This window comes from Sediminivirga luteola (genome assembly GCF_014639315.1).
Lineage (GTDB): Bacteria > Actinomycetota > Actinomycetes > Actinomycetales > Brevibacteriaceae > Sediminivirga > Sediminivirga luteola.
On record NZ_BMFY01000018.1, the window covers coordinates 1 to 57,671 of the forward strand.

The following is a 57,671-nucleotide window of genomic DNA, read 5'->3' on the forward strand; positions in this document are numbered from 1 at the left end:
TGATGGAGCTCCATGATCCGCGCGGAGATATGCGGCTCCAGCGCCGCGTAATCATAGGGAAGATCGGGAAGCGTGTACTCGGACATGCGCGATCCTTTCGCAACTAGGGAGATACTCCACTCGCTATGACGCCGGACGGCCGGGCCGCCGCCGTGGTCCCGCATTCAACGGCACCCGGCGAGTTGACGACGTGGCCGACGGCATCACGTGACTCGACTATATCGGGCACGCATCCTTACGTCGCCACCCCGCCCTCCCGTCGTCACTCCCCAGGCCTGGAGAGTGACGATCCACGGCGCGACGACGACATAAGAACCCTGCGGCGATGGTCTCGTACATGCGCATACCCGCCAACGACACAGGCCCGGCACCCATGGGGGTACCGGGCCTGCCGGTCATGGACGCGCCGGTGGCGCGATCCGGTGCCGGAGGATCACGCAGGTCACTCGGCCGCGGCGGACTCCTCCACGACGGGCGAGAGCGACAGCTTGCCGCGATCGTCCACCTTGGTGATCTCCACCTGGATCTTCTGTCCCACGCCGACGACGTCCTCGACGTCCTCCACGCGCTTGCCGTCGTTGAGCTTGCGCAGCTCGGTGATGTGCAGCAGGCCGTCCTTGCCCGGGGTGAGCGAGACGAAGGCGCCGAAGGACATCAGCTTCACGATGGTGCCCAGGTAGCGCTCCCCGACCTCGGGGACCTGCGGGTTGGCGATCGCGTTGATCGCGCTGCGCGCGGCCTCGGCGGCCTCCCCGTTCGTGGCGCCGATGAGGACGGTGCCGTCGTCCTCGATGGCGATCTCGGCTCCGGTGTCGTCCTGGATCTGGTTGATCATCTTGCCCTTGGGGCCGATGACCTCACCGATCTTGTCGACCGGGATCTGGACCGAGAGGATGCGCGGCGCGGTCGGCGCCATCTCGGCAGGCTCCGGGATGGCATCGGCGATCACGTCGAGGATCCGGAGGCGAGCCTCACGGGCCTGCTTCAGTGCCGCTGCCAGCACGGAGGCCGGGATGCCGTCGAGCTTCGTGTCGAGCTGGATGGCGGTGACGAACTCGCTCGTGCCCGCGACCTTGAAGTCCATGTCGCCGAACGCGTCCTCAGCGCCCAGGATGTCCGTGAGGGCGGCGTAGGCGGTCTGCGGGCCGTTCTCGGTCTCGATGACATCGGAGACCAGGCCCATCGCGATACCGGCCACGGGCGCCTTGAGCGGCACGCCCGCGTGCAGCAGGCTCAGGGTGGAGGCGCAGACCGAGCCCATCGAGGTGGAGCCGTTCGAGCTCAGCGCCTCCGAGACCTGCCGGATCGCGTACGGGAACTCGTCGCGGGCCGGCAGCACCGGCACGAGCGCGCGCTCGGCCAGGGCGCCGTGTCCGATTTCCCGGCGCTTGGGGCTGCCCACCCGGCCGGTCTCACCGGTGGAGTAAGGCGGGAAGTTGTAGTGGTGCAGGTACCGCTTGCTGGTCTCCGGGGAGAGCGAGTCGATCTGCTGCTCCATCTTGAGCATGTTCAGGGTGGTCACGCCCAGGATCTGCGTCTCACCGCGCTCGAAGATCGCCGAGCCGTGCACCCGCGGGAGCACGCCGACCTCAGCGGTGAGCGGGCGGATGTCCGCCAGCCCGCGGCCGTCGATGCGCACCTGCTCGGTGAGGATCCGCTGCCGGACGATCTTCTTCGTCAGCGCGTCCAGCGCCGCCGGGATCTCCTTCTCACGGCCTTCGAACTTCGGGCCGAGCTCCGCGAGGGTCTCGTCCAGCAGCGCGACGCCGGCGGTCTCCCGCTCCTGCTTGTCCGCGATCTGGAAGTTCTTCTTCTGCCGCTCGCCGGCGAAGGCCTCCACGGCCTCGAAGACATCGTCCTCGTAAGCCTTGAAGATCTGGAACTCGCGGGTCGGCTTGGCGGCGCGGTCTGCCAGTTCCTGCTGGGCGCGGCACAGCTCGCGGATGAAGGGCTTGGACGCCTCCAGGCCGGCGGCGACGACTTCCTCCGTGGGCTTGGTGCCGCCCTGCTCGTTGATGAGCTTCCAGGAGTCGTCGGTGGCCTCGGCTTCCACCATCATGATGGCGACGTCATCGCCCACGACGCGGCCGGCGACGACCATGTCGAAGACGGCCCGCTCCAGCTGCGAGTGGTTGGGGAAGGCGACCCACTGGCCGTCGATGAGCGCCACGCGCACGCCGCCGATGGGCCCGGAGAAGGGCAGGCCGGCCAGCTGGGTGGACATCGAGGCGGCGTTGATGGCCACCACGTCGTACAGGTGGTCGGGGTTGACCGAGAGGACCGTCACGACGACCTGGATCTCATTGCGCAGGCCCTTGACGAAGGACGGGCGCAGCGGCCGGTCGATCAGCCGGCAGGTGAGGATCGCGTCGGTGCTCGGCCGTCCCTCGCGGCGGAAGAAGGAGCCCGGGATGCGGCCGGCGGCATACATCCGCTCCTCCACGTCCACCGTGAGGGGGAAGAAGTCGAAGTGCTCCTTGGGGTGCTTGCTGGCCGAGGTGGCGGACAGCAGCATGGTGTCGTCGTCCAGGTAGGCGACGGCGCTGCCGGCGGCCTGCTGAGCCAGCCGGCCGGTCTCGAATCGGATGGTGTGCTTGCCGAACGTGCCGTTGTCGATGACGGCGGTTGCGGATTCGGGGTTGAGTCCCACGTATTCTCCGTTTCACTCATGTCCCGCTGCTCGCGGGACCTTCGCGCAGACGACGCCGGCATGCGCCTGGCTGCTACGGCTCCGAAAGCCGTGCACGGCGCAGACCGGGACGACGCTGCGTGGGGGTGTCATGTGCCGGAAGAGAACGGCTTCGCGTAAGCGCGCAAGCCGGCTGGATGGCTCCGGTCTTCGATCGAAGCCCACGCAACCGGGCGATCTCCATGGATCGCCGGCGACTGCGTAAGCCACTACCGAGGACCGGTGAGTATCCGCGACGACGTACGCGTCGACGATGAAGCCGGTCCCCCTCCGTCATTCAGTGTAGCGCACAAGGAAAAGGACCCCGTCTGCGCGACGGGGTCCTTTTCCTTGGCTACGTGTCCCGGCCCGTGGAGACGGCGCCGGTCCGCTGTCGTATCAGCGGCGGATGCCCAGGCGGGAGATCAGCGAACGGTACCGCTCGATGTCGACCTTCTGCAGGTAGCCGAGCAGGCGCTTGCGCTGACCGACCAGGAGCAGCAGGCCACGGCGGGAGTGGTGGTCGTGCTTGTGCTCCTTGAAGTGCTCGGTGAGCTCCTTGATGCGGTGCGAGAGCAGCGCCACCTGGACCTCCGGGGAGCCGGTGTCGCCTTCGTGGGTCGCGTACTCATCGATGATCTTCTTCTTGACTGCGGGGTCAAGGGCCATATCGTGTCGCTCCTTCGGGGTCGTTGCGCGGCGCGAGAGTCAGGTTTCTCAAGCACTGTGGAACCGCGGCCGGCGTGAAAACGGCATTATCCAGCTTAACCCGGAGCCGCGTCATGGCGCCAATCAGGGTGCCGGGCTCTGGGCGGCGAGGATCTCCCGGACCCGGTCAACGTCCTCATTCATCTGAGCGATGAGCGCGTCCAGTCCGCTGAAGGCGATCTGACCGCGCAGCCGTTCCACGAACTCCACCGAGGCGGTCCGGCCGTAGACGTCGAAGTCCATGACGTCATCATCGCGGCGGTCGATCACATGGGATTCCACACGCCGGGAGACTCCCTCGAAGGTGGGATTGGTGCCCACCGAGATCGCCGAGGGGTGCCGCCGGGAGTCGCCGCCGAACATCGTCCAGCCGGCGTAGACGCCGTCGGCCGGCACCAGGCCGCGCACCTGACCGCCCAGGTTGGCCGTCGGGAAGCCGAGATCGCGTCCTCGCCTGTCACCCGGCACGACAGTGCCGGTGACGGCATGCGCCCGGCCGAGCAGACGCCCGGCCGCCGCCACATCGCCCTCCGCCAGCAGGGCGCGGATCCCGGTCGAGGAGAACCGGGCGCCATCGCCGACGTCGTCGATCACGACCACCTCGAAACCGTGTTTCTCCCCCAGCGCGCGCAGCGTCGCCAGATCGCCGCTGTTCTGCCAGCCGAACTGAACGTCCCGGCCGACCGCGACGAGCCCCGCCCGCAGCCCCTCCACCAGAACGCCCGTGACGAACTGCTCCGGGCTCTGCCGGGCGAAAGCGAGATCATAATGCTGCACCAGCACGCCGTCGATGCCGGTGAGCGCCATCTGGGCGAGCTTCTCCTCAGTCCCGGAAATGAGCTCGAAAGGCTGGTCGGGGGCGTGCACCAGGCGCGGATGCGGATCGAAGGTGACCGCGAGGGAACGCATGCCCCGGGACCGGCCGGCTTCGGCCAGGCGGGCGAGCACCGCCTGATGCCCCTGATGCATTCCGTCGAAGTTGCCGATGGTGACGGCGCTGGTACCGAAATCGTCGGGTACCTGCGCCAGGTCCCAGAAAACCTCCACTGCGGCAGCTCCTCGTCGTCCTCGGTGTCCCTGGGCGTCGCCGGGCGCGCGAGTCACGCGGACGCACAGCAAACGCGCTCCACATTATCGCAGGCAGCCGGCGCATCGCGGCACGCCGCATCGGACGAGCCCGCCCGCCACGCCGGGCGAACGCGCTCAGGAGGCCGGAGCGAAGACCACCGCCGGTTTCGCTTTGCCGGCCTGGTCCTCCAGGACGGCGACGAGTTCCCGCCCGCCCTGGCACGGTAGCACCGCCGCGACGGGGCCGGGGACGCCGGAGGCCGTGACCCGCTGGCCGTAACCGAGCGCGCGGGCCTCATCCGCGGTGAGCTCCCGGACCGGCATCGTCGCGGCCGCAGCCTCCGCCAGGGGAATGAGAGCCGGGGGCGAGGGCTCCTCGTCCCGGCCGGGGACAGCCAGCGCCTGCTCGACGCGGAACCCGCCGATGCGGCCCCTTCGGAGCCGGCGCAGGTGGCCGTGCACGCCCAGTACCGCGCCGAGGTCGCGCGCGATCGCCCGGATGTATGTGCCGGAGGAGCAGTCCACCTGCAGTACGAAATCGATCTGGCCGTCGGCGGCACGCCGCAGCGGCCCGCGTTCCAGCCGGGAGACGGTGACGCGGCGAGCCGGGATGTCGACGGCCTCGCCGGCGCGGGCGCGCGCATAGGCGCGCACTCCGTCGATCTTGATGGCACTCACGGTGCTGGGCACCTGCTCGATGTCTCCGCGCAGGGCCTCCAGCGCCGCGTCGACGCGCTGCTCGTCCACTGCCTGGAGCTCCGCGGCATCGGCGAAGCGATCCGGTTCGGAATCCGCGTCATCGCTGGGTGTACCGGAACCCAGGCGCACCGTGGCCGAATAACCCTTGTCCGCGGCCGTCAGCCAGGTCAGCAGGCGCGTCCCCTTGCCGATCCCCAGGATGAGCAGACCGGTGGCCATGGGGTCCAGCGTGCCGGCGTGCCCGATCTTCCGGGTGCCGCACCAGCGGCGCGCGCGGGCGACGACGTCGTGGGAGGTCCATCCGGCGGGCTTGTCCAGGAGCAGGACGCCATCGGGCCCTGCCGGTCGTTGCGGCGCCACCCGCTCAGTTGACCGAGATGTGGACGTGATCGAAGTGGTTGGCCGTGACGCTGCCCCGGTCCTCCATGCCGCTCCAGCCACGGCCGGGCATCCAGATCCGCTGCTTCCAGATGATGTACTTGATGTTCAGCTCGGAGGCGTTCTGGATCAGGAACTCGGAGATCCGGTCGCCCGTGGCGCCGGTGATCATCACGTCGACCGCGTTGCCGGAGTTGTGGTCCGAGCCGGGATCGTTGCGGCGCCCGCCGTAGCTGGTGACCTCGGGGAACTCGGCGCACACAGCGCGGTAGGCGGAGATGGCGTTGGGGGTCAGCCCGGACTCGATCTCGCTGCTGACGCCGCAGGGCTCACCGCTCACGTCGCCGGAGCCGGTGCCGCCGGAGAACGCCTGTCCCCCGCCGGCGGCCGGCACTTTCTGGGTGGCCTCGATCTGCGGGGCCGCCTCGGCCTGGGACCGGGCGCGCTCCTCGGCCTCGGTGCCCTCGCCCTCGGGCTCGGAGTTCTCGGTCTCCTCCCCCGCGGCGCCGGACTCATCCTGAAGCGGGGCGCGCTCGCTGCTACGGCTGCCCTGGTCGCGGTCCCGCTCGTCCACGGATGCCGCGGAGACCACCGTCGGCGTGCGGTCCAGCTGAGGCAGCACGGCCAGGCCGCCGCCTGCCAGCAGGACCGAAGCGGCAGCAGGCACCGTGATGGCGGTCAGGACGGGCCGCTGTTTGAGTGCGGTCAGCAGCTGCTTGGCACGGGGCTCGTCGGTCTTGAGCCGGACGGCGGGCTCGGCGGCGTGGGCACCGCGCCTGGGTTCCTTTGCCCGGCTCTCACGGAGAGTACGGATCGCCTCTGCGGCGGCCCTGACGTTCTGCGTGAAGGTGGGGCGATCGGCGTGCTTACCCAATGAGGTGATTCCTTAACAGTCTTGTGACACTTTCGTGATCTTGATCGAGTGTAGGCCATCGGGACAGTCATGCCAACCGCGATTCTCACGGTTCTCATCTTCCCTGGCCACGCCGCACGCGCACCCGACCGCGCCCCACCCGGCGGCGCGCCGCGATCACAGAAACGCTGGCGTCGCGGGGCCGAAGGGCCGGAACCGCGCGACGCCGCCGCTGCCTCAGCGCGGCTCGGCCTCCGGCTCGCCCTCGCCCTCGTCCTCGCCCTCGTCCTCGCCCTCGTCCTCGCCTGGGCGCCGGTACGGGTCCTGATCACCCGCCGGCTGCGCGCCTTCGGCGGCGGCACGGACCTGCGCGTCCCTGGCGGCGGCTTCCTTCAGCAACGCCTCGATCTCAGCCGCGGCCGCCGGAACCGAGTCCGCGATGAACTCCAGCGTCGGCGTCAGACGGATGTTCAGGGCCTTGCCGACCTCGCGGCGCAGCACGCCCTTCGCCGAATCCAGAGCCACCTGGGTCTCGGACAGGTCCGCGTCCTCCCCCAGCACCGTGTAGAACACCGAGGCATGCTGCAGATCACCGGTGACGCGCACCTCGGTGACGGTGACGAAGCCCAGCCGGGGATCCTTGATCCTGCGGTCCAGGGTCTCGGCGACGACGACCTTGATACGGTCGGCGATCTTCCGCGCCCGGGTGGTGTCTGCCATGGGACTCACGCTCGCTTTCTTCTTCCCTGCCGCGGGCGGAACCCGTCGGCGCTCTATGCGGCCGAAGGGCCGGTCCCCTCCCAGCGCGGGGAGGAAACCGGCCCGAGGGCACGCCGCCGATTCACTCAGCGGCACCCTGGCGGATCAGACGCGCGGCTTCTCGCGCATCTCGAAGGTCTCGATCATGTCACCGACCTTGATGTCGTTGAACGAGCCCAGGCCGATACCGCACTCGTAGCCCTCGCGGACCTCGGTGGCATCGTCCTTGAACCGCCGCAGCGATTCGATGGCGAGCTTCTCGCCGACGACCGTGCCGTCCCGCAGCAGGCGGGCCTTGGCATTGCGCACGATGACGCCGCTGCGCACGATGGAGCCGGCGATGTTGCCGAACTTGGAGGAACGGAACACCTCGCGCACCTCGGCCGAACCGACGTGCACCTCCTCGTACTCGGGCTTGAGCATGCCCTTGAGCGCGTTCTCGACATCCTCGATCGCGTCGTAGATGACCGAGTAGTAGCGGACGTCCACGCCCTCACGCTCGGCGTAGTCCTCCACGCGCTCGGCGTAGCGGACGTTGAAGCCGATGATGATGGCGTTGTCCACAGTGGCGAGGTTGACGTCGTTCTGCGTGATCGCGCCGACGCCGCGGTGGATGACGCGCAGCGCCACCTCGTCGCCCACATCGATCTTGAGCAGCGCGTCCTCCAGCGCCTCGACCGCACCGGACACGTCGCCCTTGAGGATGAGGTTGAGCGTGTCGACCTTACCCTCTTCGAGCGCCTGGGTGAAGTCTTCCAGGCTGATCCGCTTGCGGCGCTTGGCCAGCTGCGCATTGCGCTCAGCGGCCTCGCGCTTCTCCGCGATCTGCCGGGCGGTGCGGTCGTCCGAGGTGACCAGGAAGCCGTCGCCGGCCCGGGGCACGCTGGACAGGCCGAGTACCTGCACAGGAGTGGCCGGCAGAGCTTCCTCCACCGCATTGCCCGCATCGTCGAACATGGCGCGCACGCGGCCGTAGGCCGTGCCCGCGACGATCGCGTCGCCCTGGCGCAGCGTTCCCGACTCCACCAGCACGGTCGCGACCGCACCGCGGCCCTTATCCAGGTTCGCCTCGATCGCGATGCCACGGGCATCCTTGTCGGGGTTCGCCCGCAGGTCCAGCGCCGCGTCCGTCGTGAGCAGCACGGCCGAGAGCAGATCGTCGATGCCCTCGCGCTTGAGCGCGGAGATCTGGACGAACATGGTCTCGCCGCCGTACTCCTCCGCGATCAGGTTGTACTCGGTCAGCTGCTGCATCACCTTCGACGGGTTGGCGCCGTCCTTATCGATCTTGTTCACCGCGACCACGATCGGCACGCCGGCGGCCTGGGCGTGGTTGATCGCCTCGACCGTCTGCGGCATCACGCCGTCATCGGCGGCCACCACGAGGATGGCCACGTCGGTGACCTTGGCGCCACGGGCACGCATGGCGGTGAACGCCTCGTGACCCGGGGTGTCCAGGAAGGTGATCTTGCGCTCGCTGCCGTCGTGCTCGACGCCCACCTGGTAGGCACCGATGTGCTGGGTGATGCCGCCGGCCTCGCCGGAGACGACATTGGCCGAGCGGATCGCGTCGAGCAGCTTGGTCTTGCCGTGGTCGACGTGACCCATGACCGTGACGACCGGCGGACGGGGCAGGCGATCCTCGTCGGCTTCCTCGGCCCGCTCCTCCTCCAGGTTGATGTCGAAGGTCTCCAGCAGCTCGCGGTCCTCGTCCTCCGGGGAGACGATCTGCACCTTGTAGCCGAGCTCCTCGCCCAGCAGCATGAAGGTGTCCTCGTCCAGGGACTGGTTGACCGTGGCCATCTCACCGAGGTGGAACAGCACGGTGACCAGCGAGGTCGGCTCGCAGTTGATCTTCTCGGCGAAGTCGGCGAGCGAGGCGCCGCGGCGCAGCTTCAGCGGCGTGTTGCCGTCCCCGCGGGGAACCTGCACACCGCCGATGCTCGGTGCCTTCATCTCCTCGAGCTCTTGGCGCTTGGCGCGCTTGGACTTCCGCCCGCGGACCGGACGCCCGCCACCGCGACCGAATGCGCCCTGCGTGCCTCCGCGGCCGCGGCCGCCCTTGCCGAAGCCGCCGCCGGGACGGCCACCGCCACCGGGGCCGCCGGGACCGCCGCCGCCTGGACGGCCGCCTGCACCGGGGCGTGCGCCCGCGCCGCCGGGGCCGGGACGGCCCACAGCGGACTTGTTCACCAGGCCCGGGTTGGGCCGGGGGGCTCCCGGACGGGGCGCCCCGGGACGCGGTGCGCCCGGACGCGGGCCGCCGGGACGGCCGCTGTCCTGTCCCTGGCGCGGCGGAGCCGGGCGCGGGCCGCCGGGGCGAGGACCGGCCGGCGCCTCGCCGCCCCGGCCACCGGGACGCGGCGCCTGCGGGCGCGGCATGCCCTGCGAGGGCGCGAAGGGATTGTTACCCGGGCGCGCGCCCCGGCCACCGGGCTTGGGCCCCTGGGGCCGGGGCATGCCCTGGGAGGGCGCGAAGGGGTTGTTACCCGGGCGCGCGCTGCGGGCGCCGGGCTTGGGCGCCGGCTTCGGCGCCTCAGGCTTGGACGCCTTGGGAGCGGGCTTTGGTGCCGCCGGACGGGGCGCGGGGGTCTCCGCCGCGGGAGCGGCCGGGGCAGCCGGCGGCTCGGCGGTTTCGGGGGCCGGAGCACTCGCGGCGGGCTTCACCTCGGGTTGCTCGGCTGCCGCAGGCTTAGGGGCGGTCTGCTGCTTGGGCGCAGCGGGCTTGCGCGGCGCCGGCTTGGCACCACCGGATTTGCCGCCCTTGGCCGCATCCGTCTGCGGGAACTCCTCCTTCAGCCGGCGTACGACCGGCGGCTCTAGCGTGGAGGAGGCGGAGCGAACGAATTCGCCCATGTCCTGGAGTTTCTCCAGGAGGGTCTTGCTGGTTGTCCCGAGCTCCTTGGCGAGCTCATGAACACGGGGCTTTGCCACTGTTCTCCTGTCCGGGTCCATTCCCGGGCAGGAACGGACCGCTTAGTACGTATCGACAGCGTTCATCGGGACGTCACGCTGCCCATGGTGTCGGGGCTCATTTCTGAGCACTCACTTGGTGTCCATCGATTTCTAACCCGCTTCCATCAATGCGCGGAACGATTCCGCGAAGTCCTCGCCGACAACCAGATCGGGACGTCTCAGAGCCCGCTGGAGGCTCCTGCGCGAGACAGCCTTGGCCACGCACTCCTCATCGGGGTGGAGCCAGGCGCCGCGACCCGGGGCAGCCTTCCGGAGGTCGATTTCCGGTGCAGGCGGCTCACCAGTCGCGACGACCCTGATCAGGGTGTCCCGTTCATGGCGTTGCCGGCAGCCGACGCACGTTCGGATGACCATGCGTGGTTCTGGCACGCCTACCAGTCTACATGACGCCGGCTGCCGGTACCGGCGGGCGGCATCGTCATTGCGTCGCCGCTGGCCCGCTACTGGGCGGAGTGGATGTCGATGCGCCAGCCGGTCAGCTTCGCCGCCAGGCGGGCGTTCTGCCCTTCCTTGCCGATCGCCAGGGAGAGCTGGTCGGCGGGCACGCGCGCCCGGGCCATCTTCTCCTTCGGATCCAGGATCTCCACGCCCAGCGCTTTGGCCGGGGAGAGCGCGTTGGCGATGAACACGGCCGGGTCCTCGGAGTGATCGACGATGTCGATCTTCTCCGCGCCCAGCTCTGACATCACCGCGCGCACGCGGGAGCCCAGCTCGCCGATGCACGCGCCCTTGGCGTTGATGCCCGGCCGGGTGGCGCGCACCGCCATCTTCGTGCGATGTCCGGCTTCCCGTGCCAGCGCCACGATCTCGACCGTGCCGTCGGCGATCTCCGGGGCCTCGTGCGCGAACAGTTCGCGGACCAGACCCGGATGAGTCCGTGAGATCGTCACCGAGGGGCCCTTGGGGCCGCGGTGCACATCCACCACGAGCGCCCGGATCCGGTCGCCGTGCTGATACGTCTCGCCGGGCACCTGCTCGTGCGGTGGCAGCACCGCCTCCAGCTCACCCACGTCGACCTGCACCATCTCCGGGTCACGGCCCTGCTGGATGGTGCCGGCGATGAGCTTGCCGACACGGTTCTTGAACCCGCCGAGCACCGAGTCGTCGGCGATGTCCCGCAGTTTCTGATGGATCACGTTCCGGGCGGTCTGCGCGGCGATCCGGCCGAAGCCGCTGGGGGTGTCGTCGAACTCCCCGACTGGGTTGTCGTCATTGTCGAACTCGATCGCCCAGATGGTCACCTTGCCGGTCTTGCGGTCGAGCTCGGCGCGGGCGTCCGGGTAGGAGCCCTCGGTGCGCTGATAGGCGTGCAGCAGAGCCAGTTCGATGAGCTCGACGAGGACATCGAAGGGAACGTCCTTCTCCCGTTCGATCATCCGCAATGCGCTGAGGTCGATGTCCATCTACGTCGCTCCTGTTCCCGTACTGCACCGTGCCGGCGTCACCGGCCGCCGGCGCCCCGGCGGCCACCGGAGACTGCGCCGCACCGCGCCGCGTCGCACCGGGCCGCGCTGACCATACAACTCTACTTGAACTCCAGATCCACCCGGGCTGACTCGATCTCCTCGAAGCGGAGCCGGTGAAGCTCGTCGGCCTTCTCGTCGTGCAGGTCCACCCCCTCGTCGTCCACGCCCCGCAGCCGCGCCACGAGAGCCTCCCCCTGCACCGTGCGCAGCGCCAGCCTGCGGCCGGCCGAGCGGCGGTAGTGCCGCGGCTCGGACAGCTCTCGCACCGCGCCCGGTGAGGTGATCTCCAGGGTGTAGGGCTTCCCGGCGAAGATCTCATCGGGGTCCAGCGCCGCCTCGACGGCGGAGGTGGCGCGGGAGATGTCGTCCAGGGACACCGGCGCCGTGCTGCTCTCGTCGGCGATGTCCACCACCACAGTGAGCTTGCGCCGTGAACCGGCGACGTTGATCTTGATCTCCTCGATCAGCAGTCCGACCTCCGACAGGGGCTCGCGCAGCTGCGCGGCCAGCTCATCTTCCCGGGGTTGGGGCACTTTTCCTCCTTGCGGGACTGTTGACCGCTCCATCGGCTCGGCGGAGGGGCCCGGCGGTGCCGAGTCCACCGCCGGCAGCGCCGGCGCGGGCCCCTCATGGCATGATCAATATACGATGAGCTGCCCTCCGCCGTCCCCTGCCGCGCCGCCTCCCGGGGGCTCCTCCCGCTTGGCGCTCCGCTCGGCGTGGCCTGGCGGCGCACCGGGCCGCAGGAGCGTGCTGGGCCTGCTCGCGGCGGCGGCCCCTGGACTGCTGGCCGCCGGGTGCGGAGTGCGGCTGGAGGATTTCGGTCCCGAACCGGTGCCGCGGCCTGACGCCTCGGAGCGCGCCAGGGACTCCATCGCCGTCGTACTGGACCGGTGGCGCGGCGTCGCGGCGGCCCTCGCGGTGCAGGACGGTCCCGAGCGCGATGCGGCCGCGGCGCTGGCCGAGGCCGCGGCGCTGCTGCTCCGCTCCCTCGGCGGGGTGTACGCGAACACCTCCAGCACCGTCACGCCCACGCCTACCCCCTACCAACCGGCCGAGACCGCGCGCGAACCGCTCCTGAGCGCCTTGGAGGACACCTTCGGAGAGGCCGGCACGGTGATCTCCGACGAGCTGGCGGAACTGGACGCGGGACTGCGACCGCTCGCCGCGCAGGCCGCCTGCGGGCTGGGCGTGGCAGCACGCTGGTGGGCCGAGGCCACCGGCCGGGATCGCCGCGATCAGTCCGTCCTGGACGCTTTCGCCGCCGCCGCGCAGGAGGAGACCGCCCGGCAGGAGACCGCGACGCCGCCTCCGTCCACGGCGCCGGTACCCTCCGCGGCACCGGCGGGGCTCACCGCGGAGCTGCTGCAGCAGTGCTACGCGGCGGACTATCTGGTGGAACTGGCCGCGGCGCGCGGCAGCGACGAGGAGCAGGAGACGGCGCGCCGGCTGCTGAGCGATCTGAGTGCCTGGAAGGAGACCCTGCGCGGCAGGCTGCGGGCCGAGGGTCTGGAGGTGCCGCAGCCGGCAGCCGCCTATCAGCCGCCGGAGGGCGCCGGTGACGACACCGCGGCCTGGCTGCAGGAGGTCATCGGCGTGCTGGCCGCCCGCATCGCCGCGGTCTTGCAGTCCGGCCCCGGGCTGCTGCACGCACCGGCCGTCTGGCTGCAGGCGCTGGGACAGCGCCGCTTCGAACTCGACGGTGAGCTCGATGTGACGATCCTTCAGGGAGAGGAGACCGGATGAGCCGCATCCAGGTGCCGGAGGTGCTCCGGGCCGCCACCCGGGCCGCGATCGGGCCCGAGCGGACCGACGCGTGGATCCAGGCGGTGCCGTTCATCTTCAACGAGCTCTTCGACCGCTGGACGCTGCGCTACGATCCCGTCCCCGGGGCGCCCTGGGCCGGCTGCGAATCGCTCGTGGTGCCGGTGCTCACGGCGGACTCCACCCCCGCCGTGGTGCGCGTCGCGGCCCCCAGCACAAGCCCCTCGCAGTCGCATGAGCAGATCCTGGAGGCCCTGCGCATCTGGGATGGGCACGGCGCGGTCCGCGTGTACCGGGAGGACACGTCTTTCCGCGCCACGCTGCAGGAACGGCTGATCACCGCCACCAACCTGGGCACGCTGCCGCTGGAACAGGTGCCCGCCGTCTGGGGCGCCCTGCTGCGGGCGCTCACCGTCCCGGCAGCCAACGGGTTCCTCCGGGTGCAGGACATCGCCGCCGGATGGCTCGCGCAGGGGCCTGCGGGACCTGCCGCGCTGGGGCCGGCGGTGCCGCTGGCCCCGTCAGACCGGTACGTGTTCGAGAACGCCAAGCACTGGGCCCGCGTCGCGGCCACATCGGCGGAGAACTGGCTGATCCACGCCGATCTGCACTACTACAACATCCTCGCCGGCAACCCCGATGCGCACGGCGTGGCCACCTGGAAGGCGATCGATCCGCAACCGCTGGCAGGACCGACCGCTTATGCGGTGGCGCCCCTGTTGTGGAACCGGCTGTACGACCTGCCCGCCGCAGCGCCGGAAGACCAGGCGGCGTGGCTGCGCGCCTTCGCCCAGCAGGTCTGCCAGGAGGCCGGCGTCGACCCCGCGTTCGGCCTGGGGCTCTCGGTGGCGCGCGAGGTGCAGAACCTGCGCTGGTACGCCCGAGCGGCAGCCGACGGCGATGCCAGAGCAGCCGGCGACGCCGCCCGTTCGCTGTGGGTCGCGCGAGCGCTGAGCGGGGTGTCCGTCCAGGGCGCCGACGCTCACCGGCTCAAGCGCATCGGCTGACCGGCCGCAGCGACTGGCAGGAGAGCCCGCCGGTCCCGCTGCTCAGCCAGCGAGCTTGGCGGCGACCGCCTCGGCGATCCTCGCGGCGGCCTCGTCCACCGGGACCTCTTCGCTCGCGCCGGTGGTGCGGTCGCGCAGCTCGATCCGGCCTTCGGCCAGTCCCCGCCCGATCACCGCGATGGTGGGGACGCCCAGCAGTTCGGCGTCCCCGAACTTCACGCCCGGGGACACCTTGGGGCGGTCGTCCACCAGCACGCTCAGGCCCCGCTCCTCCAGGGCCGCGGTCAGCGACTCGGCCGCCTGGAAGGCCTCATCACCCTTACCGGTCGCGACGATGTGGACATCGGCGGGCGCGAGCGCCTGCGGCCAGATCAGGCCCTTGTCGTCGTGGAAACGCTCGGCGATCGCGGCCATGATGCGGGTGACGCCGATGCCGTAGGAGCCCATCGTGACGACCTGCGATTTGCCGTTCTGGTCCAGGACGGTCAGCCCGAGCGCCTCCGCGTAGCGACGGCCCAGCTGGAAGACGTGGCCCAGCTCGATGCCGCGGGCCAGTTCCAGCGGCCCGGAGCCGTCGGGGGCCGGGTCGCCGGCGCGGACCTCTGCCGCCTCGATGTAGCCGTCCGCGGTGAAATCGCGGCCGGCGACCAGATCGAAGACGTGGCGGCCGGGCTCATTGGCGCCGGTGATCCAGCGGGTCCCCGGGACCACGCGCGGGTCCAGGAAGTACCGCAGGCCGGTGCTGCCGTCCTTGCCGAGGACGGGCGCGTCCAGGCTCAGGCCGGGCCCGATGTAGCCGCGCACCAGACCCGGGTGCTTCGCCAGGTCCTCCTCCGTCGCGGCGACGAGGTCGTGCTCGCCGGCGCTGAGCACGCCGGTGCCCGCGGCGCGGTCCAGGTCCACCTCACGGTCCCCGGGCAGGCCGATGACGACGACCTCGCGCTCGCCATCGGCGTGGACGACCGTGCACACGACGTTCTTCAGCGTGTCCGCGGCGGTCCACTGCCGGTCCTCGCGCGGGTGCTTCTCGTTCGCGGCCGCCACGAGCGTCTCGATGGTGGGGGTGTCCGGGGTGTCCTCGACGTGCGCGGCGGGCTGCCCGTCGAACGGGATCGGCTCGGGCGCCACCGTGGTGACCGCCTCGACGTTCGCGGCGTAGCCGCCGGCGGAGCGGACGAAGGTGTCCTCGCCGACCTCGGTGGGGTGCAGGAACTCCTCGCTCTTTGACCCGCCCATCGCGCCCGAGGTCGCCTGCACGATCACGTATTCCAGGCCGAGCCGCTCGAAGATGCGGATATAGGCGGCGCGCTGCTTCTCGTAGGACGCCGCCAGGCCGGCATCGTCGATGTCGAAGCTGTAGGCGTCCTTCATGATGAACTCGCGTCCGCGCAGCAGACCCGCCCGGGGGCGCGCCTCGTCCCGGTACTTGGTCTGGATCTGGTAGATGGACAGCGGTAGGTCCTTGTAGGAGCTGTAGAGATCCTTGACCAGGAGGGTGAACACCTCCTCGTGCGTGGGTGCCAGCAGGTAATCCGCGCCCTTGCGGTCCTGAAGGCGGAAGATGTTGTCGCCGTAGTCCTCCCAGCGGTTCGATGCCTGGTAGGGCTCGGCGGGCAGCAGCGCCGGGAAGTGCACCTCCTGCGCGCCGGCCGCGGCCATCTCCTCACGGACGATGGCCTCGATCTTGCGCAGCACGATCAGACCCAGCGGCAGCCAGGCATAGATGCCCGGCGCCTGGCGGCGGATGTACCCGCCGCGGTGCAGCAGTTTGTGACTGGCCACCTCCGCGCCGACCGGGTCCTCTTTCAGCGTGCGCAGGAACAGGGTGGACAGGCGCAGGGGCATGGAGGACTCCTCGTGGCAGGCGGGGAACGTGTCTGTTGCACCGCCGGATGCCGACGGGCTGGCTCACAGTGTATCGCGCGCCCCGGCCGCTCAGGCTTACGTCGTCGCCGCGCTGCTATGTCGCCGCTGCGCTCTTACGTCGTCGCAGCCCAGGCCGGGAGAGCGACGATCTACAGGCGCAGCGACGACATAAGGGACGAATCCGGTGCGCAGTGCGGTCGATGCGGGACAGATCGCTACGCTGGGAGGAATCGGTGGCAGCGGCGTCGCGCAGAGAGGACCACGGTGATGGCGGCAGGGGCACCCGGCGGGCAGAAGGCACGTGTCGACGCGTGGCTCTGGGCGGTGCGCCTGTACAAGACCCGTTCGGCGGCGACGGCGGCGTGCCGGGCGGGGCATGTCCAGGTGGGCGGCGAACGGGTGAAGGCCGCCGCCACCGTCGTGCCCGGCGACCGGGTGCGGGTGCGGAAGAACGGACGCGAGTTCGTCTACGAGGTGCGCCGGACCATCGTCAAGCGCGTCAGCGCGGCCGCTGCGGCCGAATGCTATGTGGACCACAGCCCTCCGCCTCCCCCGCGCGGCGTGTTCTCCGGTGTTCCCCAGCGCGAGCGCGGAGCCGGCCGTCCTACCAAGAAGGATCGCCGTCAGCTGGACCGCCTGCGCGGACGGGGATGAACGCGCGTCGGGTGCCTCTTCCCCGCCACCCGACGCATGGTCACCTGTGCAAGCGCGCCTGAGGCGCGAGGGCATCCTCCCGCCAATGCCTAGGGGCAAAGTCTGCACGCAGCATCCCGCTTCCTTCTGGACGTGGGGGCGGGCCGGCACGCCCGCACGCACGTGCGGTCACCGGCCCCGGAACCTGCGGAGGCCGCCGTGGCACCTGGACGGCCGTCGCCGCGCCGCACACGGGGCTGGGAAAGTCCGGCGTGCCGGTTCGCCGGGGCCTTCAGTACATCGGCACCTTCAGTACATGACGGTGGCGAAGGTGTCGATCTGCTCGAATCCGACCCGCTCGTAGGTGCGCCGCGCACGGGTGTTGTAGTCATTGACGTACAGACTGACGATAGGCGCGAAACGACGGCGCGTCTGGAGGACCACCTGGGCCATCGCCGGTGCCGCCAGGTGCTCTCCGCGCCGGTGCGGGTGCACCCAGACGCCCTGGATCTGCGCCACCGTGCGGCTGCGGGCGCCGATGTCCGCCTTGAAGAGCACTTGACGCAGGCTCCCGGGACGCGGCCAGCCGCCGAGATCATCGGTGAACCGGGCGAAGGTCTCCCCCCGTCCGATCAACTGCCCGACGCGCGCCCGGTAACCTTCCTCGCCCTGCGCGATCGGCGAGATCCCCACTTCCTCGCAGAACATCTCCACCGAGGCGCGGAACACCGTCTCGAAGTCCGCCGGCTGCACGACCCCGACCTCCGGGTCCGGCTCGATGAGCGGCGGCCCGCCCAGTTGCAGGAGCGGCTGATCGGCACGGATCCACCGAGGCCGGCCCCAGGCGCTCAGCCGTTCGGCGAGATCGAGGACCGGGCCGCTCAGCCCGATGATGCTGGTCGAGCGACGCGGCCGGGCGTTCAGCGCGGGTGCCACCGCGGCGTTGGTCTCCGGCGTGGCCTGCACCGGGATGATGTTGGTGCCGATCCAGTAGGCGGCGCACAGTTCGCGGCCGGAGAAGCAGCCGAGCACCGTACCGCCGAGGTCCGACGGATCGGCGCTGCGCGCGGCTTCAAGGCGGCCGCTGAGAAAGACATTGGCCACCGGATGCCGCTCGCACAGCAGGCGCAGGGCGACCGTGTCCGCGGTACCGAGCGGACGCACCATCGGCGTCTCCTGACCGGCGTGAACGCCGGTCCCCCCGAGCGTGGTCATGCTTCACCCGCCTTCCATGAGGCCTGCCTGATGACCATTGTCCCTCATCCGGGACCGGGCACGGGGATGTAACTGGCCTCAGCCTCAGCAGCCACCGTCGTCCGCCACGCCCCTGGAACGGCAACGGATGTGAGAGACCCTGTCTTCATTACCAACACTTATTGCGTTAAGTGTTGGTAAGATGCGGATGTGCGGACATCTGCCAAGAAGCCACGCCTCCCAGTCGAGGCGATCACATACGAGACCTACGACTGGAAACCGCGCGCGCCCGAAATGCACTCACGTGCGGAAGTGGCACGTCAGACCGGCTCTTATGCCTCGGCGGTTACTCCGCGTATCGCGTTCTGGACACCTGCCATGAGTGCAGATCTGTCCGCCGACACCGAAGACGCGACTCGTCGGCTTGTCGAATTCGATGCTCACGCGCAACGGACATTCAACACTGACGACCCGGCGCTTGGCCCTATGAGCGCGATTCTTCTCCGCACGGAGTCTGCCTCGAGTTCACAGATCGAGCAGCTGACCACCTCGGCCCAGCAGCTCGCACTCGCAGAGATCGGCGAGAGTCACAAAGCCAATGCGCTCACCGTCGTGGGCAATGTCCGAGCCATGGAGGCTGCGATCCGGCTGGCGCGGGACATCAGCGAGGCTTCCATCCTCGCCATGCACGAGGCGCTGCTGCGCCGTCAGCGCGGTTTCGAGAACGAAGCAGGCCGTTACCGCACAGAACCCGTCTGGATCGGCCCCGGTGAGGCCGGTCCGCGCCTGGCCGACTTCGTCGCGCCACATCACAGCCGCATTCGTGGCGCAATCGATGATCTCATCACGTTCATCCTGCGTCAGGACATTCCCGTCCTGGTCCAGGTCGCAGTGGCACATGCACAGTTCGAGACTATTCACCCCTTCACCGACGGCAACGGCCGTACCGGGCGGGCTCTCGCCCAGTCGATCATGCGCAACAAAGGGCTCGTGGGATCCACCGCTGTGCCGATCTCAGCCGGCCTGCTCATCGACACCGATCGCTACTTCGCGGCACTGACCGCGTACCGCGCCGGCGATGCCGAACCGATCGTCCGCGAGTTCGCATCGGCAAGCCGGATTGCGGCGGCCACTGGAACCGCGCTCGTCAATGAACTCTCTCAGCAGCTCGACCAGTCACGCGCCAAGATGAAGGGGCTGCGCTCGGATGCGGCGGCGTGGCGGCTCCTCCCCGCACTGGTGGGCCAGCCCGCAGTGAACACGAAATACGTGATGGATGTACTCGGGCTCGGCGAGATGGCCGCGCTGCGCGCGCTCAAGAGCCTCACCGAGCGGGGCGTACTGACTGAGACGACCGGGCGCAGCCGCAACCGCGTCTGGCAGCATCGCGGCATCTTCGCCGTACTCGATGCCTATGCCGAGCGTATCCGGCGGATGTCAGCTCACTGACGAGAGCACACCGCCCCGCGGCGTCCGGGCCCGGCGGGGCACACGCGTCGGCGCGGCTTACTCCGGGAACAGCCTGATCGGTTCGACGATGTCCACGTAGGCCAGCAGCAGCGTCATGCCGAGCATGAGCGCCACCACGCCGTAGGTCAGCGGGAGCAGCTTGGCCGTGTCGAACGGCCCGGTGGGGCCGCGCCCGCGCCGGTGGTTGATCCGGCGGCGTATCCCCTCGTACAGCGCCACTGCGATGTGACCGCCGTCGAGCGGCAGCAGCGGCACCATGTTGAAGGCGAACAGGAAGAGATTGAGCACGCCCAGCAGCTCCAGGCCGATCTGCGCTTTCTCCACCACGTCGAAAGCGTCGTGGGCGGCGAGTTCGCCGGCGATGCGGCCCACGCCGACCAGCCCCATCGGGCCCTCCGGATCCCGCTCGCGATCGGTCAGGGCCACCTGGCCGATCTCCACCAGCCGCTGGGGCAGGAAGACGATGGCGTGGCCGATCCTGCCCATCGTCTCGGCCACCGTGCCGGGGAACTGCGTGACCGGCATGGGCTGGCGCTCCATCGCCGGGGAGATGCCCAGGAACCCGACGGTCTCGGTCACGTACTCGCCGTCAGGCCCCTCCACCAGAGCGCCGTCCTCGTCGGTGACGTACCGCTCGTTCTCGATGATGGTGACCTGCGCCTGCGCCGCCTGGCCGCCGCGCAGGTAATCGATCGTGACCCGCTCGCCCGCGTGCTCGCGGATGGCCGCGCTGACCGCCTCCCAGTCCGCCGTCTGCTGACCCGCCACCGCGGTGATGGTGTCGCCGGGCTGCAGCCCGGAATCCCAGGCGGGGGCGATCTGGTCACCGGGCTGGCAGTCGTTCAGCTCCTCCTGGCTGCGTTCCGCGGCGACCGGGGCCGGGACGGCGCACTCGTGGATCGTCTGCACCGCGGTCGTCGCGGCCGGGAACCCGATGCCCAGATAGGAGATCGCCAGGATGAGCACGCCCAGGACCAGGTTCGTCAGCGGCCCCCCGGTCATCACCACGAGGCGCTTGGGAACGCTCAGCCGGTAGAACGCCCGGTGTTCCTCCCCCGGTTCCAGCTCGGAGTTGGAGAAATCCCGGGCCTCCTGCATGGAGCGCTCGAAGAGCCTGGCGCGACGGGGCCGGCCGGCCCGCGTGGTCTCCTGCCGCGGCGGGTACATACCCGGCATGGTGACGAAGCCGCCCAGTGGAAGGAGCTTGACGCCGTACTCGGTCTCGCCGCGCCTGCGGGAGAAAAGCGTCGGGCCGAAGCCGATCATGTACCGGGTGACCTTCACCCCGAACCTCTTCGCCGGGACCATGTGCCCGAGTTCGTGCAGGGCGATGGACACGCCGATGCCCACCAGCATCAGCAGTACGCCCAGGGTGTACAGCAGCACCACGGTCACAGCCCGGCTCCTTCGCGGTGTACCAGTCGCAGCAATGCCGGCAGCCAGGCCGGCTCGGGCGGGAGGGCGGCCAGGTCCTGCAGCCGCAGGAGTTCGTGCAGGGTGAAGGCGTGAAGCGGATGCCCGGCCACGGCCACCGGGCGATCCGCCGGGGCGCCGATGGCGGCGGCCGGCTCCAGTCGCGCGTCCCGGGCCAGCGCCCCGAGCGGCAGCGTCTCCTCCGCCGTCCTGAGTTCCAGTCCGTCCAGAGGCGAGGCGAGGTGACGGACAGTACTCCTGGCGCCTGGCATCCGCGCGACGGGAACGGACTGCTCGGCAGCCGGGTGCACGACAGCATCGGCGGCCTCGGCATCAGCCGCGTCGCCGGCAGCGGCAAGGGGGGCAACGCCGGGGTCCGGGGCGGCCAGCACGCCGCCGATGCGCAACGCCGCCAGATCGATCAGGGCAGCCACGGCGGGGCGCAGATCCGCATGCCCGATGACGCTGCCGGGGCCCAGTCCCGCCAGGCGCAGCACGCCCGCGGCGCGAGCCGACCGGTCGAGCACCTCCGACAGGCTGAGTGCCTCGTCGCCGATCGTCAGCAGGTCGTCGGCACGCCCGAGCGCGACCGGGTAGTCCAGGAGCTGGTATGGAAGGTTGAGCGTCCCACTCACCCCGGCGTCCGGCGCCGGGCCGCCGTCGGGGCGGGTGAACCAGTGCAAGCGCATGGCAGGTCCCTCAGTCGACCGAGGACATCACGTCCACGACCCGGTCCAGAAAGGCGTCGACCTGGTCTTCGTCGTAACCACGGCGACCGCGGCGGGACTTGAAGATGACCCTGCGCACCTCGTCGACGCTCATCGCCTCCCCGGCGGTGAAGTAGCGGTTGATGCGGTTGCACAGTTCATCCACCTGGACGATGTCGTAGCCGTACTCGCGGCGGCCCGCGCGTTTGAACCGCTCTCCCTCCGGCCGGGTCAGCCGGCCGCGCAGGGAGGCGGCGGCCCGGGAGAGCTCCTGCATCCAGGCGTCCTTGCCGACCCGCGAGATCATGCGATCACGGGCCTTCTTGGCGAAGGTGTCCTCCAGCCGGTCCAGGGCGGCATCGACGACCGCGACGTGGTAGCCGCCGCGCACCAGGTCGAAGCCCACCGTGCGCACGGCACGGGCGTCCAGGTCCCCGGGCTGTGGCTGGTCCCGGTCGAAGGACTCCTTGGCGCGCTTGAAGAAGCTGTCCACCTGCTCCGGGTCGTAGCCCGTCCGCAATCCGGTCATCCTGGGGAACGTCCGCCCCGACTCCGTTGCCACTGCTGCGTTCACCTCCTGCTCGCTCACTCCGCCGCCGCCAGCTGGCCGCACGCCCCGTCGATCTCCTGACCCCGGGTGTCCCGGAGGGTCGTGGGGATCCCGGCGGCGCGCAGCCGGCGGATGAACTCAGCCTCCACCTCCGGCTCCGAGCAGGTCCAGATGGACCCGGGAGTCGGATTGAGCGGGATCGGGTTGACGTGCACCCATCCGCGGCCACGCTTGTTGAGCTTCTTCGCCAGCAGATCGGCGCGCCAGGCGTGATCGTTCATGTCCTTGATGAGAGCGTACTCGATGCTCACTCGCCGGCCCGTGGTCTGGAAGTACTCATAGGCTGCATCGATGGCCTCGTCGGCTTTCCAGCGGGTATTGACCGGGATCAGCTCGTCACGCAGTTCGTCGTCCGGGGCGTGCAGGGACAGCGCGAAGGTCACCGGGATCTCCTCCTGCGCCAGCTTGCGGATGGCCGGGACGAGACCGACGGTGGAGACGGTGATGTTGCGGGCCGACATGCCCAGGCCCTCCGGAGCCGGAGCGGTGAAGCGGCGCACGGCGGCCATCACGCGCTTGTAATTGGCCAGGGGCTCGCCCATGCCCATGAAGACGATGTTGGTGACCCGTTCCCGGCCGGTACGCTCCCCGGCCCCGCGCGCCGGGGCGGGACCATCGTCCGCCTGCTCGGCCTCGGCGCCCACCCCGGCGAGGGTCTCGTCCTGCGCGGCGGGGGCGTCCAGTTCGCCGGCGGCGATCACCTGATTAGCGCGGACCACCTGCTCGACGATCTCCGCGGTGGACATGTTGCGAGTCAGGCCGGCCTGCCCCGTGGCGCAGAACGGGCAGTTCATCCCGCATCCGCACTGCGAGGAGATGCACAGCGTGATCCGGCCGGGGTAGCGCATCAGCACCGATTCCACGAGCGCCCCGTCGAACAGCCGCCACAGGAACTTGATGGTGTCGCCGTTGCCGGTGGTCAAGCGTTTGACCTCGGTGAGCAGCGGCGGGAAGAAGGCCGCGGCGATGTCATCGCGGTTCGCCTTGGGCAGATCCGTCATGCGGGCCGGATCGGTGGTCCCGTGCGCGAAGTAATGCGTGGACAGCTGGGTCGCGCGGAACGGCGGCAGTCCCAGCTCGGCGGCCTTGGCGCGGCGCTCTTCCATGGTCATGTCCGCCAGATGCGCCGGCGGCTGCGTCACCCGCGGGGAGCGGAAGTTCAGCAGCGGGCGCCCGTCCCGGCTGGGCGTCGCTTTCAGGGTGCCGTCCTCGGCCTCGACGGCGGGCCGCACCTGGCGGGTGCCCGCGGGTACGCCGGAGGGACGGCGGGCCTCGCCTGGCCGGCCGCCGCGGGGGCTGTCTGGGGTGTGCTGCTGGGGTGTCATCGTCATCTATTGTCGCTCATCGGGAGGTCATGGTGCGCCGATGAGACCTGGAAGCACGCTGAACAGTGCCAGCGCGACCGGTGCGGTAGGCAGGATCGAGTCGAGGCGGTCCATGATGCCGCCGTGCCCCGGCAGCAGGGTGCCCATGTCCTTGAGCCCCAGATCGCGTTTGATCATGGACTCGGAGAAGTCCCCGAGGGTGGCGAAGGCGGGGATGACGACGCCCAGCACGACGCCGTACCACCACGGCGCCTGCAGCATCAGCACGCAAAGCAGCACCGCCACGCCGGATCCCACCAGCGCGGAACCGGCGAAGCCCTCCCAGGACTTCTTCGGGGAGATCCGCGGTGCGATGGGATGCTTGCCGAACAGCACCCCGAAGGCGTAGCCGCCGACGTCCGAGGACACCACGGCGGCCAGGAAGAGGATCACCAGGAGGTTCCCGCGCTCCAGCGTGAGGATGTACACGACGAAGCTGGCCATGAGGCCCACGTAGGTGAGGGCGAACAGTCCCAGGGAGACGTCTTTCACCGCGTGCGGCCGGCGTTCGAAGAGCGTCCAGAGCAAGATGGCGCCGGCGCCGATGGCGAACGCCACCCACAGCGCCTCCCGGCCTGCCAGCGCGGTCGCCACGACCATGCAGGCGCCGGCGGTCATGGTGGGGATGCGGGCGACCCGTGCGCCGGAGCGGCTGAGCGCCGTGGAGAGCTCCCACAGCGCGCCGATGACGCCCAGCAGGGCGATCACGTAGAACGCCTCGGGGAGGAAGACGAGAACGGCCAGGATGCTCAGGCCGATGCCCAGCCCGACGCCGATGGCCGCCGGCAGGTTGCGCCCGGCCCGGCCGTAGTCCTTCGCGGCGTCTTTGGCGTCCTCGGGGGCGTCCTCGGTGGTCTTCGTGGCATCAGGGGCGCCGTTCGCGTCACCAGCGTCAGCGGCGGTCGCGACCTCGCCCAGGCTCCCGGCAGCCGCTGGCTCCGGCACCCTGTCCGCACCGGCATCGTCAACGCCGGCTTCCGCAGCGGCCCCTGACGTCCGGGGCTCGTGTTCCGCGGGCACGTCCGTGGTCCCGGCGTCACGCTCGACCGACACTGCGTCCGGAACCCCGGCGGGTGCGGCAGGAGCATCGGGAGCACGGGGCGGCTCAGCTGCGAGCGCGGGTGCGGGTGCGGCAGGAGCCTCAGGAGAAGGAACCTCGCGATTATTCCCCTCGCCACGCTGTTTGCCGACTCCATCCGTCTGACCCGGCCGACCGGCGCGACGGCGCATCCGCCCGCGCCAGCCCGAGCGCTTCTTCTCCTGGGCGCGGAGGTCGCGCCGACGGGGCGGCGGGTCGCTCTGGATGTCCGAGGCTGTCGCACCGGGGGGTTCCGGTGCGCCAGGCGCCTCCGATGCGTCCGGAGTCTCAGGTGCACCCGGCGTCTCCGATGCGTCCGATGCATCGTGGACCTCAGGTGCGCCCTGCGTCTCCAGTGCGCCCTGTGTCTCCAGTGCGCCCAGCGTCTCCTGTGCGTCCGGTGCGTCACGGACCTCCGGCGGGTCCGGTGTCCCCGGTGCGCCAGGTTCCTTCGATGCATCCGCTGCTGCCGGCGCATCGCGGACATCCGGCGCCTGCGCGGGCCGCGGCGGCACGGCCGGCATCGGGGGCAGTCCCCCGCTCTGCGGCTCGTCCGTCGCCGCAGGCCCCGGAGGGCGCTGCGGTGCCGGGCTCGGTTCGGTGGTCAAGCTCAGACCTCGAGCAGTTCCGCTTCCTTGGCGGCGAGCAGGCGGTCGACCTCCTCGACGTGCTTCTTCGTCACGCCTTCCAGCTCCTGCACCGCCCGGCTGACCTCATCCTCGCCGGCCTCGCCGTCCTTCTGGATCTTCTCCAGGGTCTCCTTGGCCTTGCGGCGGATGCTGCGGATAGAGACTTTCGCGTCCTCCGCCTTGCCCTTGACGATCTTGACGTACTCCTTGCGGCGCTCCTCGGTGAGCTCGGGCAGGACCACGCGGATCACATTGCCGTCGTTGGACGGGTTCGCCCCGACATCGGACTTGCGCAGCGTGTCCTCGATGTCGCTCAGGGACGAGCGGTCGTACGGGGTGATGAGGATGGTCCGTGCCTCCGGGGTCTGGAAGGAGGCCAGCTGCTGCAACGGCGTGGGCGTGCCGTAGTAGTCCACGGTCAGGCGGGAGAACAGGGCAGGATTGGCCCGGCCGGTGCGCACCGAGGCGAACTCTTCCTTGGCCACCTCGATGGCCTTGTCCATCTTGACGCCCGCGTCCTTCAGTGTCTCGCTGATCACATCTGCCTCTTTTCCGTGTGGTGTTTGCCGTGGCGGAGTCCGTGAACGGTGGCCGCCGGTGAAGGTGGTGACGCCGCGCTTCAACCGGTGACGCGGGTGCCGATCCGCTCCCCGCGAATGGCCTTCCCCAGATTACCTTCGCCCTCCATGCCGAAGACCACCATGGGGAGCTTGTTGTCCATGCACAGCGAGAAGGCCGTGGCATCCACGACCTTCAGGCCGCGGCGCAGCGCCTCGTCGTAGGTGATGTCGTCGATCTTCTCCGCGTCGGGGTTGGTGCGCGGATCCGAGCTGTACACGCCGTCGACGCCGTTCTTGGCCATGAGGACCTCGTCGGCGTGGATCTCCAGTGCCCGCTGCGCGGCGACCGTGTCGGTGGAGAAGAAGGGCAGGCCGGCGCCGGCGCCGAAGATCACGATGCGTCCCTTCTCCATGTGCCTGATAGCGCGGCGGGGGATATAGCCCTCGGCGACCTGCGGCATCGGGATGGCGGCCTGCACGCGGGTCTCGATGCCCGACTGCTCCAGAAAGTCCTGCAGCGCCAGGCAGTTCATGACGGTGCCGAGCATGCCCATGTAATCCGCGCGGGTGCGCTCCATGCCGCGCTGGGACAGCTCAGCTCCGCGGAAGAAGTTGCCGCCGCCGACGACGATGGCGATCTCCGCCTCGTCGGCGACCTCGCGGATCTGCCGGGCGACATCGGCGACCACATCCGGGTTGACGCCGATGGCGCCGCCACCGAACACCTCGCCGGAGAGCTTGAGCAGCACGCGCCGCTTCTCGCTGCGCAATCCACGGTTGTCCGGTGTCATGGCTCTCTTCCCGCGGCGCACCTGCGTGCTCGCTCCTGCTCGCTCGGCTCGGTGCGGCCGCTTCTCATCGGGGTCTGGTGTGATTCTACTGGTGACGCGCGCGAAGGGCGGCTCCCGGTGCGCGGGAGCCGCCCTTCGAGGCGTTGACGCGGTCAGTTGCCGACGCGGAACCGGACGAAGCCGGTGGCGGTGACGCCGGCCTCGCTCAGCACGGTGCCGACGGACTTCTTGTTGTCCTTGGCGAACGCCTGGTCCAGCAGGGTGTTCTCCTTGAAGAAACCGTTCACCCGGCCCTCCACGATCTTCGGCAGCGCCTGCTCGGGCTTGCCCTCGTTGCGGGCGGTGTCCTCGGCGATACGGCGCTCGTTGGCGACCAGATCGGCGGGGACCTCGTCCCGGTTCAGGTACTTCGGGGCCAGGGCGGCGATGTGCACGGCCACGTCGTGCGCGGTCGTGCTGTCCTCGCCGCTGTAGGCCAGGAGCACGCCGACCTGCGGGGGCAGGTCCTTGTTGGTCCGGTGCAGGTAGGCCTCGACCTTGTCGCCGGTGACCCGGCCGACGCGGCGCAGGGCCACCTTCTCACCCAGGGCGGCGCCGCCCTCGTCGATGTGCTGCTGCACGGTCTTGCCGTCGATCTCCGTCTCCAGCAGCTGCTCGGCGGACTCGGCGCCGGAGCGCACGGCGTAGCCGAGGACGACGTCGGCGAGCTCGATGAACTTATCGGACTTGGCGACGAAGTCGGTCTCCGAGTTGAACTCGATGAGCACGCCGGTGCCGCCGTCCACGTGGGCTGCCACGAGGCCGTCGCTGGTGGCGCGGCCTTCGCGCTTGGTGACACCCTTGAGGCCCTTCACGCGAAGGATCTCGGTGGCCTTGGCCTGGTCGCCGCCGGCCTCCTCCAGCGCCTTCTTGACGTCGAGCATGCCGGCACCGGTCTTTTCACGCAGCGCCTTGATATCGGCCGCGGTGAAGTTAGCCATTCTCTCTCCTTGTGGGGATAACGACGGTCGTCTCGTGGTAGGGCTTCAGGAGTCCTGGCCGGCCTCGGCGGGAGCCTCTGCAGCGGCTTCGGCGGGCGCCTCAGCAGCAGCCTCAGCGTTCTCGGCCGGGGCCTCAGCGGCGGCTTCGGCATTCTCGGCCGGGGCGTCGGCGGCGGCTTCGGTCTTGCCTTCGAGGAGCTCGCGCTCCCACTCGGGCATGGGCTCGACGTCGACTGCGGAGACGTTCTTCTCGCCCTGCTGCTCGCCCTGGCCGTGGCGGACCATGAGACCCTCGGCGACGGCGTCGGCGATCACGCGGGTGAGCAGGGAGACGGAGCGGATGGCGTCGTCGTTGCCCGGGATCGGGTAGGTGACCTCGTCCGGGTCGCAGTTGGTGTCGAGCACGGCGATGACCGGGATGCCCAGCTTGCGCGCCTCGTCGACGGCGAGGTGCTCCTTCTTGGTGTCGACGATCCACACGGCGGACGGGGTCCGCTGCATGTCGCGGATACCGCCGAGGGTCTTCTCCAGCTTCTCCTTCTCACGGCTCAGTAGCAGCAGCTCCTTCTTGGTGTGGCCGGAGCCGGCGACATCGTCGAAGTCGATCTCCTCGAGCTCCTTGAGCCGGCGGAGACGACCGCTGATGGTCTGGAAGTTGGTGAGCATACCGCCCAGCCAGCGCTGGTTGACGTAGGGCTGGCCCACGCGCTTGGCCTGCTCGGCGATGGCCTCCTGGGCCTGCTTCTTGGTGCCGACGAAGAGGATGCTGCCGCCGTGGGCGACGGTTTCCTTGACGAACTCGTAGGCGCGGTCGATGTAGCCCAGCGACTTCTGCAGGTCGATGATGTAGATGCCGTTGCGCTCGGTGAAGATGTAGCGCTTCATCTTCGGGTTCCAGCGGCGGGTCTGGTGCCCGAAGTGGACGCCGCTGTCGAGCAGCTGGCGGATAGTGACGACGGCCATGCCGACGCTCCTTCCGCGCGCAGGGCCTCGTTCCGAGGTGTTCCGGCGCGCAATCGGGCAGGCGGCACAGTCGGTGCGCCTGCGTTCTTACGGTTAGGGTCCTGGCATTCCAGCCGCGTGACCCGACGCCGTGCTCATGGTGAGCCCGGCGCACCGGTGGGGCGCGGCGGTGGTGTCAGCCCACGGCCTGCTCCCGCGAGGTCGCGTACCGTGAGGTGACGAGGAATGCGCGTAGTCGGAGCGGGTGCTCGCGCACACGTCCGCTGGGCATATCGTAGTCTGCCGCGCCAGGCCAGCGCAAAAGCCGGGAGCCGGCCAGGGCGATGCCATGTCGATCCCCGTGCAACCCGCCGGCGCGGCGGACCGGGATCCCTCGGCGGGTCAGCGGCCCGGCCGGCGTCCGGCTCCGGGGACTCAGCCGGGCGTCAGGTCCGTGGAGAACTCCCAGCCCTGACTGGAGAAGGCCAGGGTCTCACCGCCAACAGCGCAGGTCACCCCGGTCTCCTCGACCCCGCAGGCGACGCCGGCGGCCTCCAGCACTTCACCGTAGGGCAGCACGGGGATCTCATAGCCCAGATCGCGGAAGCCGGTGCTCACGAGCCCGCCGATCGAAATCACCTGCCCGCCATCACGGGTGAGGACGAGGACGAAGGCGGCATGGTCGCTCTCGGCAAGCACAGGCGGCAGCTCGACGTGATCATCGATGCCGGGATAGCAGACGACGCCGGGGCCTTCCAGCTCCTCCGCGCTCATGGGAGCCGCCTCGCTGAGATGGCACCAGTGCCGGCCGGAGGGGGTTTCGAACTCCCAGGCCGGGCCGAGGAGGTCCGCGTGCGCAGACTCGTGAAACGGGACGGCGAACTCGTCGGCGTTCGCGCGCGGCCCGTCCAGGGGTCCCTCCCGCGCATCCAAAGGCCCTGACACCGCACCCGGCGTCTCCGGCGGTCCTGCAAGCTCCGGGGCAACCGAACCGGCGACCGCCTCGGCCTCACTCCCCGCCGCGCCTTGCTCCGGCGCATCCCGCCACCCGCAGGCGGACAGGACAAGCATCCCGGCTGCCACCAGCGCCGTCAGACGAGACGTCCTCATCATGTCCACCCTCCGTTTCGGCGTCATCGCGCCGGACCTGCAGGCCCTGCGCCCGGCCGGCGCCAGGACCGGTCACGCGGCGCTCCACTCGTCCACGCCAGCCTAGAGGCGGACGCGTCGCGCATGACTATCCATGACTATCCCACGCGTAAACGGCCAGTGAACACCCACCACGTGCAGTCCCGAGGGCACAGGACCGCTGTCCCGATGCCACGCCGCGTCACAGCGAGCCGCGGCCGGCCAGGCGGATCCACAGGACGAGACTCCCGCCTTCCGCGCCGGGCCGCGGGTTGCTGAGCTGAGCGCATGACCGTTCTGCCCTTCCATTCGAGATCGTCTCTTTCCCTCCGTTCGAGATCGTCCTGCTCGCACCTGCGGATACATAGCGCCGGCCGTTCCGCGGCGCGTGCCCGGGAGCCGGCGTCCGGCGCCGTCCCGGTCGCGCCAGGGCGCCACAGCAGTGGCAGACGTGCGCGGCTGCTGGGGTCGCTGCGCCTCCTGCTGTTGAGCCTCACCGCTCCCGTCTGGCTCGGGTGCCCGGCAGCAGCGGCGCCCGTGGGCGCGCCCGTTCACGAGCACGCCCGCGGCCATCACTCCGCAGCCGGCGGGGATCACCGCGTCGGCGGCGGTGAGGAGGCTTCCGTCGCCATGACCAGCTGGGCGGCGCTGCCGGCTGTGAACGCCGCGCCCGGCACGGTTCCCGGAACGGACGCCGATGCAGGCTGGCGGCATCCGCTCCCGGGGTCCGCCGTGATCCGCGGATTCGAACCGCCACCGGAAGAGTGGTTAGCGGGGCATCGGGGCGTCGATCTGGAAGCGCGTCCCGGGACGGAGGTCTTTGCTCCCGCGGCCGGGACGGTTCATTTCTCCGGGATGGTCGCCGGCCGGCCGGTGCTCACGTTGCGGGTCGGCTCGCGTCTGTCTTCTTTCGAGCCGCTGGAATCACCGCTCCGCGCTGGGGAGCACGTCGAAGCGAGCACGGTACTGGGCACTCTCGCGGCAGAGCCCCGGCACTGCCCGGACACCTCGTGCGTGCACTGGGGTGTGCGGGAGAACGGCACCTACGTCGACCCGATGGGTCTGCTGGCCGTATCCCGCTCTCCCATCCTGCTTCCGCAAGCCGAGCGTCCTGAGCCGCTGCCGGAGCGCCCCTCCGGCAGCGGCGCGGGCCCCTGGGGAGGCCATGAGAACGGGCGCATTCCGGCGGTCGCCCTGTGCCCCATCGGCCACGCGCCCCACCACCTGCTGCGCTGTGACGCCGCGCGCGGGTTCGAGGCGCTCAACCGGAGTTTCCAGGCCGCCTTCGGCCAGCCGATCGCGGTGACCGACGCCTACCGCGACTACGCGTCCCAGGTGCGGCTGAAAAGGGAGAAGGGCCGGATGGCGGCGACTCCGGGCACCTCGAATCACGGCTGGGGCCTGGCGGTGGATCTGGGCGGCGGCATCAACCGCTTCGGCACCCGCGAACACGAATGGATGCGCACCCATGCTCCGGCGCATGGCTGGATTCATCCGCCGTGGGCTCAGGCCGGCGGCTCGCTGCCCGAGCCGTGGCATTGGGAATGGGCGGGCTGAATGCCGTGTTGCCCGGAGGAGAGGACAAGACCGTCATACGGCGGCGCACTCGACACAAGGAGAGTCATGAGCACCATCGCCATCATCGGCGCCCACGGGAACATCGCCCGCCAGCTGACCCGCCGGCTCAGCGAGGCCGGCGACCGGGTACTGGGAGTCATCCGGGATCCCGGGCACTCCGACGACATCCGCTCGGACGGCGGTACCCCGGTGCTGCACGACCTGGAGGCGGAGGATTCCGAGGCACTGGCCGCGAAGATCGGTGACGCCGACGCGCTGGTCTTTGCTGCCGGCGCCGGCCCCGGATCGGGTGTGGCCCGGAAGCAGACAGTGGATCTGGGCGGCTCCCTGCAGAGCATCGACGCGGCCAAGCGTGCCGGAATCACCCGGTTCGTGCAGATCTCCTTCATCGGCGCTCAGGATCCGGTGCCACAGGGCACCGACGAGGTCTTCGCGGCCTACTGGGAGGCCAAGCGCGCCGCCGACGAGGCGCTGCGCGACTCGGGCCTGGACTGGACCATCGTCAAACCCGGCGGGCTCACAGACGATCCGGGTACCTCGCGTGGGACCGTCGCGCTCTCCGGCACGGACCTGAACCGGGGAGTGAAGACGCGTCGCGCCGATGTGGCCGAGTTCATCCAGGTCGTGCTGACCGAGGACGCCAGTATCGGTAAGGACCTCGATCTCGCCGAGGGCGACCGTCCACTCGCTGAGGCGCTGTCCGTGGCACTGCGCGGCTAACCAGCCGGATCTACTCGAGGAGTCCGGTGGATCCGGTCCGCCCGAGCCTCGCGCCGGACGGCGCACACCCGTCCGCGCCCTCGATCCCTGGGAGCTGTGACGACGTCACACTCACCAGGCCTCCAGTGAGAAGCCACCGCCCGCCTGCACTCCCCGGACCGGCGCGGTGAGATCTCAGTCGGCCAGTTCGTCGAGCGCCGGGACGATGGAGTCCTTCAGCCACTCCAGTGCTGCGGGAGCCGGCGAGTTGATCGCGGTGGCGAAGGCGAGGTCCGCGTAGTAGACGGTGCCGTTGCGGACCGCGGGCAAGTCCTGGAACAGCGGGTCCTGATCGATGCGCTCGCGAAGTTCCGGCGTCGGTGCCCACACCGCCAGGAAGTCCGCGTCCAGTTCCCCGATCCGCTCGAATGAGAGCGGATCGGTGTTCATCGTATTGTCCTGGTTGCCGGCGGGGCGCATGCCGAACAGATCGAACACGGAAGCATTGCCGAAGGCGAACGCGTCCGGGTCCACGCGGATCCACTGGTAGGTCTTGCCGCCGATGCCCGGGATCTGTTCGCCCGCGGCAGCGAACTGCTCCTCGATGTCCGCGATGATGCGCTCGGCCTCTTCGGCCTGGTCGACCGCCTCGGCCACAGCCCGCAGCCGCACGTCCCAGTCCACATTGCCGTCCTGCGAATCCGGCGTCACGGTGGGCGCGATGGCGCTCAGCTGCTGGTACACGGCATCGTCCGCAACCTGGTAGGTCTGCGCGACGATCAGATCCGGCTCAACCGCCGCGATGGCTTCGACGTTCAGGTCACCTCCGGCAGTATGGAAATCGTCGTGCGCGATGTCCTCGATCTCATCCGCGATCCACGGTGCCTCTTCACTCAAGGTGGCCGGATCCGCCGCCACTGCCACCGGTTCCATGCCGAGGGCGAGCAGCTCGTCGGCGTTCGTCGGACTCAGCGCCACGACCCGGTCCGGGGCTTCCTCAATCGTCACCGGCCCCTTGCCGGTCTGAACCGTCCTGGGAAACGCGCCGTCCGCCCCGTCGCCGGACCGCTCACCCGAAGATTCGGAACCGGAGGCCCCGCCACCGGGGGCACAGGCGCTCAGCATCACAGCGACGACGGCGGCAGAAGCCAGCACGCCGGCGAGTCTGGACGTCCGGGGCGTACGGGATGGCAGCAAGGTCACAGAGGGCTCCTTCACGGCAGCTCAGCAATGAGCTCGACTCATCAGTGAGGTTAGCCTAGCCCACTTTCGTTGGACCGCCGCGCTCAGAGCCGCCCGGCCCCCAGGCATCGCCACTTTCCGGTCTCCCCAGGCCCCATCAGGGCGTGGCCGCGCGTCCACTCGAGCGGAGCCCGGCCACGCGGCGCACCGCATCTCCGGCGAGATCCCGGATGCCCGTCCAGTCCCCGGCGGAGATCGCTGCGGCCGGGACCATCCACGACCCACCCACGGCGCGCACCGAGTCCAGCCCAAGGTAGTCCGCCAGATTGCCCGGCCCCACGCCCCCGGTGGGCACGAACGACACCCCGGGGAACGGAGCTGAGAGCGCTTTGATCGCCGCCACTCCCCCGGAGGCCTCGGCGGGGAAGAACTTGACCGTGTCCAGACCGAGCTCCAGGGCGGCCTGGATCTCCGTGGCCGTGACGGCACCCGGCAGTACCGGGAGGCCATGCTCCCGGCACCGTTCGACGACGGCGCGGGAGGTACCCGGGGAAACGACGAAGCGCGCACCCGCCGCCGCAGCCGCGTCCACCTGGGCGGGGGTTACGACGGTGCCCGCGCCCACCAGGACATCACCGCGCCCCGCGACAGCGGCGATGGCCGCCTCGGCCGCCGGAGTGCGGAAGGTGATCTCCGCGACCGGAAGACCACCCTCAGCCAGCGCCCCGGCCAGGGCGGCGGCCTGCGCGGCCGAATCGACGGCGACGACCGGGACGACGCCGTGCGCGGCGAGGGAATCGAGAACCTCAGACATCATCGGCCTTTCGGTGGAGTTCCATTCCGGGCGGAAATGATCATATCATTGCGGCAGGCGGTGCTGCCGTGGGCGGCCTCGCCACCCGAGCACCGACCCCAAGGAAGCGACGGCCGATGATCATCCTCGCGCTCGAAGCGAGCACCACGTCAGCGAAGACGATGCTCTTCGACACGGACAGCCAGGAAACGCAGGTGCGTACCCGGCGGTTCGAGATCGCGAGCGCAGACCCCGCGGTCCGGGACGGGGACAGCCTGTTCACCCAGCTCATGGCGCTTGGTCGCGAGGCCGCCGCCGGGCGCGCGGTCGACCTCATCGCGCTCTCCGGCACCTATCACGGCCTCACGCTGCGCCGGCCCGACCTCTCCGCGCTGACGCCGGTGCAGGAGTGGCCCCACACGGGGGCGCAGGATCTCTGTGCCCGGCTCCGCGAGGACGAGGCCTTCACCGCCTGGTTCTATAAGCGCACCGGGTGCATGGTCAACGCCATCTACCCGGCGTTCAAGCTGATGCTGCTCAAAGAACAGGGCGTCCCGCTGGAGGGAGCACTCGTCCTGGACCAGAACAGCCTGAACTTCGCCCGGATGACTGGGCGGACCTGGACCAGCCCCGCCCAGGCTTCCGGAACCGGCCTGCTGAGCACCAGCTCCGGCGACTGGGACGCGGAGATCGTCGAGCGACTGGGGCTCCAGGGGGTCGTGCTGCCGGAGCTCCATGCCAGCACCGACACCGCACCGCTCACTGCCGAGGCCGCCACCCTGCTGGGCCTTCGCCCCGGAACACCGGTCCTCCTGCCCGGGCCCGATGGCGGCTTGAGCCAGGTCGGCGACGGCGCGAGCCAGCCCGGGGACATGACGTTCTCGATGGGCACCTCCGGGGCGCTGCGGTTCGCCGCCTCCGCGCCGGTCCTCTCCCCCAGGCTGAGCACCTGGGCGTACCGCTCTCCCGTCGGATGGCTCTCGGGTGCGGCCACATCGGGATGCACCAACTGCGTCGACTGGGCCAAGGACCGGCTGTTCGGCGCCGCCACGAGCTTCGAGGAGATCGAACCGCTGCTGAGCACCGCGAAGCGGGACCTGCCGCTGTTCATGCCGTTCCTCTTCGGCGAGCGGTGCCCCGGCTGGCAGGATCAGCGCCGCGGCGGCTTCCTGGAGCTCCAGCCGCGCCATTCCCGCGCCGATATGTACCAGGCGGTGCTGCACGGGGTGGTGTTCGGCCTGTACCACTGCTACCGCGAGCTGATCGCGGTGGGCGGCACGCCCCGGCGCATCCTGCTCTCCGGCGGCGTGCTCTCATCCCCCTTCTGGACGCAGCTGACCGCCGATGTCTTCGGCACGGAGATGGAGATCTCCTCCCTGCAGCACAGCTCTCTCGTGGGCGCCGTGCGGATGGCGCTGCTTTCTGCCGGACTCGATGACGACCAGCCGGCCTTCCGCGAAGCCGGGGGGCGCCGGCGGGTGATCCCGGACATGGAACGGCACGCCTACTACGAGGGCGAGTTCCGCCGATACCTGGACGGCTACGCGCGCACCAACCCCAAGGAGCTCCCGGCGTGAGAATCCTCGTCACCTCCACATCCCTGTGCCGCACGCCAGAGGCCCCGGCCCTCCAGCGACTCCGCGCGGCCGGGCACGAGGTCGTGCTGAGCACTGCCGGCCGCCCGCTCGACGGCGAGGAGCTGATCCGGGCCCTGCGGGACGTCGACGGCGTCATCGCGGGAGTCGACTCCTACACCAGGGAGGTCATCGAGGCCTCCGGTTCCCTGCGGGTCATCTCCCGCTACGGCGTGGGCACCGACAAGATCGACCTGGCGGCCGCCCGCGAGCGCCAGGTGGCCGTCACCGTGACGCCGGGAGCCAACGCCACCGCCGTCGCGGAACTGGCGATCGGCCTCGCCTTCGCCGTCGCCCGCGGTATCCCGCAACTGGACGCCCAGGTGCGCGCCGGGGGCTGGCCGCGCGGGCAGGGCGTGGAGCTGTCCGGGCGCCGGCTGGGCGTGATCGGCCTGGGCGCCATCGGCAGGAAGGTGGCGGCGATGGGCGCCGGGCTGGGCATGACCGTGCACGGCAGCGACCCGAACGTGCCGCAGCAGACGCTGCGGGCGGCCGGCATCGTCCCCGGGGACCTGGACGAGGTGGTCGCGGCCGCCGATGTGCTGAGCCTGCACATCCCGCTCACCCCGCAGACCCGGCACCTCATCGGCGCCGGAAGAATCAAGGCGATGCCCGCCGGCGCGATCATCGTCAACACTGCCCGCGGCGGCCTCATCGACGAGGACGCCGCACTCGCGGCACTCGACTCGGGTCGGCTGCACGGGATCGGGCTGGACGCCTACGAAGTCGAGCCGCCGGTGGATTCCCCGCTCGTCGGGCACCCGCGCGTGGTGTCCACGCCGCACAGCGGCGCGCACACCGCCGAGGCGGTGGAACGGATGGCCGAGGGCGCCGTGACGAATCTGCTGCAGGTGCTCGCCGGCGAGGACTGCCCGAACCTGGTCACGGGCGGCTGAGGCGCGCCGCGCCTCAGCCGCCCGGACGTCCGCCCCCGTCAGGCAGGAGCCGAGCGCCTCTGCCGCCGGCGTCTACTGTTCCGCCCGGACCTCCGCGAGGATCGTCTCGACGTAGCCGCGGACGTGCCGTTCGGCGCCGTCCGCGTCGCCGCGCACGATCGCGGTCGCCGCCTCGACGTGGTTGTGTAGCGCGCCATGCAGGGGGTGCGCCGGGGTGAGACCGGCGTTGTGACGTCCGGTGATGACCTCGGCGATGGGCTGCTTGATCGCGGTCAGCATCAGGTTGCCGCCAGCTTCCAGGATGCGGTCATGGAAGGCGATGTCAGCGCTGAGATATTCCTCGCTGTCGCCTTTGCCCGCATCGCCGAGCTGCTTGAGCAGCCCCGCCAGCCGGCCGATCTCCGCACGTTCCAGCTCCGAGGCGCGCTGCGCCGCCAGCCGGGCGGCGACCGGTTCGATGGCCAGCCGCAGCTCGGTCAAGGCGACGATCTGCTGCGGGCGGGTGCTCCCGCTCAGCCGCCAGCGGATCAGGACGGGATCGAGCACGCTCCAGCGGCTCATCGGCGTGATCGTGACGCCGATGCGGCGGCGGGACTCGATCATCCCCTTGGCTTCGAGCACCCTCACGGCCTCGCGGATGACGGTACGGGAGACGCCGTACTCCTCCTCCAGACCGGCCAGGGTGAGCACCGTGCCCGGCGCCAGTACGCCGTCGGCGATCCGCAAACCCAGATCGTCCAGCACCGAGCCGTGGGAGGCGCGAGTGGGGGCGCTGCTGCGGGATGCGTGCGGCACTGGACCTGCTTTCCTTGGTCGGAGGGACACCCGCGGGCACTGCGCGGGCGCGGCGTCTTCACCACAGCGTAGGGCATGGGCACACCGGCCTCCCTCCACAGATGTGACTACTTCTTGCAATAAGTACGATCATTGTGGCAAGCTCCAGCGGTAAGGCCGCACGGCCGGGCACACGCACGATCCCGCAGGGGCACGCGCATGCACGGCGGAGCGGCCGCGCGACCCATACGATCAATGGAGATTTCAATGGAAGACTGGACCCAGACCCTGGGTGCCGGGCCGCTGCTCGCGATCGCCGCGGGCGCCATCGCCCTCATCCTCATCCTCATCATCCGCTTCAAGGTCCACGCGTTCATCACGCTCATCGTGGTCTCGGCGCTGACGGCCATCGCCGCGGGCATTCCGATGTCAGCGCTTTCGGACACCCTCACCGGCGGCTTCGGTTCCACGCTGGGGACCGTGGCCCTGCTGGTGGCTCTCGGCGCGATGCTCGGCCGCCTGATCGAGCACTCCGGCGGCGCCCGGGTCCTGGCCGAGAAGCTCGTGAGCACCTTCGGGGAGAAACGCGCGCCGTTCGCGCTGGGCATCGCCTCGCTCATCCTGGGCTTCCCGATGTTCTTCGACGCCGGCCTGGTCATGATGCTGCCGATCGTCTTCGCCGTCGCCCGCCGGGTCTCCGGCAAGAGCGTCGTGCTGTTCGGCATCCCGACCGCGGCGGCGTTCTCCGTCATGCACGTCTTCCTGCCGCCGCACCCCGGTCCGGTGTCCGCCTCGGAGTTCTACGAGGCCAGCATCGGCCTGGTGCTGCTGGTGGGCCTGCTGATCGCGTTCCCGCTCTGGTACACGGCCGGCTACCTGTGGGGCAAGTTCGTCGGCGAGCGGACCATGATCCCGGTCCCCAGCCTCTTCGGCGACCGCGACGACGACCAGCCGTCCAACCCGCCGGGTGTGGGGACGGTCATCGCGCTGCTGCTGACGCCGATGTTCCTCATCCTGCTCAACACCGGCCTCGACACCCTGCGTGCCGCCGGCGTGGTCAGCGAGGACACCGTCTGGTTCCAGACGCTCTCCTTCCTGGGGACCTCGGCGATCGCGCTGCTCATCACGGTCATCGTCGCCACCTTCGTGCTGGGCTACCGCCGCGGAGAGAACGGCACCGCGCTGGAGAAGATCCTCGACTCGGCGCTCGGCCCGATCTGCTCGGTCATCCTCATCACCGGCGCCGGCGGCATGTTCGGCGGGGTGCTGCGCGCCTCCGGCATCGGCGATGCGCTGGCCGACTCGCTCGGAGCGCTGGGCCTGCCGGTCATCATCGTCGCCTACCTGATCGCCGTCGTCATCCGCCTGGCGCAGGGCTCGGCGACGGTCGCCCTCGTGACCGCTGCCGGCCTGGCCTCTCCCGCTGTGATCGCGGGGGATTTCAACGCTGTGCAGGTCGCCTGCATCACCCTGGCCACCGCCGCCGGCTCGGTGTTCGCCGGGCATGTGAACGACTCCGGCTTCTGGCTGGTGGGCCGGCTGATGGGCATGGACGTGAAGACGACCCTGAAGACGTGGACGGTGCAGCAGGCCCTGCAGTCGATCATCGGCTTCGTCCTGGTGGGCGTCGTCTACCTCATCGCCTCCGCCTTCTGAAGCCTCGCATCACGGTGCTGAAGCCCGCTGAGCCGGAACATCCGATCGTACTCACGCCTAAGGAAGTCATGTCTGCACTGTTCGATGTCCGCGGCCGCCTGGCACTCGTGACCGGTTCCTCCCGGGGCCTGGGCAGGGCGCTCGCGATCGCCCTCGCCGATGCGGGCGCACGCGTGATCGTCCACGGCAGGGACGCCGATGCCATCGCCCGGACCGCGGAGGAAACGGCGTCGCGGTCCGGCCAGGAACCAGCCAGCATCGGCTTCGACGTCACCGATGCCGGTGCGGTCGAGGCCGCCGTCGCGCGGATCCTGCGGGAATACGGCACCCCGGACATCCTGGTGAACAACGCCGGACTGCAACGGCGCGCACCGTTCGCCGAGTACCCGGTGGAGCACTGGGACGCGCTCGTCGCCTCCAATCTGAGCAGCGTCTTCTACGTCTCGCGGTTCCTGGTCCCGGCGATGATCGAGCGTGGCTCGGGAAAGATCGTCAACATCGGCTCGGTGCAGTCCCTGCTGGCGCGGCAGACCATCGCGGCGTACTCGGCCACCAAGGGCGGCGTCGCGCAGCTGACGAAGGGCATGGCGGCGGACCTGGCGGGGCACAACATCCAGGTGAACGCCATCTCACCCGGGTACTTCGCCACGGAGATGAACCGTGCCCTGGTGGAGGACGAACAGTTCAACTCGTGGCTGGTGAACCGCACCCCGGCCGGTCGCTGGGGTTCCTTCGAGGAGCTGGCCGGGGCGCTGCTGTTCTTCAGCTCGGACGCCTCCAGCTTCGTCTCCGGGCAGAACCTGTTCGTCGACGGCGGCATGACCGCGGTGGTCTGAACCGGAACAGACCGGGCTGCCGACCACGGCGGCGGCAGTACGTCAGTCTCATCAGCGACACGATATGAGAGCGAGGAAAGGAATGCGCGCCGTTTACATCGAGGCGAAGGAGCGCACGGTCGTCCGCCGGGCCGAGGTTCCCGTACCGGGGCCGGGCGAGGTGCGGCTGCGGGTGGAGTACGTGGGCATCTGCGGTTCAGATCTGCACTACTACTTCGAGGGCGCCAATGGCGAGTTCGTCGTGCGCGAGCCCCTCATCCCCGGTCATGAGCTCTCCGGGCGGGTGGATCTGGACCCGGGGGACTTCTGGCGCAGGGCACTGCGGTGACGGTGCATCCGGCTCGGTTCGGTACGCCGGTGGAGGCATACGCCGATGAGCCCCATCTCTGGGCGGGCGGCTCCTACCTGGGCAGCGCTTCGACCTGGCCGCACACTCAGGGCAGCATGGCTGAGTACCTGGTGGTGGAGCGGGAGATGGTGCGCGTGCTGCCGGAGGGGCTGCCCGTACGTCGCGCGGTGCTGGCTGAGCCGCTTGCGGTGGCATTGCACGGGGTCTCCAAGGCCGGCGACCTGGCAGGGGCCCGCGTGCTGGTGACCGGCTCGGGGCCCATCGGGCTGCTGAGCGTCGCCGCGGCGCGTGCCGCCGGGGCCGCTGAGATCGCCTCGACGGATGTCCTTCCGGGGCCGCTGGAGCGCGCGGCGGCGCAGGGCGCGGACCGCACCGTCGACGTCTCGCGGGAGCCGGTGCCGGAGAACGCCTTCGATGTGGTGCTGGAGTGTTCCGGGGTGCCGGCGTCCATCTCGGCGGCGCTGACGGCGGCCCGGCCGGCCGGTACGGTCGTGCAGGTGGGAATGGTCCCCAATGAGACACGACCGGTGAACCTGGCGCCGTTCATCGCGAAGGAACTGCGGTTCTTTGGCACATTCCGGTTCAAGGACGAGATCGGGGCGGCGGTCCAGCTGCTGGCCGAGCGGCCGGAGATCGAACAGGTCATCACCCACGAGTTCACCGTGGACGACCCGGCTGCGGCGTTCGCGGCGGCGCGGGACTCGCAGGCTTCGGGCAAGGTCATCGTCGCCCTGTGACGACCGCTCCTCGTTTCAGCGCGGGAAGCTTCTCCGTGCCACGAACCGCGACGGCTGTCAGAGCCTTACGGTGAGGTAGGTCTGTTCCTCCGCGGCCCCGTCTGTTCCTCCGCGGCCCCGGTACCGATCGCCGTGGCGCGGGGGATCACCACCGTTCAGCGGAGCAAGGCCGTTGCAGCCGCGTGTCTCAGGCGCCGTTCAGGCGCGGGGGTGGGCCTGGCGGTAGCTCTCCTGCAGGCGGCGGGTGGACACGTGGGTGTAGATCTGGGTGCTGGAGAGCGAGGCGTGGCCGAGGAGCTCCTGGACGGTGCGCAGGTCAGCGCCGCCTTCGAGCAGGTGCGTGGCGGCGCTGTGCCGCAGCGCGTGCGGGGCGATGTCCGGGGCACCGGGCACGGCCGCCGCGAGGCGGTGCACCACCTCGCGGATGGCGCGCGGGCCCATCCTGCCGCCGCGGATCCCGATGAAAAGCGCATCGGCGTCCTGCGGGGGGCGGGTCTTACGTCCTGCGAGCTGCTCCCTCGGTCCGTCGATCCAGCGGGTGAGCGCCTGAGCGGCCGGTGCGCCGAGCGGCACGCGCCGTTCCTTGTCGCCCTTACCCAGGACGGTGAGCATACGGCGGGAGAAGTCGACATCGGCGCAGTCGAGCCCGGCGAGTTCGGAGACACGCACGCCGGTGGCGTAGAGCAGTTCGGCCACGGCGGCGTCCCGGATCAGCTCGGGCTCGGCATCCGGGGCGGCCGCGGCCTCGTGCGCCAGTCTGAGCAGTTCCGCCGCCTGCTCCGCTTTCAGCGCGGTGGGCAGCCGGCCCCGGTGGCGGGGTGCCTGCAGTCGCCGGGAGGGGTCCGTCTCGATCCGTCCGCTGCGGCGCGCCCAGTCGAAGAAGGTCCGTGCCGCCGCGATCTTCCGGGCCAGTGTTGCCGGGGCCAGCGCTGCGACCTCGGGCCGCATCAGCCAGGCGCGCAGCTGCGGCAGGCCGATGGCGGCCAGCGTCCGGGTTCCGTCCTGGGCCAGTGCCGCGAGCATGGTTTCCAGGTCCGTGCGGTAAGCACGTACGGTGTGCTCGGACCGGTTGCGCTCGGCGGCGAGATGCTCGGCGAAGGCCTCGCAGGTCTCGGCGAACTCGCCGGGCAGAGCATGCTGCCCGGTGCGGGCGGAAGAGTCCTGCTCGGCGGCCATGGTCTTCATGCTACGCGCCGTGCCGTGCATCAGGAGGGGTTCTTGCGCCAGCCGCGTGCCGCCTGCACCGTCAGGCCCCGCAGTTCGAGCGCGGCCAGCGCGGACATCACCTCCGGCACCGGCAGTCCGGCGCGATTGGACAGGGTGGAGATATCGGATCCGCCTCTGACCGGCAGCGCGTCGAAGAGGCGTTTCTCCAGATCGCTCAGGTCATCGCCGGCGCCAGCGGCGAGGGTGTCCTGGTGGCCTGGATCCGCGTCGAGGCCCGTACCCGGCAGCAGCTGAAGGACATCGTCCGGGGAGGTGACAAGCTCGGCCGCGCCTTCCCGGATCAGCCGGTGGCAGCCGGCCGAACCGGCCGCGTGCACGGAGCCCGGCAGGGCGCCCACCGGGCGGGCGAGCTCAGCCGCACGGCGCGCGGTGTTCAGCGCCCCGGACCGCCAGCCTGCCTCCACCACGACGGTCGCCTGCGAAGCAGCGGCGATGAGCCGGTTGCGCTGCAGGAAACGCTGCCGCATAGGGCTCATCCCCGGCGCGGTCTCGGAGACGACCAGCCCGCGCCGGGCTATCTCCTCCAGGACATCTGCGTTGCCGCGCGGATAGAGGCGATCCACTCCCCCGGCCATGAACGCCACGGTGCCGGGGTGGCCTCGTTCGTGACGAGCGGCGCTGAGCGCATGCCGGTGGGCGGCGATGTCGATGCCGTACGCGCCCCCGGAGACGACCGTGACGCCGTGGCCGCACAGTTCATAGGCCAGCACCCCGGCGTTGTGCGCACCGTAGCCGCTGGCGGCCCGGGCGCCGACGAGCGCGACGGAGGGCTCGAGCGCCCGATCCAGCCGGTGCTCGCCGCGCACCCACAGGCCCAGCGGCTGCTCCAGACCCAGATCGGCCAGGCCGGGAGGCCATTCCGGATCCGAGGGGACGACGAGGCGCGCTCCGAGCCGGGCCATACCACGCAGGTCGCGGACGCCATCGGCGTCTTCCAGCCGCACCTTCCAGCGGTCCAGCGCGGCACCGAACATTCCTGGCCGCACGCTCAGGCCGCGTTCCCGGATCGTGGCGTCGAGTTGTTCCGCTTCCGGCCGGGTCCAGCGGCCCCGCTGCGCGGCACGCAGGAGGCCGGCGGCGCCGAACACTTCCACGGCGAGGAACAGCAGTCCGTCTCCGGGCTCGCTCAGCCGCAGGATCGCGGCGCGGGCCTGCCGGTCTTCCTCGTCAGCGGCGCACTGGCGCGCTCCGAGCTGGTGCACTCCGGTGCCGCCGGTGTGCGCCACCGGGTTCGTCGCGCTCATGGAGTCGCCTCCGGGTGCCGCAGAGTGAGGGCGGCCAGGAGATCCTCGCGGGTGGGACGCTCTCTGCCGGCGACGTCGGCGATGCTGGCGGCCACGCGGACGACACGGTCATAGCCCCGCATGCTCAGCAGGCCGCGCCGCAGGGCCTCGTCGATCTCGCGTATCTCGGCGGGACTGAAGGCGTACCGTTCCCGCAACCAGCTGGCGTCGGCCTGCGCGTTGAGCCGCCAGGGCAGGCCCTGGTAACGCCGGCGCTGCGCCTCGCGTGCGCGCCGCACCCGGGCCGCGACGTCAGCGGAGGCTTCCTGGGGTCGGGTGTCCTGCAGGTCTTTGAGCGCCACCGGGTGCAGTTCCAGATGAACGTCCATCCGGTCACGGACCGGACCGGAGAGCCGGGCGGCGTAACGGCGCCGCGCCATCGGCGGGCATTCACAGCCGATGCCGGTGCCCACCGCTTTCCCGCAGGGGCAGGGATTGGCGGCCATCACCAGCTGGAAGGAGGCGGGGAAGGTGGCCGACTCCGCCGCCCGGTCGACGCTGTAACGCGCCGATTCCAGTGGTTGCCGCAGCAGTTCCAGGGCGTCTCTGCGGAACTCCGGCGCCTCGTCCATGAACAGGACGCCGTGATGTGCTTGCGCCATCAGCCCTGCCCGGCGCGGGCTTCCCGTCATGGCGGCCGGTGAGGTGCGATGGTGCGGCGCCACGAACGGCGGCGTGCGATCCAGCCCGGTCTCGGGGTCGAAGACCCCGGCGAGCGAGCGGACGGCGGCGACTTCGACGGCTTCTTCCTCGCTCAGCGGCGGCAGTATCCCCGGCAAGGCGCTCGCCAGGAGGGTCTTCCCGGCGCCGGGCGTGCCGATCATGAGCATGTGGTGACCACCGGCCGCGGCGACCTCCAGCGCCCAGCGCGCCTGCACCTGTCCTCTGACCGCCGCCAGATCCGCCGGAGCGGGACCGCCGGGGGCGCGCTCCGGGACTCGCGCGCTCACCATCGGCTGCTGCGGTGCCGGCAGGTTCGCGCCGTGGATGTTCGCCGCCTCGGCCAGGCTGGTCGCGGTCCGGATGCGCATGCCCTGCACGAGGGCGGCCTCGGCGGCGTTGCCGGCGGGGACGACTGCGCGGTCGATTCCGGCCTCGCGTGCGGCCAGCAGGGCCGCGATGACCCCGCGGACCGGATGCAGCCTGCCGTCCAGGCCCAGCTCCCCCAGGTGCACGGTGGCCTCGGCTGCACCGGCATGCAGGTGGCCGGCCGCGGCCATCACCGCCACCGCGATGGCCAGGTCGAAGACGGTGCCCACCTTGCGCAGTTCGCCGGGCGAGAGGTTGACCGTGATCCGGGTGGCCGGCATCGCGCAGCCGCTGTTGCTCAGCGCCGTGCGGATCCGCTGGCGCGCCTCGTTGACCGAGGCGTCAGGGAGCCCGACGACGGTCATCGCCGGCAGCCCGTCGTTCAGTGACGCCTCGACCGTGACGAGATGACCCCGTAGCCCTTCGAGCCCGATGGCGCGTGCCCGGCCCAGCCGCAATCGTCGCTCGCCACCTCCGACGGGGGCTGCAGCGCGAGCCGGCCCCGGGCTCTCGGCACGCAGCTCGCCGGCCTCCGGCGCGGCACTCATGCCGCTTCCCCGACGTCGCTCACATGCGACAGCTGCGGGCGGCCCCGCCTGGGCACCGCGATGCCGATGACATCGAGCCGCACGGACGGGTAATGCTGTTCCTGCTCGGCGAGCCAGGCGCCGGCCAGCCGCCGCAGGGCACGCAGCTTCTGCGGTGTGACCGCTTCCAGCGGGTCCCCGGCGGCGCTGCCCCGCCTGGTCTTCACTTCCACGAAGACGAGGGTCGGGCCGTCCATCGCGATGATGTCCAGCTCGCCGTCGCGCAATCGCCAGTTGCTGGTGAGGATCTGCCAGCCGAGTCCCCGCAGATAGCGTCTGGCGCGGTCCTCACCCCAGGCGCCCAGTGCGTCCTTGGCGCGCATCCCGCCACCGCCCTTCCCCTCGCATCGCTCGGCTGTCGTCCATAGCGACGATGCTGCAGGGCGGAGCCGGCCGGAACCACCGGACCGGCCACGGCTGTGGACGACCAGGCGGACTAGCAGAGACATGTGACGTGCCGGCCAACCCGGCTGTGACTTTCGGCCGGGATAACGCCGTGAGCCTGCACACACTGCACCACCCGGCGCAGGTCTTTGCTACCGCTTCCTGAGACATCACACCCGGCGCAGGTCTTGGTGCAGGTCTTGGCCCGTCTCCCTCACTCTGGCGGTGAATAGTGCAAGGCACCATCGGTTTCACCGATCCAGGAGAACCGGCGTTTAATGGCATCCCGGGCGTTGCCAGTTACGTTCCCGCTTTCCGGTGCGGCTGAGGGCCAAAGGTCAAATATCCAGCGGTCCGGGCCGGCCTGTCGATCGCCCCGCTGCGCGAAATCCTCAATCCATGCGCCGTCCCACGAGACGCCGGGCCAGGCCGTCACTCGTAACCCGTACCAGCCTTCTGGCGCCGGTGTGAACGGCCAGGTATCGGGGGCGACCAGAACGTAGAATTTACCTCCGTCCGGGAACCGCAAGGTCGTCTCCGCCCAGAACGACGGTGGGTTGTCCGGGTCTGGGGGCTGCGGCCTATCTTCATGAAGCGAAACCGTGACGAGCATGACCTGTTTGATAATCGGGGGCTCGATCAGTATGAACTCTTCGTCCAGATACAGCGGCAACGCTCTCGAAATCACCGAGGGAATGCGCAGCCCATGATCCAGGGAGGCCACGCTCGTTCCGGCTTGGAGCCATCCAAAGTCATTATGAAAATACTGACTTTCCGTATAGAGCGTCACTGCACCCCCACCCTGAACTCGTTCCATCGCTGGTACATGATATCGTCCACAAACTCATCCGACCAAGGAGCACTGTTCGGAATTATTCTGGATTTACGATAGAAAACGGCCAGGTCAGCTCCGGCAGTTCGATTATCCGAACTAGGCACGTAACGCACCGAGTAAGCAAGATCATCATATTCCCAATATTCCCTGTTTTCCCTACTGTACTCGGGACTTTGCCATGTGCTCGCGTAAGGGTACTCATCGCAATCGTACCCGTCCGGGCGTATCCCGAGTTGGCTCGAGCACGTAGCAGCAGACTCGTTTCTCGGATGTGGCCCTGGATAATTGCGTGTCAACACGTCAAACACCCATGCACCTGCTGCAGCCCGGGAATTTCTATCGTAGAAAAGGTCACCGGTTCCACCGAGTGCGTCGGCGACAAAGGCCCTGTGCATAGGACTTCTTTCGATGGAAGGCCTGAAAGTCAGCAGACTTCGGTTCAAAAGGGTGTGATCGTCATCATCGATCTCATACTGATCCCACGCACTTAATACCATTCCTCGGCCAGCAGTGAACACAGGGTGCCCATCGCCACGTATCCCGATACTCGTAGGGGAGCTTAAAGAGGCGTACCGACCCAAAGGGTCCGAGAGGGTAAAGCGAATCCAACGCCCGTGTATGATCGCCCGAACGTCATCACCCACCTCATCATAAAATTCCATCATGTACTGGTATGTTTCGTTGTTTGGCTCATCGAATGTTAGCAGTCGCGGAACTTCGAGCTCAAAAAACGCCATACTCGACATACTCGCCACGCAACGCAGAGTCATCAGCGGTCTCCGGAAGGCCAATTGTGAGAGTTGCCAGCAGGGGATTATCGTACGTAACGTTCGCGATCGAAAAATGCACATCAGCGCGAGGGGCAGCGTTATCGGTATACACGGTAGTTACCGCATCGAAAGTCATAGACCCAGCAGGCACGCCATCAAGTTCGAATCGAACTAAATACGAATCGGCGACACACCCCGCTCTTGCATGAGGCATATATACCCACCGCTCACCCGTTTCCGGATCCCGAACAAAGTCCGGATCACCCTTCGTTGCCAGGCAATCGTCTTTCGAAATTCGTGGATACTCAGGGTCTTCCGCTACCCGATACTGAACATCACCCTGCAGTTCCCGTGTTCTATAACTTTTCTGATAGAGAGCCTCGGTGTGATTTCGGTAAATCCGTTCAGCGATTTCAGTGGACTTCTCACCACCATGTGTGACGCCTGCTTCCCAACTATGCTCGAGGAGACGAGTTGCGGCTTCGATTTCCTCGCGCGAGTCGCGCTCTGGGTGCGGAATCTCAGCTCCATCCTCATAGGCGACGCGCGGAATTCCGCCCGTCACAACCACGATCTTCACATCGTCAGCGGAATCCCATTGCGCCCACGCTGGCGACGACGACCAAGTGGTCAATAATGGGGCAGCGACAGTCAAAGCAACGGCAAGACTGAGGATTCGGACATAGTGACGTTTGGGCATGACATCCTGCCTCTTCGTCGAGGGCTCGGGGACCCTTTTATGCTAGAGTCTCCTTTCTCTCCGCCGCTAGATGCAGCATCAAATCGCCTTACCGTGTTAACGCACTGTTCACGGAAGCGCAGCGATACACGTCATCCGACGCCATCGCCCATCGACCTGGTCAGCCCACTGGAACCAGCGCGTAGACCATCCAGCCCCGCCCAAACTACCGGTCACCTGATAGGTTCACGCTATACTTGCTGCAGCCCCGGATGCTGCCCAGAAGTTCGGCAGGCCCCGGCACTATGACGGCGCCGGTACACCGCCACCGGACGTCAGCGCAGTCCTCCGCCGTTTACATGGGAGGCACAGCAGCACCAGCTGCCGTACAGGAAACGAGTATCCTCGCGCTCCCCGGGGGGATCGCTGCAGACCCTACAGTCAGAACGCGTTAGATCCGCTGCCATGGGGTAAAGAGTCGTCGCGGTTCACGATGAGTTGCCGCGTTGATGTCACTGCTGGCGTGAAGCATACGTTCGGCCCGGCCCCCTGACCGTGGCACGCCGGTACCCGAGTTCATACCATCACGGATGTTCTGGTAGAGCCCGTTCCGATGAGCCTCATGCCGTTCCTCATTTTCTCTAACTTTCTCAGCCGGGAATTCACCTGCGAAGAGTCCGCATAGTCACCGCGGGAAACACTCCGCTCGATGCACCCCTTGAGCTCATACGGACCGGAAAAGCTCACGGTTGCCTTGGCCTCAGTCTATGGCTCTGCCCTCAGGTTCTCACCGGACCGACGAGACCACCGATCACGCTCGCGCGTTGAGTCCAGTCCGATTGCCTGCTAGCTACGGGATTGTGCACTATCTCCCGGTAAGTCATTGACGAAAGAGTTACGTCCGGGCCGGTGCACTAATTCCAAGCGGTGAGCTCACGCGGAAATAGTGCACCACCCCGAAAGTAAGGGGCCGGCAGTAGGTGGCCGGCAATGCTGGACAGCAAGAGGGGCCGGTGCCCCTGCGGGACCGGTGCCTCAGCGGCGGCGGGCCACCTCGTAGAGGGCGACGCCCGCGGCGACGCCGGCGTTGAGGGACTCCGTGGACGCTGCCATGGGGATGGAGACGATCTGATCGCAGGTCTCGGCGACCAGACGGCTGAGTCCCTTGCCCTCCGAGCCGATCACCAGGCACACCGGCTCGGGGCCGAAGTCCTGCTCCGGCAGCTGGACGTCCCCGTCCATATCAAGTCCGAGGACGAACACGCCCTGTGACTTCAGCTCTTCCAGTGCCCGGGTGAGATTGACCACGCGTGCCACGGGGATGCGCGAGGCCGCCCCGGCGGAGGTCTTCCAGGCCGCCGCGGTCATCGCGGCGGCACGGCGCTCGGGGATGATCGCCCCATGCCCGCCGAACGCCGCCACCGAGCGCAGGATCGCGCCCAGATTGCGCGGATCGGTGATTCCGTCGAGCGCCACCAGCAGCGGCGTCTCGAACCGTTCGGCCGCCAGGGCGAGCAGATCGTCCGGGTGCGCGTACTCGTACGGCGGCAGCTTCAGCGCGAGGCCCTGGTGGATCGCGCCATCGGTCAGCCGGTCCAGTTCCTGACGGCTGGCCTCCAGCAGCGGGACGCCGCGCTCGGCGGCCAGCGCGATGGACTCCCGTACCCGGTCATCTGCGTCGATGCGGTGCGCCACGTAGAGGGTCGCGGCGGGCACGCCCTCACGCAGCGCCTCGACGACGGAGTTGCGCCCGGCGACGTACTCGTCGGACTTCTCCTTCTTCTTCCTGCGGGCCTGCGTCTCCGCCTTGGCCCGTTTCTGCTGCGCCCGCTTGTGGGCGACGTGGTAGACCCTGTCCTCGGCCTTGGGCGTCGGTCCCTTGCCCTTGAGCGACCGGCGGCCCTGACCGCCGGACCCCTTGGTGGCGCCCTTCTTGCTGCTGCTCTTGCGAACGGCACCGGCGCGCGGCTTGGCTGACATCAACGCTCCTTGATGGTGTATCGGGTGCCGGCGGGGGTGTCGGTGAGTTCGACCCCCGAACGTGCCAGCAGGTCGCGGATATCGTCCGCGGCGGCGAAGTCCTTGTGCTCGCGGGCGGCGGCACGGCCGGCGATGAGTTCCTCCACCAGGCGCTCCAGCACACCGGCCTGAGGCGTCTCGGTGCGGTCCGAGGCGAACACCGGATGGGTCGGGTCGATGCCCAGGATCTCCAGCATCAGCTGCACTTGGGCGGCGATGCGAAACAGCGCGCCGAACTCCTGCCCCGGGGACTCCCGGCCGTCGAGCAGCTTCTGTCCCTCACTGAGCGTGGAGAACAGCACCGACAGGGCCGCGGGCACGCCCAGATCGTTGTCCATCGCGGCGGCGAACTCCTCCGGGACGTCCACCTCGCGGCCGGCGAATCCTTCCTCCGCGCGCACCGGCGCCGGCAGTTCGTCGTCCAGCACCCGCCGGGACTCGCGCAGGAACCGCTCGAGTCGCTCGATCACCGGCACGGCACGCGCCAGGGACTCCTCCGGGTCGTAGTCGAGCACCGAACGATAGTGCGCCGCCCCGAGCACGTATCGCAGCGGCAGGGGCCCGGCCTCGTCGATGGCTTCGGCGGCGAATACGGAGTTGCCCAGCGACTTGGACATCTTCTCCCCGCCGATGTTGAGCAGCCCGGCGTGCACCCAGTAACGGGCGAAGCCGTCCCCGGCCGCGCGGGACTGCGCCTGCTCGTTCTCGTGGTGCGGGAAGCGCAGGTCCAGACCGCCGCCGTGGATGTCGAAGGTGGTGCCGAGGTACTTGGTGGACATGGCCGAGCATTCGATGTGCCAGCCCGGCCGGCCCCGGCCCCAGGGCGCCGGCCAGGACGCGGTGGCCGGCTCGCCGTCCTTGGCAGCCTTCCACAGCGCGAAGTCACGCGGATCCCGCTTACCGGCCGGGGGCGCATCGGGCGCCGGGGCCATATCGTCCAGGCGCTGATGCGTGAGCGCGCCGTACTCCGGGAAGTCCGCAGCGGAGAAGTACACGTCCCCGGAGCCGTCCAGCGCCGGGTAGGCGATGCCGCGCTCGATCAGCCGTTCGATCAGCTCGATCATCTCGGTGATGTGGCCGGTCGCCCGCGGGTCGTAGCTGGGCCGCAGCACGCCCAGGGCGTCGTAGGCGGCGTTGAACTGCCGGTCGTAGTGCGAGGCGTGCTCCCACCAGGGCCGGCCCTCGGCGGCCGAGCGCTCGAGGATCTTGTCGTCGATATCGGTGACGTTCCGGATGAAGGTGACGCGGTACCCGCGGTAGAGCAGCCATCGGCGCAGCTGGTCGAAAGCCACCGCGGTGCGCAGATGACCCAGATGCGGGGCGCCCTGCACGGTGGCGCCGCAGACGTAGATGCCGACCGCCGGTGCATTGAGCGGTTCGAAGGCACGCGCCTCGCGGGTCTGGGTGTCGTAAAGCTGGAATGTCACGGTGTGCAGTCTACTGGGCGCGTCCAATGCACACCCGTGCCAGCGAAACGCACCCGGGACCGGCACCCTGTGCTCTGGCGTCTCCGTGGCGCACAGCAGCGTACCGGCCCGGTCCGGCCGCAACACCGCGCCTCCCTCCCGGCAGCAGGCACGGCGCAGCGGCATACCCGGCCCTCGGATGCAATCTTGAAAATATAGGCATGGGCTGATTGATTGGAGTCACCGGCGACCGGGCGCAGTCCGTGCCCATCCGGCCAGCGCATCCGTCGCCGACCAGCCGATCCGCCGTTTCAAAGGAGCCACCATGCCGCACACAGTCCGCGGAGTCATCGCCCGGGCCAAGGGCCAGCCCACCGAGGTGGTGAACATCGTCGTCCCGGACCCCGGTCCCGGTGAGGTGATCGTCGATGTCGCCTCCTGCGGGATCTGTCACACCGATTTCCACTATCGCGAGGGCGGCATCAGCGACGACTTCCCGTTCCTGCTGGGCCATGAGTCCGCCGGTTATGTCTCGGCGGTCGGAGCAGGCGTCAGCAATGTGAAGGAGGGCGACTTCGTCATCCTCAACTGGCGCGCCATCTGCGGGGACTGCCGGGCGTGCAAGCGCGGCGAGCCGTGGTACTGCTTCGCCACCCACAACGCCGCGCAGAAGATGACCCTCGAAGACGGCACGGAGCTTTCGGCCGCGCTGGGCATCGGCTCCCTGGCGGAGAAGACGCTGGTTCACTCGGGCCAGTGCACCAAGGTCGATGAGGCCGATCCGGCGGTCGTGGGCCTGCTGGGCTGCGGCGTGATGGCGGGCATCGGCGCAGCCATCAACACCGGCGGCGTCACCCGTGGGAAGTCCGTCGCGGTGATCGGCTGCGGCGGCGTGGGCACGGCGTCCGTCGCCGGCTCGCGGCTGGCCGGCGCCTCGCCCATCATCGCGATCGACCGCGACCCGCGGAAGCTGGAGACCGCCAAGGAGCTCGGTGCCACGCACACGATCGATTCCTCCGGCCTGGACGAGGACGGCGTCGTCAAGGCGGTGCAGGACCTCACCGGCGGCTTCGGCGCCGATGTCGTGATCGACGCCGTGGGCCGGCCCGAGACGTGGCGGCAGGCGTTCTACGCCCGCGACCTGGCCGGTACCGTGGTGCTCGTGGGGGTACCCACCCCGGAGATGGAGCTGAGCGTGCCGCTGCTGGACGTGTTCGGTCGCGGGGGCGCGCTGAAGTCCTCCTGGTACGGCGACTGCCTGCCGGACCGGGACTTCCCCATGTTGACGGATCTGTATGCCCAGGGCCGCCTGCCGCTGGAGAAGTTCGTCTCCGAGCGGATCGGCCTGGATGATGTGGAAGAGGCCTTCGACAAGATGGGCCGCGGCGAGGTACTGCGTTCGGTGGTGGTGTTCTGATGACGGCTCGGATCGAGAACCTGGTGACATCGGGGACGTTCTCCCTGGACGGGGGCACCTGGGAGGTGGACAACAACGTCTGGATCGTCGGGGACGACGCCGAGGTGATCGTGATCGACCCGGCCCACGACCCGGACGCGATCGCCGAGGCGGTGGGCGAGCGGGCGGTCAAGGCCATCCTGCTCACCCACGGGCACGACGACCACATCCGCTACGCCCGTCAGTTCCAAGAACGGACGGAGGCGCCGCTGCACCTGAATCCGGAGGACCGGGTGCTGTGGGACCAGGTGTTCCCGGGCGTGGAGCCGGATGCGGCCATCGCCGACGGCGACCGTTTCGAGGTGGCCGGCGTGACGCTCACGGCCATCCACACCCCGGGCCACTCCCCCGGCTCGACGTGCTTCTACGTCGCCGAAGGGCTCACCGGCGGCATCGCCGAGGCGCCCGTGCTGTTCTCCGGTGACACGCTGTTCAACGGCGGGCCCGGGGCGACGGGACGGTCGTACAGTTCGTTCGAGACGATCATCGATTCCATCCGTACCCGGCTGCTCACCTTGCCGCCGGAGACGACCGTGCTCACCGGGCACGGGGACGCCACCAGCATCGGCGACGAGGCCGGCGACGTCGAGGAGTGGATCGCCCGCGGCCACTGAGTGAGCTAAGAGGTTCCGCGGATAGGGCATACGGGCCCGGCCGGGGCTGTCACCAATGCCGTCAAACGACTATACGGCCCGCCCGAGACCGGGGCCCGCGCCGCGCCGCAACGGCTGTGCACACTTAAGGAGCACGAACGACCCCAGTTGTCGCTCGCGGCCCCGGTTGCGACTGGGGTCACGAACGACAACTGGGGTTGTGTGCTTACTCCGTCAGCGGCGCCAGGTTCGGATCGTCCGCGTAGACCTCGGCGGCGTTCTCCTGGGTCACGATGACCGGTTCGAGCAGCACGGAGGGGATCTCCGCGGCGCCGTTGTCCATGGGCTCGGCGTCCGCTGGTTCCTCACCGGCTTGTAGCGTCTGCAGCAGCTCGACGGTCTGCGCCACCAGCAGGCGGGTGTCCTTGCTGATGGTGGAGTACTGCTCGCCTGCCATGATGGAGCGCACCGACTCCACCTCGGAGTCCTGACCCGTCACCACGGGCGTCTCCAGTCCGGCATCGCTGGCCGAGGCGAGGATCGCCCGGGCCAGGGTGTCGTTCGGGGAGAGCACGCCGTGCAGTTCCGTACCGTCGGAGTAATTGCCCTGGATCAGGTTGTCCATCCGCTCCTGGGCGTTCTCCGCCAGCCAGTCCTGCGTGGCGGTGGCCGAGAGCTCCGTCTGACCCGAGACGACGTTGAGGGTACCGTCATCGATCTTCTCCTGCAGCACGCTCATGGCGCCCTCGAAGAACACCGGGGCGTTCGAGTCATCCGGAGAACCGGAGAACAGCTCGATGTTGTAACTGTCCTGCTCACCGAATCGTTCGGCCATGCCGTCCAGCAGCGCCTGGCCCTGCAGCTCACCCACCTGGTAGTTGTCGAAGGCGATGTAGTAGTCGATGTTCTCGGTGTCTTGGATCAGCCGGTCATAGGCGATGACCTGGATGCCGGCGTCTTTGGCGGCCTGCACCTGCGAGGCGAGCTGGCCGGTGTCGGCGGCGCCGATGACGATGGCCTGCGCGCCGTTGGAGATCATCGCCTCGATCTGCGCCTGCTGGTCCTGCACCGGGGTCTGGCCGCCGGCGTACTGGACGTCCGGGGTGAAGCCGGCTTCTTCCAGGTCGTCGACGAACAGGTCACCGGCCAGCACCCAGTTCTCGCTGGTCTTGTCCGGCAACGCGACGCCGATCCTGGCGTCCGCGTCGAAGCCGCCTTCGGCCCCGCCGGCGGCTTCGTCCCCGGCGGCACCTTCGCGGCCGGTTCCGCAGCCGGCGAGCACGACGCCGGCGACGGTCGCCAGGGCGATGGCCCTGAACAGTGGTGTCTTCATAGTGTTTTCCTTATCTCTCGAAAGGTGTGCGTGAGAGTCCGGTCAGCGCTGGCCGGGCTCGTGGACGTCTGCTCGTGCGATCAGCCCGGCCCGGATTTGCCGGGCGGATCGGGGCGCTGCGAGCCCGGCGATATCTCCTCGACCTCCTGCTGTGCCCGCGTCGCCCGCAGTCTGCCGAGCATGATGCCGATGAACGAGAAGCGGCCCTGCTGCTTGTTCAGCACGTCGATGCCGACCGCGACCAGGAGGACGAGGCCCTTGATGATCTGCATCCGGTCGGTGGTGATGCCGACCAGCTGCAGGCCATTGTTGAGCACGGCCATGACGAGACCACCGATGACCGAGCCGAAGACGGTGCCGATGCCACCGGCCACCGCCGCGCCGCCGATGAAGACGCCGGCGATCGCGTCGAGCTCCCAGCCGGTGCCGTCGCCGGGGCCTGCGGCGCCGGCTCGCGCGGCCCACAGCATCCCGGCGACGCCGGCGAGGGTCGACATGTTCATCATCACGAAGAAGTCGGTGCGACGGGCGTGGACGCCGGAGAGTTCTGCGGCGCGGCGGTTGCCGCCGACGGCGTAGATGTGCCGGCCCAGGGTGGTGCGGCTGGTGAGGAAGGCGTAGAAGATGATCAGCACCGCCAGGATGATGCCGGAGATGGGGAAGCTGGTCCCGACCCGGCCGCTGCCGAACAGCAGGGTCGCGTAGATCACGACCGCGCACAGGATGCCGGTGCGGGTCAGGGTGACCCAGAGCGGCTCGAGGATCGCGTTCAGCTTCTTGCGCTTGGCGCGGCTGCGCCACTGGAAGAAGACGATCGCCGCGACCACGAGAGCGCCCAGCAGCAGCGTGAGGTTGTTGTAGGGCGTCGGCGGGCCGACCTCCGGCATGAATCCGTAGAGCGCCTGGCGGAACTCCGCCGGTACCGCGACGGTCTGCGCCTGCCCGACGTACTGCTGCGCGCCGCGCCAGATGAGCATGCCCGCCAGCGTCACGATGAACGCCGGCACGCCGATGTAGGCGACCCAGAACCCCTGGAAGGCGCCGATGGCGGCCCCGAGAGCGATGCCCAGCAGCACGCCACCCCACCAGGGCAGCTCCCAATCCCGCATCGCGGTGGCCACCACGATGGCCACGAAGGCGGCCACCGAGCCGACGGAAAGGTCGATGTGGCCGGCGATGATGACCATCACCATGCCGACCGAGAGCAGCAGGATGAACGAGTACGCCTGGACGATGTTGATGACGTTGCCGGGCGCCAGCGTGGTCCCGCCGGTCCAGATCTGGAAGATCGCGATGATGACGACGAGAGCGCCGAGGATGCCGAGCTGCTTCAGCGAGCCGCGGCGGCCGAAGATCAGCCAGACGTCGCTGAGCGCGAAGCCGCGCTTCTGGGGCCGTGCCGCCGTGTCCCCCGTCATGCGGCGGATCCCTTCTTCGTCGGTGCCATATGGCGCATGAGTGTCTCCTGGTCCACGTCCGCGGCGTCGAGTTCCGCGGTGATCTCGCCTTCGAAGATCGTGTAGATGCGATCGGCCATGCCGATCAGCTCGGGCAGTTCGGATGAGATGAGCACGATGCCTTTGCCGCTCTCGGCGAGGCGGCGCATGATCTGGTAGATCTCGGCCTTGGCGCCGACGTCGATGCCGCGGGTCGGCTCGTCCAGGATGAGCAGCTCCGGCTCGGAGAACATCCACTTGGCGAGCACGACCTTCTGCTGGTTGCCGCCGGAGAGCGTATCGACCCCGACCTCGACGTCGGCGGCCTTGATCCGCAGGTCCCGCCGGTACTCCTCGGCGTGGCGGGTCTCCTGGAGTTCGTCGATCACCCCGCCGGTGGAGATGCGGGAGAGCTTCGCCGAGACGATGGCGCGTTTGATCGGGTCGAGCAGGTTCAGGCCCAGGGATTTGCGGTCCTCGCTCACATAGGCCAGGCCCGCGGAGATCGCCTGCTTGACGTTGCGCAGCTTCACGGGACGGCCGTCGATGAACGCCTCACCGCTCATCCGGGTGCCGTACTGATTGCCGAAGACGCTCATCGCCAGCTCGGTGCGGCCGGCGCCCATCAGGCCGGCGAACCCGACGATCTCACCGCGGCGGACCGTGAACGCGGCGTTCTTGGCGACCAGCCGGCTGGGGTCGAGGGGGTGCTGGACGGTCCAGTCGCGCACCTCGAAGAACACCTCGCCGACCCGGCTGGAGCGGTCCGGGAAGCGGTTGCCGAGGGTGCGCCCGACCATGCCGCGGATGATCCGGTCCTCGTCGATGGTGCCGTCGACGGCGAGCGTCTCGATGGTCTTGCCGTCGCGGATGATCGTGATGGTGTCGGCGATCTGCTCAATCTCGCCGAGCTTGTGGGAGATCATGATCGAGGTGACGCCCCGGTCTCGCAGTCCCGTGATGAGACGCAGCAGGTGCTGGGAGTCGCGCTCGTTGAGGGCGGCGGTGGGCTCGTCGAGGATGAGCAGCTGGACGTCCTTCTCCAGGGCCTTGGCGATCTCGACCAGCTGCTGCTTTCCGACGCCGAGGTATTTCACCGGGGTGTCGGGATCCTCGTTCAGATCGACCTGCTGCAGCAGCTCGGCGGTCCGGCGGCGTGCCTCGTCCCAGTCGATGACGCCCAGCCGGTTCAACTCGTGGCCCAGGAAGATGTTCTCCGTGATGGACAGCTCGGGCACGAGCGCGAGTTCCTGGTGGATGATCACGATGCCCGCGTTCTCGCTGGCGGCGATGTTGCCGAACCGCTGCACCTCGCCGCGGTACACGATCTCACCCTCGTAGCTGCCGGCGGGGTAGACGCCGGAGAGCACCTTCATCAGCGTGGACTTCCCCGCGCCGTTCTCACCGCAGATGGCGTGGATCTCGCCTTCGCGTACGGCGAGGTTCACGGAGTCGAGCGCTGTCACGCCCGGGAACCGCTTCGTGATGTTCACCATCTGGAGCAGATGGTTCACGTCCTCTGCCATAGCCACCTCCTTGTGGGCCAATGGGTACGAACCTAACGACTACCTGTTTTTGATGTCAACACCTGAAAGCAATCCGCCCTCATCGGCACCGGCCATATAGGCGAGCGCATCGCCGTGCTCGAACGCCATCGTCGCCGCCCCGCGGGCGCTCGCCCCCTCCCCCAGGGTGGAGAGCTCGACCCTCGTGGCCTCCACGACGGGGGCGATGGCGAACCGGGAGAAGCCGCCCCGGACGGCTTCCAGCAGCACGTCCCCGGTCTCGC

Annotated in this window: 50 protein-coding genes and 2 pseudogenes (1 of these 52 running past the window's edge); 13 read left to right on the forward strand and 39 right to left on the reverse strand. The window is 69.3% G+C overall.

Annotated elements, in window-relative coordinates; all coding sequences use genetic code 11:
• The 11 genes and pseudogenes from IEW13_RS15460 to rimP form a co-directional block, all read right to left on the reverse strand.
• Positions 1–86 (reverse strand): annotated as a pseudogene (locus IEW13_RS15460) (superoxide dismutase); the annotation flags it as partial.
• Positions 87–442: 356 nt separating this feature from the next.
• The gene (locus tag IEW13_RS15465) at positions 443–2,650 is read right to left on the reverse strand and encodes a polyribonucleotide nucleotidyltransferase (protein WP_188551841.1); all 2,208 of its coding nucleotides are present in this window, start codon (positions 2,648–2,650) and stop codon (positions 443–445) included.
• Positions 2,651–3,067: 417 nt separating this feature from the next.
• Positions 3,068–3,337: a 30S ribosomal protein S15 gene (rpsO, locus tag IEW13_RS15470; protein ID WP_188551842.1), complete on the reverse strand. Its 270-nt coding sequence runs from the start codon at positions 3,335–3,337 to the stop codon at positions 3,068–3,070.
• A gap of 123 nt (positions 3,338–3,460) precedes the next feature.
• Positions 3,461–4,423 carry a bifunctional riboflavin kinase/FAD synthetase gene (locus IEW13_RS15475; protein ID WP_188551843.1) on the reverse strand — a complete coding sequence of 321 codons (963 nt, stop codon included), beginning with the start codon at positions 4,421–4,423 and terminating at the stop codon, positions 3,461–3,463.
• Positions 4,424–4,579: 156 nt separating this feature from the next.
• On the reverse strand, positions 4,580–5,503 hold the full coding sequence (truB, locus tag IEW13_RS15480; RefSeq protein WP_229745232.1) for a tRNA pseudouridine(55) synthase TruB: 924 nt from the start codon (positions 5,501–5,503) through the stop codon (positions 4,580–4,582).
• Positions 5,504–5,507: 4 nt separating this feature from the next.
• Positions 5,508–6,395, reverse strand: a complete 888-nt coding sequence (locus IEW13_RS15485) for a VldE C-terminal domain-containing protein (protein ID WP_188551844.1) — start codon at positions 6,393–6,395, stop codon at positions 5,508–5,510.
• Between the two features lie 216 nt (positions 6,396–6,611).
• Complete coding sequence (rbfA, locus tag IEW13_RS15490; protein ID WP_188551845.1) at positions 6,612–7,094, reverse strand: 30S ribosome-binding factor RbfA; 483 nt, start codon at positions 7,092–7,094, stop codon at positions 6,612–6,614.
• A 144-nt stretch (positions 7,095–7,238) separates the two neighbouring features.
• Complete coding sequence (infB, locus tag IEW13_RS15495) at positions 7,239–10,067, reverse strand: translation initiation factor IF-2 (RefSeq protein ID WP_188551846.1); 2,829 nt, start codon at positions 10,065–10,067, stop codon at positions 7,239–7,241.
• A gap of 132 nt (positions 10,068–10,199) precedes the next feature.
• Positions 10,200–10,463: a YlxR family protein gene (locus IEW13_RS15500; RefSeq protein ID WP_188551892.1), complete on the reverse strand. Its 264-nt coding sequence runs from the start codon at positions 10,461–10,463 to the stop codon at positions 10,200–10,202.
• Positions 10,464–10,549: 86 nt separating this feature from the next.
• Positions 10,550–11,512 (reverse strand): transcription termination factor NusA, encoded by a 963-nt coding sequence (nusA, locus tag IEW13_RS15505; RefSeq protein WP_188551847.1) that lies wholly within the window; start codon positions 11,510–11,512, stop codon positions 10,550–10,552.
• A gap of 122 nt (positions 11,513–11,634) precedes the next feature.
• Entirely contained in the window at positions 11,635–12,108 is a 474-nt protein-coding gene (gene rimP / locus IEW13_RS15510; protein WP_188551848.1) for a ribosome maturation factor RimP, read from the reverse strand.
• A 217-nt stretch (positions 12,109–12,325) separates the two neighbouring features.
• Between rimP and IEW13_RS15515 the strand changes: the two genes are divergently transcribed.
• Positions 12,326–13,321, forward strand: coding sequence for a hypothetical protein (locus IEW13_RS15515; RefSeq protein ID WP_188551849.1), 996 nt, complete (start codon positions 12,326–12,328; stop codon positions 13,319–13,321).
• Positions 13,318–14,346: an aminoglycoside phosphotransferase family protein gene (locus IEW13_RS15520; RefSeq protein ID WP_229745233.1), complete on the forward strand. Its 1,029-nt coding sequence runs from the start codon at positions 13,318–13,320 to the stop codon at positions 14,344–14,346. The genes IEW13_RS15515 and IEW13_RS15520 overlap by 4 nt, the downstream gene beginning before the upstream one ends.
• A gap of 42 nt (positions 14,347–14,388) precedes the next feature.
• Here IEW13_RS15520 and IEW13_RS15525 read toward each other — a convergent pair whose 3' ends face one another.
• Positions 14,389–16,191 carry a proline--tRNA ligase gene (locus IEW13_RS15525; RefSeq protein WP_188551850.1) on the reverse strand — a complete coding sequence of 601 codons (1,803 nt, stop codon included), beginning with the start codon at positions 16,189–16,191 and terminating at the stop codon, positions 14,389–14,391.
• A gap of 288 nt (positions 16,192–16,479) precedes the next feature.
• On the opposite strand from IEW13_RS15525, the gene IEW13_RS15530 reads away from it, so the two are divergent.
• Positions 16,480–16,866 (forward strand): RNA-binding S4 domain-containing protein, encoded by a 387-nt coding sequence (locus IEW13_RS15530; protein WP_188551851.1) that lies wholly within the window; start codon positions 16,480–16,482, stop codon positions 16,864–16,866.
• Positions 16,867–17,154: 288 nt separating this feature from the next.
• On the opposite strand, the gene IEW13_RS15535 is transcribed toward IEW13_RS15530, so the two are convergent.
• Positions 17,155–18,060: a GNAT family N-acetyltransferase gene (locus IEW13_RS15535; protein ID WP_229745234.1), complete on the reverse strand. Its 906-nt coding sequence runs from the start codon at positions 18,058–18,060 to the stop codon at positions 17,155–17,157.
• A gap of 189 nt (positions 18,061–18,249) precedes the next feature.
• Here IEW13_RS15535 and IEW13_RS15540 point away from each other — a divergent pair, with 189 nt between their 5' ends.
• Positions 18,250–19,488 (forward strand): Fic family protein, encoded by a 1,239-nt coding sequence (locus IEW13_RS15540; RefSeq protein WP_308420838.1) that lies wholly within the window; start codon positions 18,250–18,252, stop codon positions 19,486–19,488.
• Positions 19,489–19,545: 57 nt separating this feature from the next.
• On the opposite strand, the gene IEW13_RS15545 is transcribed toward IEW13_RS15540, so the two are convergent.
• The 10 genes from IEW13_RS15545 to IEW13_RS15590 all read right to left on the reverse strand — a co-directional run bounded on the left by IEW13_RS15545 (position 19,546) and on the right by IEW13_RS15590 (position 29,696).
• Positions 19,546–20,904, reverse strand: a complete 1,359-nt coding sequence (locus IEW13_RS15545) for a M50 family metallopeptidase (RefSeq protein WP_229745235.1) — start codon at positions 20,902–20,904, stop codon at positions 19,546–19,548.
• Entirely contained in the window at positions 20,901–21,611 is a 711-nt protein-coding gene (locus tag IEW13_RS15550; RefSeq protein ID WP_188551852.1) for a hypothetical protein, read from the reverse strand. The genes IEW13_RS15545 and IEW13_RS15550 overlap by 4 nt, the downstream gene beginning before the upstream one ends.
• A 10-nt stretch (positions 21,612–21,621) precedes the next feature.
• Positions 21,622–22,191, reverse strand: coding sequence for a DivIVA domain-containing protein (locus IEW13_RS15555; protein WP_229745236.1), 570 nt, complete (start codon positions 22,189–22,191; stop codon positions 21,622–21,624).
• 23 nt (positions 22,192–22,214) lie between these two features.
• A complete protein-coding gene (rlmN, locus tag IEW13_RS15560) occupies positions 22,215–23,570 on the reverse strand; it encodes a 23S rRNA (adenine(2503)-C(2))-methyltransferase RlmN (RefSeq protein ID WP_229745237.1) in 1,356 nt (451 codons plus the stop codon).
• Between the two features lie 21 nt (positions 23,571–23,591).
• Positions 23,592–24,656: a phosphatidate cytidylyltransferase gene (locus IEW13_RS15565; protein ID WP_229745238.1), complete on the reverse strand. Its 1,065-nt coding sequence runs from the start codon at positions 24,654–24,656 to the stop codon at positions 23,592–23,594.
• A gap of 635 nt (positions 24,657–25,291) precedes the next feature.
• Positions 25,292–25,849: a ribosome recycling factor gene (frr, locus tag IEW13_RS15570; RefSeq protein WP_188551853.1), complete on the reverse strand. Its 558-nt coding sequence runs from the start codon at positions 25,847–25,849 to the stop codon at positions 25,292–25,294.
• 80 nt (positions 25,850–25,929) lie between these two features.
• Positions 25,930–26,661, reverse strand: a complete 732-nt coding sequence (gene pyrH / locus IEW13_RS15575; protein ID WP_188551854.1) for a UMP kinase — start codon at positions 26,659–26,661, stop codon at positions 25,930–25,932.
• Positions 26,662–26,813: 152 nt separating this feature from the next.
• On the reverse strand, positions 26,814–27,641 hold the full coding sequence (gene tsf, locus IEW13_RS15580; RefSeq protein WP_188551855.1) for a translation elongation factor Ts: 828 nt from the start codon (positions 27,639–27,641) through the stop codon (positions 26,814–26,816).
• A 45-nt stretch (positions 27,642–27,686) separates the two neighbouring features.
• On the reverse strand, positions 27,687–28,604 hold the full coding sequence (gene rpsB, locus IEW13_RS15585; RefSeq protein WP_188551856.1) for a 30S ribosomal protein S2: 918 nt from the start codon (positions 28,602–28,604) through the stop codon (positions 27,687–27,689).
• A gap of 414 nt (positions 28,605–29,018) precedes the next feature.
• Complete coding sequence (locus IEW13_RS15590; protein ID WP_188551857.1) at positions 29,019–29,696, reverse strand: hypothetical protein; 678 nt, start codon at positions 29,694–29,696, stop codon at positions 29,019–29,021.
• A gap of 645 nt (positions 29,697–30,341) precedes the next feature.
• On the opposite strand from IEW13_RS15590, the gene IEW13_RS15595 reads away from it, so the two are divergent.
• Both IEW13_RS15595 and IEW13_RS15600 read left to right on the forward strand, forming a co-directional pair.
• A complete protein-coding gene (locus IEW13_RS15595) occupies positions 30,342–31,268 on the forward strand; it encodes a D-alanyl-D-alanine carboxypeptidase family protein (protein ID WP_188551858.1) in 927 nt (308 codons plus the stop codon).
• 66 nt (positions 31,269–31,334) lie between these two features.
• Positions 31,335–32,009 carry an SDR family oxidoreductase gene (locus tag IEW13_RS15600; protein ID WP_188551859.1) on the forward strand — a complete coding sequence of 225 codons (675 nt, stop codon included), beginning with the start codon at positions 31,335–31,337 and terminating at the stop codon, positions 32,007–32,009.
• 174 nt (positions 32,010–32,183) lie between these two features.
• On the opposite strand, the gene IEW13_RS15605 is transcribed toward IEW13_RS15600, so the two are convergent.
• A complete protein-coding gene (locus tag IEW13_RS15605; protein WP_229745239.1) occupies positions 32,184–33,143 on the reverse strand; it encodes an ABC transporter substrate-binding protein in 960 nt (319 codons plus the stop codon).
• Between the two features lie 184 nt (positions 33,144–33,327).
• A complete protein-coding gene (gene eda / locus IEW13_RS15610) occupies positions 33,328–33,984 on the reverse strand; it encodes a bifunctional 4-hydroxy-2-oxoglutarate aldolase/2-dehydro-3-deoxy-phosphogluconate aldolase (protein WP_229745240.1) in 657 nt (218 codons plus the stop codon).
• Positions 33,985–34,100: 116 nt separating this feature from the next.
• Here eda and IEW13_RS15615 point away from each other — a divergent pair, with 116 nt between their 5' ends.
• Both IEW13_RS15615 and IEW13_RS15620 read left to right on the forward strand, forming a co-directional pair.
• Positions 34,101–35,540 carry a gluconokinase gene (locus IEW13_RS15615; RefSeq protein WP_188551861.1) on the forward strand — a complete coding sequence of 480 codons (1,440 nt, stop codon included), beginning with the start codon at positions 34,101–34,103 and terminating at the stop codon, positions 35,538–35,540.
• A complete protein-coding gene (locus IEW13_RS15620) occupies positions 35,537–36,493 on the forward strand; it encodes a phosphoglycerate dehydrogenase (protein WP_188551862.1) in 957 nt (318 codons plus the stop codon). Before IEW13_RS15615 ends, IEW13_RS15620 begins: the two co-directional genes overlap by 4 nt.
• Positions 36,494–36,565: 72 nt before the next feature.
• Here the strand turns inward: IEW13_RS15620 and IEW13_RS15625 are convergent, their stop codons facing one another.
• Positions 36,566–37,288 carry a FadR/GntR family transcriptional regulator gene (locus IEW13_RS15625; protein ID WP_188551863.1) on the reverse strand — a complete coding sequence of 241 codons (723 nt, stop codon included), beginning with the start codon at positions 37,286–37,288 and terminating at the stop codon, positions 36,566–36,568.
• 246 nt (positions 37,289–37,534) lie between these two features.
• Here IEW13_RS15625 and IEW13_RS15630 point away from each other — a divergent pair, with 246 nt between their 5' ends.
• From IEW13_RS15630 to IEW13_RS15640, 3 genes and pseudogenes are all read left to right on the forward strand, one after another.
• The gene (locus IEW13_RS15630) at positions 37,535–38,923 is read left to right on the forward strand and encodes a GntP family permease (protein ID WP_188551864.1); all 1,389 of its coding nucleotides are present in this window, start codon (positions 37,535–37,537) and stop codon (positions 38,921–38,923) included.
• Positions 38,924–38,991: 68 nt separating this feature from the next.
• Positions 38,992–39,759, forward strand: coding sequence for a glucose 1-dehydrogenase (locus IEW13_RS15635; protein WP_188551865.1), 768 nt, complete (start codon positions 38,992–38,994; stop codon positions 39,757–39,759).
• A gap of 82 nt (positions 39,760–39,841) precedes the next feature.
• Positions 39,842–40,845 (forward strand): annotated as a pseudogene (locus tag IEW13_RS15640) (zinc-binding dehydrogenase).
• A 198-nt stretch (positions 40,846–41,043) separates the two neighbouring features.
• On the opposite strand, the gene IEW13_RS15645 reads toward IEW13_RS15640, so the two are convergent.
• From IEW13_RS15645 to cysS, 9 genes are all read right to left on the reverse strand, one after another.
• Complete coding sequence (locus IEW13_RS15645; RefSeq protein ID WP_188551866.1) at positions 41,044–42,021, reverse strand: tyrosine recombinase XerC; 978 nt, start codon at positions 42,019–42,021, stop codon at positions 41,044–41,046.
• A gap of 29 nt (positions 42,022–42,050) precedes the next feature.
• Positions 42,051–43,316, reverse strand: a complete 1,266-nt coding sequence (gene dprA / locus IEW13_RS15650; protein WP_188551867.1) for a DNA-processing protein DprA — start codon at positions 43,314–43,316, stop codon at positions 42,051–42,053.
• A complete protein-coding gene (locus tag IEW13_RS15655; RefSeq protein ID WP_188551868.1) occupies positions 43,313–44,932 on the reverse strand; it encodes a YifB family Mg chelatase-like AAA ATPase in 1,620 nt (539 codons plus the stop codon). Before IEW13_RS15655 ends, dprA begins: the two co-directional genes overlap by 4 nt.
• The gene (locus IEW13_RS15660) at positions 44,929–45,294 is read right to left on the reverse strand and encodes a YraN family protein (RefSeq protein ID WP_188551869.1); all 366 of its coding nucleotides are present in this window, start codon (positions 45,292–45,294) and stop codon (positions 44,929–44,931) included. Before IEW13_RS15660 ends, IEW13_RS15655 begins: the two co-directional genes overlap by 4 nt.
• 275 nt (positions 45,295–45,569) lie before the next feature.
• Positions 45,570–46,172 (reverse strand): hypothetical protein, encoded by a 603-nt coding sequence (locus IEW13_RS15665; protein ID WP_188551901.1) that lies wholly within the window; start codon positions 46,170–46,172, stop codon positions 45,570–45,572.
• Positions 46,142–46,960, reverse strand: a complete 819-nt coding sequence (locus IEW13_RS17880) for a NucA/NucB deoxyribonuclease domain-containing protein (RefSeq protein WP_444544410.1) — start codon at positions 46,958–46,960, stop codon at positions 46,142–46,144. Before IEW13_RS17880 ends, IEW13_RS15665 begins: the two co-directional genes overlap by 31 nt.
• Positions 46,914–47,660 (reverse strand): hypothetical protein, encoded by a 747-nt coding sequence (locus IEW13_RS15675; protein WP_188551871.1) that lies wholly within the window; start codon positions 47,658–47,660, stop codon positions 46,914–46,916. The genes IEW13_RS17880 and IEW13_RS15675 overlap by 47 nt, the downstream gene beginning before the upstream one ends.
• 1,014 nt (positions 47,661–48,674) lie before the next feature.
• Entirely contained in the window at positions 48,675–49,619 is a 945-nt protein-coding gene (gene rlmB / locus IEW13_RS15680; RefSeq protein ID WP_188551872.1) for a 23S rRNA (guanosine(2251)-2'-O)-methyltransferase RlmB, read from the reverse strand.
• Positions 49,619–51,085, reverse strand: coding sequence for a cysteine--tRNA ligase (gene cysS / locus IEW13_RS15685; protein WP_188551873.1), 1,467 nt, complete (start codon positions 51,083–51,085; stop codon positions 49,619–49,621). Before cysS ends, rlmB begins: the two co-directional genes overlap by 1 nt.
• 304 nt (positions 51,086–51,389) lie before the next feature.
• Here cysS and IEW13_RS15690 point away from each other — a divergent pair, with 304 nt between their 5' ends.
• Complete coding sequence (locus IEW13_RS15690) at positions 51,390–52,481, forward strand: S-(hydroxymethyl)mycothiol dehydrogenase (protein ID WP_188551874.1); 1,092 nt, start codon at positions 51,390–51,392, stop codon at positions 52,479–52,481.
• Positions 52,481–53,134 (forward strand): MBL fold metallo-hydrolase, encoded by a 654-nt coding sequence (locus tag IEW13_RS15695; protein ID WP_188551875.1) that lies wholly within the window; start codon positions 52,481–52,483, stop codon positions 53,132–53,134. Before IEW13_RS15690 ends, IEW13_RS15695 begins: the two co-directional genes overlap by 1 nt.
• 205 nt (positions 53,135–53,339) lie before the next feature.
• Here IEW13_RS15695 and IEW13_RS15700 read toward each other — a convergent pair whose 3' ends face one another.
• The 4 genes from IEW13_RS15700 to IEW13_RS15715 all read right to left on the reverse strand — a co-directional run.
• Positions 53,340–54,446 carry a substrate-binding domain-containing protein gene (locus IEW13_RS15700; RefSeq protein ID WP_188551876.1) on the reverse strand — a complete coding sequence of 369 codons (1,107 nt, stop codon included), beginning with the start codon at positions 54,444–54,446 and terminating at the stop codon, positions 53,340–53,342.
• Between the two features lie 80 nt (positions 54,447–54,526).
• A complete protein-coding gene (gene mmsB / locus IEW13_RS15705; RefSeq protein WP_188551877.1) occupies positions 54,527–55,864 on the reverse strand; it encodes a multiple monosaccharide ABC transporter permease in 1,338 nt (445 codons plus the stop codon).
• The gene (gene mmsA / locus IEW13_RS15710) at positions 55,861–57,408 is read right to left on the reverse strand and encodes a multiple monosaccharide ABC transporter ATP-binding protein (protein ID WP_188551878.1); all 1,548 of its coding nucleotides are present in this window, start codon (positions 57,406–57,408) and stop codon (positions 55,861–55,863) included. The genes mmsB and mmsA overlap by 4 nt, the downstream gene beginning before the upstream one ends.
• Positions 57,409–57,447: 39 nt before the next feature.
• Positions 57,448–57,671, reverse strand: partial view of an ROK family transcriptional regulator gene (locus IEW13_RS15715; RefSeq protein ID WP_188551879.1) — the final stretch only. Its footprint extends 1,003 nt past the window's final position; 224 of the gene's 1,227 nt are visible here — the last part of the coding sequence; its start codon lies beyond the right edge, outside the window; it ends in the stop codon at positions 57,448–57,450.

Bases quoted from the DNA above. Each gene is read 5' to 3' on its own strand.
- mmsB (WP_188551877.1), bottom strand. From the start codon at position 55,864: ATGACGGGGGACACGGCGGCACGGCCCCAGAAGCGCGGCTTCGCGCTC.
- IEW13_RS15520 (WP_229745233.1), top strand. From the start codon at position 13,318: ATGAGCCGCATCCAGGTGCCGGAGGTGCTCCGGGCCGCCACCCGGGCC.
- nusA (WP_188551847.1), bottom strand. From the start codon at position 11,512: ATGGACATCGACCTCAGCGCATTGCGGATGATCGAACGGGAGAAGGAC.
- IEW13_RS15530 (WP_188551851.1), top strand. From the start codon at position 16,480: ATGGCGGCAGGGGCACCCGGCGGGCAGAAGGCACGTGTCGACGCGTGG.
- IEW13_RS15665 (WP_188551901.1), bottom strand. From the start codon at position 46,172: ATGGAACGAGTTCAGGGTGGGGGTGCAGTGACGCTCTATACGGAAAGT.
- mmsA (WP_188551878.1), bottom strand. From the start codon at position 57,408: ATGGCAGAGGACGTGAACCATCTGCTCCAGATGGTGAACATCACGAAG.
- IEW13_RS15590 (WP_188551857.1), bottom strand. From the start codon at position 29,696: ATGATGAGGACGTCTCGTCTGACGGCGCTGGTGGCAGCCGGGATGCTT.
- IEW13_RS15600 (WP_188551859.1), top strand. From the start codon at position 31,335: ATGAGCACCATCGCCATCATCGGCGCCCACGGGAACATCGCCCGCCAG.
- IEW13_RS15690 (WP_188551874.1), top strand. From the start codon at position 51,390: ATGCCGCACACAGTCCGCGGAGTCATCGCCCGGGCCAAGGGCCAGCCC.
- IEW13_RS15655 (WP_188551868.1), bottom strand. From the start codon at position 44,932: ATGAGTGCCGCGCCGGAGGCCGGCGAGCTGCGTGCCGAGAGCCCGGGG.
- rlmN (WP_229745237.1), bottom strand. From the start codon at position 23,570: ATGACGATGACACCCCAGCAGCACACCCCAGACAGCCCCCGCGGCGGC.
- IEW13_RS15535 (WP_229745234.1), bottom strand. From the start codon at position 18,060: ATGACCACGCTCGGGGGGACCGGCGTTCACGCCGGTCAGGAGACGCCG.
- IEW13_RS15550 (WP_188551852.1), bottom strand. From the start codon at position 21,611: ATGCGCTTGCACTGGTTCACCCGCCCCGACGGCGGCCCGGCGCCGGAC.
- IEW13_RS15525 (WP_188551850.1), bottom strand. From the start codon at position 16,191: ATGCCCCTGCGCCTGTCCACCCTGTTCCTGCGCACGCTGAAAGAGGAC.
- IEW13_RS15595 (WP_188551858.1), top strand. From the start codon at position 30,342: ATGACCAGCTGGGCGGCGCTGCCGGCTGTGAACGCCGCGCCCGGCACG.
- eda (WP_229745240.1), bottom strand. From the start codon at position 33,984: ATGTCTGAGGTTCTCGATTCCCTCGCCGCGCACGGCGTCGTCCCGGTC.
- rbfA (WP_188551845.1), bottom strand. From the start codon at position 7,094: ATGGCAGACACCACCCGGGCGCGGAAGATCGCCGACCGTATCAAGGTC.
- IEW13_RS15635 (WP_188551865.1), top strand. From the start codon at position 38,992: ATGTCTGCACTGTTCGATGTCCGCGGCCGCCTGGCACTCGTGACCGGT.
- rlmB (WP_188551872.1), bottom strand. From the start codon at position 49,619: ATGTCAGCCAAGCCGCGCGCCGGTGCCGTTCGCAAGAGCAGCAGCAAG.
- IEW13_RS15645 (WP_188551866.1), bottom strand. From the start codon at position 42,021: ATGGCCGCCGAGCAGGACTCTTCCGCCCGCACCGGGCAGCATGCTCTG.
- IEW13_RS15615 (WP_188551861.1), top strand. From the start codon at position 34,101: ATGATCATCCTCGCGCTCGAAGCGAGCACCACGTCAGCGAAGACGATG.
- IEW13_RS17880 (WP_444544410.1), bottom strand. From the start codon at position 46,960: ATGACTCTGCGTTGCGTGGCGAGTATGTCGAGTATGGCGTTTTTTGAG.
- pyrH (WP_188551854.1), bottom strand. From the start codon at position 26,661: ATGACACCGGACAACCGTGGATTGCGCAGCGAGAAGCGGCGCGTGCTG.
- IEW13_RS15630 (WP_188551864.1), top strand. From the start codon at position 37,535: ATGGAAGACTGGACCCAGACCCTGGGTGCCGGGCCGCTGCTCGCGATC.
- IEW13_RS15675 (WP_188551871.1), bottom strand. From the start codon at position 47,660: ATGCCCAAACGTCACTATGTCCGAATCCTCAGTCTTGCCGTTGCTTTG.
- rpsO (WP_188551842.1), bottom strand. From the start codon at position 3,337: ATGGCCCTTGACCCCGCAGTCAAGAAGAAGATCATCGATGAGTACGCG.
- IEW13_RS15695 (WP_188551875.1), top strand. From the start codon at position 52,481: ATGACGGCTCGGATCGAGAACCTGGTGACATCGGGGACGTTCTCCCTG.
- rpsB (WP_188551856.1), bottom strand. From the start codon at position 28,604: ATGGCCGTCGTCACTATCCGCCAGCTGCTCGACAGCGGCGTCCACTTC.
- IEW13_RS15660 (WP_188551869.1), bottom strand. From the start codon at position 45,294: ATGCGCGCCAAGGACGCACTGGGCGCCTGGGGTGAGGACCGCGCCAGA.
- IEW13_RS15500 (WP_188551892.1), bottom strand. From the start codon at position 10,463: ATGGTCATCCGAACGTGCGTCGGCTGCCGGCAACGCCATGAACGGGAC.
- tsf (WP_188551855.1), bottom strand. From the start codon at position 27,641: ATGGCTAACTTCACCGCGGCCGATATCAAGGCGCTGCGTGAAAAGACC.
- dprA (WP_188551867.1), bottom strand. From the start codon at position 43,316: ATGAGCGCGACGAACCCGGTGGCGCACACCGGCGGCACCGGAGTGCAC.
- IEW13_RS15700 (WP_188551876.1), bottom strand. From the start codon at position 54,446: ATGAAGACACCACTGTTCAGGGCCATCGCCCTGGCGACCGTCGCCGGC.